57 protein-coding genes, 2 tRNA genes, 2 pseudogenes and 1 riboswitch (1 of these 62 running past the window's edge) are annotated in these 57671 nt (G+C 36.0%); of the genes and pseudogenes, 9 read left to right on the top strand and 52 right to left on the bottom strand.

What is annotated here, in order from left to right; all coding sequences use genetic code 11:
- The 6 genes from hemA to AN959_RS13830 form a co-directional block, all read right to left on the bottom strand.
- Positions 1 to 131 carry the beginning of a glutamyl-tRNA reductase gene (gene hemA / locus AN959_RS13855; protein WP_056831512.1) on the bottom strand. 1234 nt of this gene lie to the left of the window's left edge, so only the first 131 of its 1365 coding nucleotides appear in the window; it begins with the start codon at positions 129 to 131; its stop codon lies beyond the left edge, outside the window.
- A gap of 297 nt (positions 132 to 428) precedes the next feature.
- Positions 429 to 1010: a ribosome biogenesis GTP-binding protein YihA/YsxC gene (gene yihA / locus AN959_RS13850; protein WP_053588735.1), complete on the bottom strand. Its 582-nt coding sequence runs from the start codon at positions 1008 to 1010 to the stop codon at positions 429 to 431.
- Between the two features lie 4 nt (positions 1011 to 1014).
- Positions 1015 to 3330, bottom strand: a complete 2316-nt coding sequence (lon, locus tag AN959_RS13845; protein ID WP_053588734.1) for an endopeptidase La — start codon at positions 3328 to 3330, stop codon at positions 1015 to 1017.
- A gap of 182 nt (positions 3331 to 3512) precedes the next feature.
- On the bottom strand, positions 3513 to 4781 hold the full coding sequence (clpX, locus tag AN959_RS13840) for an ATP-dependent protease ATP-binding subunit ClpX (RefSeq protein ID WP_056831510.1): 1269 nt from the start codon (positions 4779 to 4781) through the stop codon (positions 3513 to 3515).
- Positions 4782 to 4948: 167 nt separating this feature from the next.
- Complete coding sequence (gene tig / locus AN959_RS13835) at positions 4949 to 6229, bottom strand: trigger factor (RefSeq protein WP_056832087.1); 1281 nt, start codon at positions 6227 to 6229, stop codon at positions 4949 to 4951.
- Positions 6230 to 6367: 138 nt separating this feature from the next.
- Entirely contained in the window at positions 6368 to 7366 is a 999-nt protein-coding gene (locus AN959_RS13830) for a hypothetical protein (protein ID WP_056831509.1), read from the bottom strand.
- 193 nt (positions 7367 to 7559) lie between these two features.
- Here AN959_RS13830 and AN959_RS13825 point away from each other — a divergent pair, with 193 nt between their 5' ends.
- Both AN959_RS13825 and AN959_RS13820 read left to right on the top strand, forming a co-directional pair.
- The gene (locus AN959_RS13825) at positions 7560 to 8780 is read left to right on the top strand and encodes a glycosyltransferase (RefSeq protein WP_053588730.1); all 1221 of its coding nucleotides are present in this window, start codon (positions 7560 to 7562) and stop codon (positions 8778 to 8780) included.
- Positions 8749 to 9468 (top strand): HAD-IIB family hydrolase, encoded by a 720-nt coding sequence (locus AN959_RS13820; RefSeq protein ID WP_253278918.1) that lies wholly within the window; start codon positions 8749 to 8751, stop codon positions 9466 to 9468. The genes AN959_RS13825 and AN959_RS13820 overlap by 32 nt, the downstream gene beginning before the upstream one ends.
- A gap of 42 nt (positions 9469 to 9510) precedes the next feature.
- Here the strand turns inward: AN959_RS13820 and AN959_RS13815 are convergent, their stop codons facing one another.
- The 6 genes from AN959_RS13815 to AN959_RS13795 form a co-directional block, all read right to left on the bottom strand.
- On the bottom strand, positions 9511 to 10068 hold the full coding sequence (locus AN959_RS13815; protein WP_056831507.1) for a hypothetical protein: 558 nt from the start codon (positions 10066 to 10068) through the stop codon (positions 9511 to 9513).
- Between the two features lie 564 nt (positions 10069 to 10632).
- Positions 10633 to 10941, bottom strand: a complete 309-nt coding sequence (locus AN959_RS13810) for a KGG domain-containing protein (RefSeq protein WP_056831505.1) — start codon at positions 10939 to 10941, stop codon at positions 10633 to 10635.
- A gap of 146 nt (positions 10942 to 11087) precedes the next feature.
- On the bottom strand, positions 11088 to 11243 hold the full coding sequence (locus tag AN959_RS21075; RefSeq protein ID WP_156350799.1) for a hypothetical protein: 156 nt from the start codon (positions 11241 to 11243) through the stop codon (positions 11088 to 11090).
- Positions 11244 to 11259: 16 nt separating this feature from the next.
- Positions 11260 to 11634: a YolD-like family protein gene (locus tag AN959_RS13805; protein WP_053588727.1), complete on the bottom strand. Its 375-nt coding sequence runs from the start codon at positions 11632 to 11634 to the stop codon at positions 11260 to 11262.
- Positions 11634 to 11855, bottom strand: coding sequence for a hypothetical protein (locus AN959_RS13800; protein ID WP_053588726.1), 222 nt, complete (start codon positions 11853 to 11855; stop codon positions 11634 to 11636). The genes AN959_RS13805 and AN959_RS13800 overlap by 1 nt, the downstream gene beginning before the upstream one ends.
- 78 nt (positions 11856 to 11933) lie before the next feature.
- A complete protein-coding gene (locus tag AN959_RS13795; RefSeq protein ID WP_056832083.1) occupies positions 11934 to 13760 on the bottom strand; it encodes a DNA ligase D in 1827 nt (608 codons plus the stop codon).
- Positions 13761 to 13874: 114 nt separating this feature from the next.
- On the opposite strand from AN959_RS13795, the gene AN959_RS13790 reads away from it, so the two are divergent.
- Together AN959_RS13790 and AN959_RS13785 are read left to right on the top strand one after the other, a co-directional pair.
- Positions 13875 to 14708: a Ku protein gene (locus AN959_RS13790; protein WP_056831503.1), complete on the top strand. Its 834-nt coding sequence runs from the start codon at positions 13875 to 13877 to the stop codon at positions 14706 to 14708.
- Between the two features lie 68 nt (positions 14709 to 14776).
- On the top strand, positions 14777 to 15634 hold the full coding sequence (locus tag AN959_RS13785) for a manganese catalase family protein (RefSeq protein ID WP_056831500.1): 858 nt from the start codon (positions 14777 to 14779) through the stop codon (positions 15632 to 15634).
- 46 nt (positions 15635 to 15680) lie between these two features.
- On the opposite strand, the gene AN959_RS13780 is transcribed toward AN959_RS13785, so the two are convergent.
- The 17 genes from AN959_RS13780 to AN959_RS13710 all read right to left on the bottom strand — a co-directional run bounded on the left by AN959_RS13780 (position 15681) and on the right by AN959_RS13710 (position 28012).
- The gene (locus AN959_RS13780) at positions 15681 to 17144 is read right to left on the bottom strand and encodes a sodium:alanine symporter family protein (protein WP_056831499.1); all 1464 of its coding nucleotides are present in this window, start codon (positions 17142 to 17144) and stop codon (positions 15681 to 15683) included.
- A gap of 34 nt (positions 17145 to 17178) precedes the next feature.
- Positions 17179 to 18789, bottom strand: a complete 1611-nt coding sequence (locus AN959_RS13775) for an amidohydrolase (RefSeq protein ID WP_371256560.1) — start codon at positions 18787 to 18789, stop codon at positions 17179 to 17181.
- Between the two features lie 203 nt (positions 18790 to 18992).
- A complete protein-coding gene (locus AN959_RS13770) occupies positions 18993 to 19349 on the bottom strand; it encodes a hypothetical protein (RefSeq protein WP_056831497.1) in 357 nt (118 codons plus the stop codon).
- Between the two features lie 188 nt (positions 19350 to 19537).
- Positions 19538 to 19611: transfer RNA gene (locus AN959_RS13765), tRNA-Arg, on the bottom strand.
- A 210-nt stretch (positions 19612 to 19821) separates the two neighbouring features.
- A complete protein-coding gene (locus tag AN959_RS22035) occupies positions 19822 to 20049 on the bottom strand; it encodes a Ger(x)C family spore germination C-terminal domain-containing protein (protein WP_371256567.1) in 228 nt (75 codons plus the stop codon).
- Positions 20050 to 20067: 18 nt separating this feature from the next.
- Entirely contained in the window at positions 20068 to 20235 is a 168-nt protein-coding gene (locus AN959_RS20745; protein WP_172794374.1) for a hypothetical protein, read from the bottom strand.
- Between the two features lie 268 nt (positions 20236 to 20503).
- Positions 20504 to 20577: transfer RNA gene (locus AN959_RS13760), tRNA-Arg, on the bottom strand.
- Between the two features lie 78 nt (positions 20578 to 20655).
- Entirely contained in the window at positions 20656 to 21156 is a 501-nt protein-coding gene (locus AN959_RS13755; RefSeq protein WP_056831495.1) for a metallophosphoesterase family protein, read from the bottom strand.
- Between the two features lie 8 nt (positions 21157 to 21164).
- Positions 21165 to 21767, bottom strand: a complete 603-nt coding sequence (locus tag AN959_RS13750; RefSeq protein WP_056831493.1) for an XTP/dITP diphosphatase — start codon at positions 21765 to 21767, stop codon at positions 21165 to 21167.
- On the bottom strand, positions 21764 to 22528 hold the full coding sequence (gene rph / locus AN959_RS13745; protein ID WP_056831492.1) for a ribonuclease PH: 765 nt from the start codon (positions 22526 to 22528) through the stop codon (positions 21764 to 21766). The genes AN959_RS13750 and rph overlap by 4 nt, the downstream gene beginning before the upstream one ends.
- A gap of 72 nt (positions 22529 to 22600) precedes the next feature.
- On the bottom strand, positions 22601 to 23398 hold the full coding sequence (gene racE / locus AN959_RS13740) for a glutamate racemase (protein ID WP_056831489.1): 798 nt from the start codon (positions 23396 to 23398) through the stop codon (positions 22601 to 22603).
- Between the two features lie 10 nt (positions 23399 to 23408).
- The gene (locus AN959_RS13735; protein WP_053588715.1) at positions 23409 to 23867 is read right to left on the bottom strand and encodes a MarR family winged helix-turn-helix transcriptional regulator; all 459 of its coding nucleotides are present in this window, start codon (positions 23865 to 23867) and stop codon (positions 23409 to 23411) included.
- A 77-nt stretch (positions 23868 to 23944) separates the two neighbouring features.
- Entirely contained in the window at positions 23945 to 24175 is a 231-nt protein-coding gene (locus AN959_RS13730) for a LuxR C-terminal-related transcriptional regulator (RefSeq protein ID WP_053588714.1), read from the bottom strand.
- Positions 24176 to 24241: 66 nt separating this feature from the next.
- A complete protein-coding gene (locus tag AN959_RS13725; protein WP_053588713.1) occupies positions 24242 to 24685 on the bottom strand; it encodes a thioesterase family protein in 444 nt (147 codons plus the stop codon).
- 127 nt (positions 24686 to 24812) lie between these two features.
- Positions 24813 to 25589: a succinate dehydrogenase iron-sulfur subunit gene (sdhB, locus tag AN959_RS13720; RefSeq protein ID WP_053588712.1), complete on the bottom strand. Its 777-nt coding sequence runs from the start codon at positions 25587 to 25589 to the stop codon at positions 24813 to 24815.
- A gap of 2 nt (positions 25590 to 25591) precedes the next feature.
- Complete coding sequence (sdhA, locus tag AN959_RS13715; RefSeq protein ID WP_056831487.1) at positions 25592 to 27352, bottom strand: succinate dehydrogenase flavoprotein subunit; 1761 nt, start codon at positions 27350 to 27352, stop codon at positions 25592 to 25594.
- Positions 27353 to 27400: 48 nt separating this feature from the next.
- A complete protein-coding gene (locus AN959_RS13710; protein WP_053588710.1) occupies positions 27401 to 28012 on the bottom strand; it encodes a succinate dehydrogenase cytochrome b558 subunit in 612 nt (203 codons plus the stop codon).
- A gap of 292 nt (positions 28013 to 28304) precedes the next feature.
- Here AN959_RS13710 and AN959_RS13705 point away from each other — a divergent pair, with 292 nt between their 5' ends.
- Complete coding sequence (locus AN959_RS13705) at positions 28305 to 28721, top strand: YslB family protein (protein WP_053588709.1); 417 nt, start codon at positions 28305 to 28307, stop codon at positions 28719 to 28721.
- A gap of 50 nt (positions 28722 to 28771) precedes the next feature.
- On the opposite strand, the gene AN959_RS13700 is transcribed toward AN959_RS13705, so the two are convergent.
- The 13 genes from AN959_RS13700 to zapA form a co-directional block, all read right to left on the bottom strand.
- Positions 28772 to 29989 (bottom strand): aspartate kinase, encoded by a 1218-nt coding sequence (locus AN959_RS13700; protein WP_056831485.1) that lies wholly within the window; start codon positions 29987 to 29989, stop codon positions 28772 to 28774.
- Between the two features lie 151 nt (positions 29990 to 30140).
- A riboswitch (Lysine riboswitch) is annotated at positions 30141 to 30320 on the bottom strand.
- A gap of 38 nt (positions 30321 to 30358) precedes the next feature.
- A complete protein-coding gene (uvrC, locus tag AN959_RS13695; protein WP_056831483.1) occupies positions 30359 to 32149 on the bottom strand; it encodes an excinuclease ABC subunit UvrC in 1791 nt (596 codons plus the stop codon).
- A 52-nt stretch (positions 32150 to 32201) separates the two neighbouring features.
- Positions 32202 to 32516, bottom strand: a complete 315-nt coding sequence (gene trxA, locus AN959_RS13690; protein WP_053588706.1) for a thioredoxin — start codon at positions 32514 to 32516, stop codon at positions 32202 to 32204.
- Positions 32517 to 32872: 356 nt separating this feature from the next.
- Positions 32873 to 33850: an electron transfer flavoprotein subunit alpha/FixB family protein gene (locus AN959_RS13685; protein WP_056831481.1), complete on the bottom strand. Its 978-nt coding sequence runs from the start codon at positions 33848 to 33850 to the stop codon at positions 32873 to 32875.
- An 80-nt stretch (positions 33851 to 33930) separates the two neighbouring features.
- Entirely contained in the window at positions 33931 to 34704 is a 774-nt protein-coding gene (locus AN959_RS13680; RefSeq protein ID WP_053588704.1) for an electron transfer flavoprotein subunit beta/FixA family protein, read from the bottom strand.
- A 34-nt stretch (positions 34705 to 34738) separates the two neighbouring features.
- Positions 34739 to 35512, bottom strand: a complete 774-nt coding sequence (locus tag AN959_RS13675; protein ID WP_053588703.1) for an enoyl-CoA hydratase — start codon at positions 35510 to 35512, stop codon at positions 34739 to 34741.
- Positions 35513 to 35530: 18 nt separating this feature from the next.
- The gene (locus AN959_RS13670) at positions 35531 to 36112 is read right to left on the bottom strand and encodes a TetR/AcrR family transcriptional regulator (protein ID WP_053588702.1); all 582 of its coding nucleotides are present in this window, start codon (positions 36110 to 36112) and stop codon (positions 35531 to 35533) included.
- A gap of 99 nt (positions 36113 to 36211) precedes the next feature.
- On the bottom strand, positions 36212 to 37906 hold the full coding sequence (locus AN959_RS13665; RefSeq protein WP_056831479.1) for a long-chain-fatty-acid--CoA ligase: 1695 nt from the start codon (positions 37904 to 37906) through the stop codon (positions 36212 to 36214).
- 206 nt (positions 37907 to 38112) lie between these two features.
- The gene (locus AN959_RS13660) at positions 38113 to 38526 is read right to left on the bottom strand and encodes a DUF350 domain-containing protein (RefSeq protein ID WP_053588700.1); all 414 of its coding nucleotides are present in this window, start codon (positions 38524 to 38526) and stop codon (positions 38113 to 38115) included.
- A 68-nt stretch (positions 38527 to 38594) separates the two neighbouring features.
- Entirely contained in the window at positions 38595 to 40958 is a 2364-nt protein-coding gene (locus AN959_RS13655) for an endonuclease MutS2 (protein ID WP_056831478.1), read from the bottom strand.
- Between the two features lie 15 nt (positions 40959 to 40973).
- Positions 40974 to 42677 (bottom strand): DNA polymerase/3'-5' exonuclease PolX, encoded by a 1704-nt coding sequence (polX, locus tag AN959_RS13650; protein WP_056831476.1) that lies wholly within the window; start codon positions 42675 to 42677, stop codon positions 40974 to 40976.
- Positions 42678 to 42783: 106 nt separating this feature from the next.
- Positions 42784 to 43326, bottom strand: a complete 543-nt coding sequence (locus AN959_RS13645) for a CvpA family protein (RefSeq protein WP_053588697.1) — start codon at positions 43324 to 43326, stop codon at positions 42784 to 42786.
- 4 nt (positions 43327 to 43330) lie between these two features.
- Positions 43331 to 43591: a cell division protein ZapA gene (gene zapA / locus AN959_RS13640; RefSeq protein ID WP_056831474.1), complete on the bottom strand. Its 261-nt coding sequence runs from the start codon at positions 43589 to 43591 to the stop codon at positions 43331 to 43333.
- A 78-nt stretch (positions 43592 to 43669) separates the two neighbouring features.
- Between zapA and rnhC the strand changes: the two genes are divergently transcribed.
- The 4 genes and pseudogenes from rnhC to AN959_RS21070 all read left to right on the top strand — a co-directional run.
- A complete protein-coding gene (gene rnhC, locus AN959_RS13635; RefSeq protein WP_056831472.1) occupies positions 43670 to 44596 on the top strand; it encodes a ribonuclease HIII in 927 nt (308 codons plus the stop codon).
- Positions 44597 to 44749: 153 nt separating this feature from the next.
- Positions 44750 to 46039, top strand: coding sequence for an RNA polymerase factor sigma-54 (gene rpoN, locus AN959_RS13630; protein WP_056831470.1), 1290 nt, complete (start codon positions 44750 to 44752; stop codon positions 46037 to 46039).
- 318 nt (positions 46040 to 46357) lie between these two features.
- On the top strand, positions 46358 to 46579 hold the full coding sequence (locus tag AN959_RS21375) for a hypothetical protein (RefSeq protein ID WP_056831468.1): 222 nt from the start codon (positions 46358 to 46360) through the stop codon (positions 46577 to 46579).
- Positions 46543 to 46901, top strand: a pseudogene (locus AN959_RS21070) (transposase); the annotation flags it as partial. The gene AN959_RS21375 and the pseudogene AN959_RS21070, both read left to right, overlap by 37 nt.
- Positions 46902 to 47067: 166 nt before the next feature.
- Here AN959_RS21070 and AN959_RS13615 read toward each other — a convergent pair.
- The 10 genes and pseudogenes from AN959_RS13615 to AN959_RS13570 form a co-directional block, all read right to left on the bottom strand.
- Positions 47068 to 48240: a hypothetical protein gene (locus tag AN959_RS13615; protein WP_056831464.1), complete on the bottom strand. Its 1173-nt coding sequence runs from the start codon at positions 48238 to 48240 to the stop codon at positions 47068 to 47070.
- Positions 48241 to 48312: 72 nt separating this feature from the next.
- A complete protein-coding gene (locus AN959_RS13610) occupies positions 48313 to 49500 on the bottom strand; it encodes an amidohydrolase (protein ID WP_056831461.1) in 1188 nt (395 codons plus the stop codon).
- 36 nt (positions 49501 to 49536) lie between these two features.
- Positions 49537 to 51051 carry a histidine ammonia-lyase gene (hutH, locus tag AN959_RS13605; RefSeq protein ID WP_056831459.1) on the bottom strand — a complete coding sequence of 505 codons (1515 nt, stop codon included), beginning with the start codon at positions 51049 to 51051 and terminating at the stop codon, positions 49537 to 49539.
- Between the two features lie 39 nt (positions 51052 to 51090).
- Complete coding sequence (locus AN959_RS13600) at positions 51091 to 52251, bottom strand: M20/M25/M40 family metallo-hydrolase (RefSeq protein ID WP_056831457.1); 1161 nt, start codon at positions 52249 to 52251, stop codon at positions 51091 to 51093.
- Between the two features lie 17 nt (positions 52252 to 52268).
- Complete coding sequence (gene hutI, locus AN959_RS13595) at positions 52269 to 53510, bottom strand: imidazolonepropionase (protein ID WP_056831455.1); 1242 nt, start codon at positions 53508 to 53510, stop codon at positions 52269 to 52271.
- Positions 53511 to 53570: 60 nt separating this feature from the next.
- A complete protein-coding gene (locus tag AN959_RS13590; RefSeq protein WP_056831453.1) occupies positions 53571 to 54920 on the bottom strand; it encodes a YjiH family protein in 1350 nt (449 codons plus the stop codon).
- A gap of 39 nt (positions 54921 to 54959) precedes the next feature.
- Positions 54960 to 55682: an amino acid ABC transporter ATP-binding protein gene (locus AN959_RS13585; RefSeq protein WP_053588687.1), complete on the bottom strand. Its 723-nt coding sequence runs from the start codon at positions 55680 to 55682 to the stop codon at positions 54960 to 54962.
- Positions 55679 to 56335: an amino acid ABC transporter permease gene (locus tag AN959_RS13580; protein ID WP_053588686.1), complete on the bottom strand. Its 657-nt coding sequence runs from the start codon at positions 56333 to 56335 to the stop codon at positions 55679 to 55681. The genes AN959_RS13585 and AN959_RS13580 overlap by 4 nt, the downstream gene beginning before the upstream one ends.
- 71 nt (positions 56336 to 56406) lie before the next feature.
- Complete coding sequence (locus AN959_RS13575) at positions 56407 to 57231, bottom strand: basic amino acid ABC transporter substrate-binding protein (protein ID WP_056831451.1); 825 nt, start codon at positions 57229 to 57231, stop codon at positions 56407 to 56409.
- 107 nt (positions 57232 to 57338) lie between these two features.
- Positions 57339 to 57671 (bottom strand): annotated as a pseudogene (locus tag AN959_RS13570) (urocanate hydratase); the annotation flags it as partial.

Here is a 57671-nt window from a genome sequence, read left to right as displayed (position 1 = left end):
TTCTCTAGTATGCTTTTTTGTTCCTGCAATGCTTGCATGGCATTCGGAAGTTCCGCTTCTACAAAAGATAGCTTTTCACGAATTTCCACGGGAGCAGTACGGTAATTGACACCTACCACGATAGTATGCATGGAATCATGTCACCCTTTCACGTTCATTTCATAATCCAATTATACCATAGCTTTTTTCACAGAATGGTAACCATTTGTGAACAAGCTATGAAATAACCTTTACCTTAATTAGAATTATTATAAACTAATATTAGCAAACATTAAGCACGATTACAAGGAAACTGACCAATGTTATAAAAGACGCATTTTTCTAACTAATTAGGCATCTTCTATCTCAAAATAAAACTGGTCGCTTATAGGAAAAGTTATTCCCTAAACAACCAGTTTTAATCTTCATATTTACACAAAAATTTTGAATTACATTCTACTTTCAATTTCTGCCCACGCTGCATCGAAGCCAAGACCGGTTTCTGAAGAAAATACCACAAGAGGATCACTTTTTTCCATTTGCAATTCATCTTTGACTATTTTCTTATGCTTATCCCATTTGCCTTTAGGAATTTTGTCCGCTTTCGTTGCGACAACTATGCAAGGAATATTATAATGCTTTAAGAAATCGTACATCATACAATCATCTGCAGTTGGAGGATGTCTCAAATCGACGATTAACACTACTGCTTTTAAAACCGATCTAGACGTAAAGTATGTTTCAATCATTTTCCCCCATGCTGCTCTTTCTGTTTTAGATACCTTTGCATACCCATAACCTGGAACATCGACAAATAATAAATCTTCTTCTAATTTATAAAAATTTAACGTTTGTGTCTTACCTGGCTTGGAAGAAATACGAGCCATGCTTTTTCGACCAATCATTTTATTGATAAATGAAGATTTACCTACATTGGATCTTCCTGCTAATGCAAATTCCGGTAAATCTCCTTCTGGATATTGAGCTGGTCTTACAGCACTTATTAGTAATTCTACGTTATTCACTTTCATGCTTTCACTCCTCTAATGCTATTTGAAGTACCTCTTCAGCATCGGAAACAAGCTTAAAAGTTAAGACCTCTCGAACACTCTCTGGTATATCTTCAATATCACGCTCATTGTCTTTAGGACAAATGATTGTCGTTAATCCTGCGCGATGTGCACTTAATGTTTTTTCTTTTAATCCACCGATTGGTAATACGCGACCTCTTAGTGTCACTTCCCCTGTCATCCCGACTTCTCGTCGAATTGGACGCTTAGATAATGCAGAAACTAAAGCCGTCACGATTGTAATACCTGCTGATGGACCATCTTTTGGAACTGCTCCCTCAGGAACATGTATATGAATATCATGTTTCTCATGGAAATTTGGATCTATTCCGATTGATTCAGCTTTTGAACGGACAAAAGATAATGCTGTTTGAGCAGATTCTTTCATCACATCGCCAAGCTTACCTGTTAATTGTAACTTACCGTTACCAGGAGATAAAGACACTTCGATTTGCAAGGTGTCTCCACCAACAGTCGTATAAGCTAATCCCGTCGCTACACCTATTTGGTTTTCGGTTTCTGCTTGTCCATAACGGAATTTTTTCTTTCCGATTGTATCCTCCAAGTTACTCGACGATATCGTTACACGTTTCTTTGTGCCAGATACAATTTGCAAAGCAGCTTTTCTACAAATATTTGCTAGGACACGCTCTAGACTTCTAACTCCCGCCTCACGAGTGTAATGACGAATTACGTCCACAATTGCTTCGTCTTTTACTTGTAGCTGAGATTTCGTTAGACCATGTTCCTTCGCTTGTTTAGGTAATAAATGATTTTTGGCAATAGATAGTTTTTCAATTTCTGTATAACCAGCGATTGAAATAATCTCCATTCTATCACGTAGAGGACCTGGTATTGTGCTTAAGTCGTTTGCAGTAGCAATAAATAGCACATTAGATAAATCATACGTCTCTTCAATATAATGATCGCTAAATGAATTGTTCTGCTCAGGATCAAGCACTTCTAACATTGCTGCGGAAGGATCTCCTCTAAAATCATTCGACATTTTATCAATTTCGTCTAATAAAATAAGTGGATTAATCGTCCCTGCCTTTTTCATTGCTTGAATTATACGACCCGGCATGGAACCTACGTATGTTCTTCGATGTCCTCGAATCTCAGATTCGTCTCGAACTCCTCCTAATGAAATTCGAACAAAATTGCGTCCTAATGATTCAGCAATAGATTTCGCCAAGGAAGTTTTCCCGACACCTGGAGGTCCAGCTAAACACAGGATTGGACCTCGAAGAGATTTAGTTAACTGACGAACAGCTAAATATTCTAACACCCTTTCCTTCACCGACTCAAGGCCATCATGATCTCGATTTAGAATTTTCTCTGAACGTTTAATATCTAGTTGATCTGCCGTTGATTTTGACCAAGGAATGGATACCATCCATTCAATATAGTTTCGTATTACTCCACTCTCAGGAGCTTGTGTAGGTAGTTTCTCATAACGATCTAATTCTTTTAACACATTCTTTTTCGTAGTTTCTGGTAAACCTGCTTTTTCAATTCGTTTTTTCAAGTCCGCAATTTCACCAGTTTTACCTTCTTTATCTCCTAGCTCTGTTTGTATAGCCTTCATTTGCTCACGAAGATAAAATTCTTTTTGTGTTCTTTCCATCGCGTGTTTTACGCGTGTATTTATTTTCTTTTCTAAATTTAATATTTCCTGTTCATTATACAGTCGCTTAATTAATGTTTCTAAACGCTCTTTTGCATCCATAATTTCTAAAATTTCTTGTTTCCCTGAAATTTTTAATGGTAAATGAGATGCAATCATATCAGCAAGTCTACCTGGTTCTTTAATATCTAGTACCGATTTATAAGTTTCTTCTGATATGCTTTTCGAAGCCTTTGAATACTTTTCAAAATTATGTATTAAAGTTCGCATAAGCGCTTCATCTTCTGAATCTGCTTCCGTCGGCTCGACAAAAGCGGTCACTGAAACTTCATCATACATATCTCTTTCTCTGTAATCATCCCAAATAGCCCTTTGTTGTCCTTCGACTAACACACGATATGTTCCATTTGGTAGCTTCACCATTTGCTTGACATATGCTAAAATTCCGACATCATATAAGTCTTCTGTTGTAGGATGTTCTAAATTCATATCTCTCTGCGCTACAAGAAATACTTTTTCTTCTCGTAACATCGCTTCATTTAAAGCAGCAACTGATTTTTCTCGACCAACATCCACATGCAAAACCATTGTTGGAAATACTAAAAGACCTCTAAGTGGTAATACAGGATAATATCCATCATTTATTTTCGCCATTTTGGGAAGTCACCTCCTTCTAATTCTGTCCGTTTTTCCGCTAATTAAACAGCAGAACTTTTCTATATGTACTAGTCAGCATAAATAAATAATCCATTTTTTCCTACATAAGGAGAAAAAGCCGACATCCTTGATTGCACTTAGGAAGCGCATATTGGAAGCCAGCTTATTCAATGGCATAATTAAGCCGATGTTTTTTCGTTGTCTTTTTCTACTTCGGAACCATCTGCCAATAAAAGCTTAGGAGATGCATTTTCTGTAATTGTTTCTTTTGTGATCACACATTCTACAATATCTTCTCTCGATGGTAGCTCGAACATTACATCAAGCATAATGTTTTCTATTATAGAACGAAGTCCACGTGCACCTGTTTTACGTTCAATAGCTTGCTTCGCTATTTCTACTAGCGCGTCATCTTCAAAAGTTAATTTTACATTATCTAGTTCAATCATCTTTTGATATTGTTTCGCAAGTGCATTTTTCGGTTCTGTTAAAATTTGTACTAGAGCGTTCACGTCTAATTGTTCTAAGCTTGCCAATACAGGTAAGCGACCAATAAACTCTGGTATTAAACCAAATTTCAATAAATCTTCAGGTATTAATTGCGATAATGGAGTTCCTTGGTCTAGATCAACTTTATTTGGATCGGCACCAAAACCAATTACCTTTTCACCTAAACGACGTTTAATAATTTGTTCAATGCCATCAAATGCTCCACCAACGATAAACAAAATATTCGTTGTATCGATTTGAATGAATTCTTGATGTGGATGCTTGCGTCCTCCTTGCGGTGGAACACTTGCTACAGTTCCTTCTAATATTTTTAGAAGTGCTTGTTGTACACCCTCACCTGAAACATCCCGTGTAATAGATGGATTTTCAGATTTACGCGCTACTTTATCTATTTCGTCAATATAAATAATACCTTTTTCTGCTCGTTCAATATCATAGTCCGCAGACTGAATAAGCTTTAGAAGAATATTTTCAACATCTTCTCCAACATAACCGGCTTCTGTTAAGGATGTAGCATCTGCAATAGCAAATGGTACATTTAGAATTCGTGCAAGAGTTTGAGCAAGTAATGTTTTACCGCTACCTGTTGGTCCTATTAAGACTATATTTGACTTAGATAATTCTACCTCGTCAATCACGCTATTTGAATTGATTCGTTTGTAATGGTTATAGACAGCTACCGCAAGTGATTTTTTTGCTCGTTCTTGACCTATTACATACTCATCTAGTATTGACAAAATTTCTTTTGGTTTAGGAACTTCTTTAAATTCTACTTCTTCTTCTACACCTAGCTCTTCTTCTACAATTTCAGAACATAAGTCGATACATTCATCACAAATATATACGCCAGGTCCAGCAACTAGTTTACGAACTTGTTCTTGTGGTTTGCCACAAAAAGAACATTTTAAGTTCCCTTTTTCATCATTGAATTTGAACAAAATATTCACCCCTATTCAAGCAATTATCTTACAAGATTCTTTACAAGGAATCAAATAATAAGTTTAAGTATGTTTTTAATTATCCGAAAATCTATGTATGGATAAAACAAGGCACAGACAATTTTCGCTGTACCTTGTTCTATTTATTATAACGCTTTTATGTGAAATTATGAAATTTTAGCGTTTTCTACTAAGAATTCCACTGTTTTTTGGAAACGTACATCATTCTCAAGAACAGAAGTACCACCAAGTGCATTTTTAATATCTTCAGCAGACATATTGAATTGTGCACCCATTTTTTCAAGTTCTGCATTAATATCTTCTTCTGTTACTTGAAGATTTTCTTTTTCAGCAATCGCTTCTAAAGTTAATGAAACTTGAACGCGTTTTTTAGCATCTTCTGCCATTTGACCACGAAGTGCATCTTCATCTTGACCAGAGAATTGATAGTAAAGGTCTAAGTTCATACCTTGTTGTTGTAAACGTTGGCCAAATTCTTGAAGCATGCGGTCTGTTTCTGTTTGAACCATTGCTTCTGGAATGTCGATTGTAGCATTTGCCGCAGCAGCTTCCACTAAATCATCACGAAGACTTTGTTCAGCTAATTGTTTTTTCTCTTCTGCAGTAACTTCTTTTAATTTTGTACGTAAAGCATCGATACTTTCTACTTCAGCATCTACTTCTTTAGCGAAATCATCATTTAGTTCAGGAAGTTCTTTTCCTTTAACTTCTTTCACAGTAACTTTGAATACTGCTGGCTTACCAGCTAATTCAGCTGCATGATATTCTTCAGGGAATGTTACTTCTACATCTTTAGATTCGCCAGTTTTTAGGCCGATCAATTGCTCTTCAAATCCTGGGATGAAAGAGTTTGAACCGATTTCTAAAGGATAATCTGTTCCTGCTCCACCTTCAAAAGCAACACCGTCAGAGAAACCTTCGAAGTCGATAACAGCAGTATCACCTTCAACGATTGCATCTTCTTTTATAACAAGTTCAGCTAAACGAGCTTGTTGGCTTTTCAATTGTTCTTCGATTTCAGCATCTGTTACTTCCGTAACTAATTTAGTAACTTCTAAACCTTTATAGTCTCCTAGAGTTACTTCTGGTTTTACAACAACTTTAGCTGTAAATACTAATGGTTGTCCTTTTTCCATTGTTACGATATCGATTTCTGGTTGATCTACTGGGTCAATTCCAGCATCTTCAACAGCATGTCCATAAGCATGTGGAAGAATGATATCTAATGCATCTTGGAATAATGATTCTACACCATACATTTTTTCGAACATTTGACGTGGCATTTTCCCTTTACGGAAACCTGGTACGTTAATTTGTTTTACTACTTTTTTAAACGCTTGATCTAACCCTTTTGCTACTTCTTCTGCAGTAACTTCTACTGTTAATAAACCATTATTGCCTTCTTGTTTTTCCCATTTTACAGACAAATCCATTGACATATATTCTACCTCCAAAAAAATAATTTACAATAATTTAGCAGCTGTATAATTCATCATACAGAACAGTTTTTCACTAATTATATTGACAACTTGTATATTATAGCATAGATGCATATACTTTCAACATTATTCCTCTTCAACTATTACCGATGAGTCTTCTAATCGTTTTATCAGATTACTTAGTTCATCTTTTTGTCCGTTTCCATTTCCAAACAATGATTCGACAAAGTCCACATATCCTTTTGCTACTTCTTGATCACTATATCCAACCCAATCAAATGGGAATAACGCATAGGCATGACTATGAACTAATCCGATTGTCATTTCGAATTTCGACGGATCTTTTTCTAAAAATTCATGTACCTGTTGATTTATAGATTCTATTCGGTCTACAGCATTTGGTGTAGGTGGATTCACAGGGTTGAACTTTGCTTTATATCCAAATTTTTCAATCTCTACCTCGGTTGTCTCACCAATTGCTCCAAGCACTAAAAGCGCAAGTGACCTAATAGCTGGATAGATGCTACTATTTTCTGCTATATCTCTAATACTTGGAATAACATCTGTAACATCTCGGAAAAAAGATTCTTGCAACAATCTTTCTTGTTCTTCAACACTTAACTTTGTAAATTCATTTATATTAAACTTTTCATTGTCGGGTGTGAAAGATTGATCTGTGTCTAGTAGACTTTCTTGTTCCTTGGCAAGTTTTCCACTTAACTCTTTTAATTGTAGAAAATTTTGTTTTCGATCATTTGGAAATCTTTTATCGACAAGTAATCTGTTTAATACTTTATCTACTTCACCATATTCCTTCAAATCAAGTAAAATTGTCAAATATAATTCAACGATTTGCTCAAACATAGGTGACCTTTTCTTCATCAAATCCTCACATATTTCCTTCGCTTCTTGCTGTCTTCTAGTTTCTAATAAAGCGAGAATATATATACTTAGAATCATGTCATCTAACTCAACGTACTTTTTTGCTTCATCAAAACATTCAGTCGCTTTCATATAATTATTTTCTTCCGCAAATACTAAACCATCTTCAATTAGTTTATCAATCATTCCTGGGAAAAAAATAATATTCTCATTGTTTTTTAGGCTATAATGTTTTTTTTTCAACTCACTCGCCTACCTTTACAATCGCTAATATTTCTATACTATCTCACTTTTGACCATTTTCCTATTTTTAATTAAAACCAATTGGTAAATATCCTCCTAAAAGGTGGGTATTTTTTATCGTTAGGGATGTTTAATTATTCTGATTATAGGGAAATAGATTAATAGCCTAATAACTAGAAAGGGGAAGACAAACTTGCAAAAAAATATATTATTTATTTCAGATCATGGTGATCCCCTTGCTCCTTTAGGTAGTGAGCAAGCTGGCGGTCAAAATAATTATGTAAAGCAACTTGCTTTATCCCTTGAAAAAGAAGGAAATAAAGTGGATGTGATTACACATTGGTGTAACCCGTTAGATCCACAAATTGAAAGCTTTGGTTACTCTTGTCGAGTTATTAGAATAGGAGCGGGTAAGAAAACCTACGTTCCTAAAAGTGAATTATATGATTTGCTCCCGGTCTTTTATAAAGAAATGAAAGAAACAATTGATCTTACATCGTACGATTTAGTTCACTCCCATTACTGGCTTTCTGGACTTTTAGGTTCTTATGTAAAAGCTGATTACATGATTCCTTGGGTTCATACAAATCATTCGCTTGGTGTTGCGAAAGAAGAAGCCACTGGAATTTCAGAACCTGTCAGACTCTGCACAGAGAAAATGATTTTAACCTCTGTAGACGCAATTGTTGCCACTACAAAAAACGAAAAAAATCTCATCCATCGTTTTGTTGATCATCCATCACCTATTAAAGTAATTCCTATCGGAGTAGATCAAGCTTTCCGTCCACTAAAAACTAGTGTAGAAGGCAAAAACCCTTACTTTGCATTTGCAGGAAGATTACAAAAAACAAAGGGAATCTATACCCTTGTAAATGCATTCCGTCTTCTTGTCGAGAAGAATGATCTTGAGCCTACTACGAAACTTCTCATTGCAGGTGGAGATGCAGAATGTGTGGATTCGTACAACAAATTACCAAAGGATAGAAACCTCCGAGCTGCTATAAGAGGACTAGAGCATAGAATCGAGTTCCTAGGAGCGAAATCACAAAAACAACTAGCTACTATTTTTAATCATGCGACTGCTGTCGTAGTACCTTCTTTCTATGAATCTTTTGGGATGGTTGCTGCAGAAGCACAAGCTTGTGGCTGTCCTGTTATCGCTTCCAAAGTTGGGGGATTAAAAGATGTTGTTAAAAATAAAGTTACCGGATTGCATATTGAAAAAGGTAATGAATATAATTTAGCTCAAGCAATGAGTACAGTACTCTTTAATAGAAACTTCACGAACAAGCTTGGTAGAAGCGCTGCCATTTTTGCAAATCAGGAATTCAATTGGACCACTTTGGCACAAAAAATGGATTCACTTTACGAGGTGGTTATTGGTGAGAAAAAAACAATATATGTTAGCAACTGATCTTGATGGAACACTTGTAGGTGATCCATCAGCACTTCAAAGATTATTGCAGCATTATGAAAACTCTAATATAGAGGTAGAACTTGTCTATATTACAGGAAGACATTTTGCATCAGTTTCTTCTTTAATTGAAATTGAGAATTTACCGAAGCCGGACATTCTTATAACAGATGTCGGTGCAGCAATCTATACTTCAGAAAAACTTACGGAAGATACTACTTGGGCAAAAAAAATGCATACTAATTGGAACCCTGAACGTATCATCAAGCTTGCCAGTTTCTTTCCTGCTCTTCAAAGACAAACTCTTCCAAGTACTAAACGAATTTCTTTTACCGTCGATCAAAATGAGGAAGTCGTAAAACAGTTTGAAAAAGCTTTAGTGGTAGAGAATATTCCGCATAAGCTTATTTTTAGTTCCAATCGGGATGTAGATATTCTTCCTGAGAATAGTGGTAAAGGAGAAGCTTTAAATTATATCCTTCAAAATTATGCAAATGAAGATGTTAAAGTTCTTATCGCTGGAGATTCGGGAAATGATATGGACATGCTTGCCTTGGGTCATCCTTCTGTCATCGTAGGAAATGCTCAACTGGAACTTGTTCAAATGAAAAACCACCCTTATCTTTACCGAGCTACCGAGCATTTTGCCGGAGGTATATATGAAGCATGGTTACATTTTTATAAATAGAAAAAATGCCAACTGAATTCTAGGTTCAGTTGGCATTTTATATTAAGCGATTTGTACAGTGTGCTCTTTTACTAGTTTTTCATATAAATTCAAGTCTTCATGATATAAGTCAGTATATGTTTCTAAGCTATACTTTTTAATAGCTTCGAAGCATTTCTCTTCGACAATTTGAAACTTTTCGTTAAGTTTTTGTGCATTTTCCCATGCTGTTTCTTCAAAAATAAGATTCATTTCATGTTCTTCTATTACCATCGAAAGTAAATCTACACGATTATAAAGTTCATATAGAGAATTATTCCTTTTTGCGTCAAAAATCTCTATCGTTCGGTCTAACGTTTCCAATAGAGCCTTCCGATCAATTGCATGACCCAACTCATGCAATGTTATCGTTTTTATATATACCTCCAAGGAGATGGTTGTTTGCATTTCCTCTTTTGCTTCTATTAAACGATTTGCATCAAAACCTACATAATCTCCGATAAAGTTATAACTCATATTAACTCCAGAGTTATCTTGTCTTAATTGAACATCCATTTCCACTGACTGCATCGTTGCACTTATCAATTCACAAAGATTTTTCTCTGTATATTTATCGTTCATTTATTCGTCGTTCTTCTCCTTATAGTTCAAAATTATAAATTTNTAAGAATATGACATTCATTGTGTTTTCATGTTTTTTCCAACAGGAAATAATATATAACAATTTTTATTTTATTTCAATCTTTATGTACTGAGTTTTTCTTTGGGTAATACTTGTTTTCATTCGTTTCTGGAGCACCGTGGACAGGTAATTGCTACATCATTACTGTGTGATTTTTAAAAGACAGGAGGGTCGTGACTACCGTCTCGACCCTCCTGTTTTTTCAGTAATCTTGTGGCTGTGGTCTGTCCGTAGTCCTCCTGCAACTTTTAAAGACTGGTTAATAAAAGCATTATGTATAATTAGAGAATAAATTTTGTCCTACTAATCTTGCAAGCTCCCGAAGATGCAATTTCGGTCGCTATCCCCCCTCTTTATTCGATGGTACTTTCTATCTCCCTGAAATAAATTATTTAATCATAAAAAAAGACAACCATAGTTGAAATTCAACTATGGCTGTCTTTGAGTTACAATATAACTCTATTTAGCTATTCAATTGTGATTTTTAATTGACAATTTTTTAATTAATTATTGTTATTACGTTGTCTGCTACGAGCTTCTCCGCCCTTACGGCCAGCTTCTTCTCTGCTCATTTTGCCATTATTGTTGCCGTTGTTTTGTTCACTCCGCGCTTCTCCGCCTTTTTGGCCGATTTCTTCGTAAAAGTCGCGATCGTGATTTCTGGAGGTAGCTTCTCCACCTTTTTGACCGATTTCTTCATAAAAATCTCTGTCGTGATTTCGGGAGGTAGCTTCTCCACCTTTACGTCCCGCTTCTTCGACACTCATGTTTCCATTGTTGTTTCTGTTGCGATTGTTTTGGTTGTTTGCCATGTTAATTCCTCCTTCATAGTTTTTCAAGCTTGGTAATCAAGCTCACTATTTATATTCCCACCTCTAGTCGAGTTAAACACAAATTTTAATAGTTTTTCATAATGAGAAAAAAGTAATATGAAAAGGTGATCCCTACTTAAATGACCTTATGTAGTGTATTTGTGCTTAGATTCTTTCTTTCCCTCGATTAGAAAAGAGGAGGCTAAATAATCGAGGGCATCCATTATATTTTGATGTGGGTATTGATTCATCAATTCTTCTATTAATTCATTTATTTCTACCTCTTTTTTCTCTTGATCCACGGCAAGAACCTTCTTTCTATTCTAATAAGGTGATATCAACTATTTCATCCAATCTTAAAGAGAATGATTTGAAGGTATCTTCCATTTCAATTAATCGTCGATTTAAGTCCACCCATATCAACTTTCCAACATATATAGTAAATCCACCATCTTTCCATAGTTTAATTTTTACTTCTACGTTCCTTTTCATCGCTAGTTCGATTGATTCTTGTATGGCTTCAAGATCCCATTCATTCAATTCGGGTTTGGGTATTTTTTTTGAGTCATCATTATATTGTCTAATAAGCTTGAGATGTTCAGGTAACATCATCGCCACCCACTTTTTAGAACCTCTATCCTGCACTTTTGATAAGTCCAGTTTTTCATGTATAAAATCATCAAAGGAAGACATTAGATAACATCCTTCTCTCTGTTAATGACAGGGATGCATGCGAGAACGTTGCCAATAAGAAAAGTTCGTTTTGCGTTTCGAGTGAAACAATACACTTGAAATGATTCTCCTTGTAACTTCAAAACCTTTATTCGCCTTTTCGTCACCTCACCACTTCTCGATAGATACATTACATCCAGTAATTGTCCATAACGCATATACTTCGAAATTTCATCCTTCACATTAACCTCTCCTTAAGAACGTTTGTTCTTATTATATGCCGAACATACGTTTTTAATCAATGGTAATTATGAGTAATTTTAATCCCCTTTTAACTGCTGTAGTACATTTTCAAGTTTTTGCTCCTCGACTCCTTGACGAATGTCACGAAATGGATTGCCAATTTTTTTTATACGTTCCAAAACAGAATGAATAGAAAATAAGTCTGGCTTTAAAGAGTCACATACTTCCTCCCAAATTAATGGAGTGGCAACAAAACCATATTCGTTTCCTCTAGTAGAATATGGAGCGATAATCGTTTTTCCTTCGTGATGTTGAACATAATCCAAATATAATTTGTTATAACGATTTTTTTTTAGGCGCTCGGTGGTAAACCATTTTGGTTCCTGCTCACATAAAAAATCGCAAACAAACTTTGTAAACACGCGGGTATCATCATAAGAATACTTATTCAAAGGCAATGGAATATAAATCTGTAACCCCTTACCACCAGAAGTTTTAATAAAAGAAGGAAGTTCAAAGTGATCGAATATAGCCTTCATTCTTAATGCTGCTTCAACTGCTAAGGAAAACTCGTGAACAGAAGGAGGATCAAGGTCAAATACTATTTCAGTCGGTTTAGTTGTGTAGATAGGCTGGAAAGGTATATGAAATTCTAATGCAAGCTGATTTCCAAGCCAAAGTAATGATTCCAAATCATTACACATCACGTAACGGTTATCCTCTATCTGTTCTGTTTTAATGAAATTTGGAACATTATCAGGGAAATTTTTTTGATAAAAACTTTCTCCAGGAACTCCATGCGGATACCGAATGACCGTAAGCTGGCGGTCACTTAAAAAAGGAAGAATAAAAGAGGAAATATTTTGTAAATAAAACAAATAATCATCTTTTTGAAGACCATTAGCTGGCCAAATCGGTTTATCTGGGTGAGTAATTGTAACCTTTTCTGGCAAAGGGAATAGTTGTCTTTGCATTTGTTGCCACTGACATTCATGTGGCTCCTTTTCAAAGCTAAATCGATGGAATCTTGGTTCTCTTAAACTTTTTCCATCAAAATCTATACATGCGATATCCACGCATATCGAAGGTTCTATTTCCCAAATGTTTTTATTTACCTTCTTTCCATTGGATTGAAATAGGGTTGCCAATGTTTTTAACTCTTCTTCTTTTAGTCCATGAAGAAACGTAACTATTTCTACAAGTTCCTCATTCAAGTAAACAGCACCATGAAAAAAATTATTACTTTTATCAAATTTGGTTAGAATCACACTCACAAATTTCCAGTTTTTTATTTTCAACCAGTTACCGGTGCGCTTCTCACTAATCCACGTACTATTTTTTCTCTTTGCTATTAACCCTTCTCCATTATTCACTACTATTTGATTCCATAAGCTTTCATTATCCATGTAAACATCTATTGCTTGCAGTCGCTGTACATTTTCATAATTTATGGAAAGAGGAAGATTTAGCTTCTGAAATAGATTTTTCAATTGCTGTTTTCGCTTTGTAAGAGAAAGACCGAATTGACCTTCTCCTTTTTTAACAAGAAGATCAAAAGCAACATAATGACATGGGAACCGTTGTACATGGTTTTGAATGACATCTTCGTTACGCATTCTTCCTCTCAATTGGACAACAGAAAAGTTACTATTAAAATTATTCGTTAAATGAACCAACTCGCCATCGAGTGTTAAAGGCAAGTAAGACTGAATTTGTTCATAAATTTCATGACAATAATTAATAATCTCCGGAAACATCAGGTTAAGTATTTTCCCATTTCTACTTTTTAGTATTGGTTCACTTTCCCATTCTAAAATGCATCGAAAACCATCATATTTTGGTTCATATAACCAGTCTTTTCCTACTGGAATTTCCGTTGCATCTGTTAAAAGCATAGGTTTCAACATTTTCACCCGCATTTTCTTTTTACCTAGCTTTTGAACAATTAGCCATCCTAATACATAAAAATGGTCAAAAGATTGCATAGTAAGAAGAAAAAGAAAAAGTGGTGAATGCACATGCATACAGTTTGGAAAGGAAGTATTAGCTTTGGCTTAGTTAATATTCCGATTAAGCTTCACACTGCAACGGAAAATAAAGATATTAAATTAAGACAACTTCATAAGGAATGCCATACACCTATCAGTTATCAAAAAGTTTGTGAAGGGTGTAAACAAGAAGTAAAAAGTGAAGATATCGTAAAAGCATATGAGTACTCCAAGAATAAATTTGTTATTTTGGATGAAGAAGAACTGGAGAAATTAAGAAAAGAAAATGAGGATAAAGCAGTAGAAATAATCGACTTCGTAAAATTGGAGGAAATAGATCCTATTTACTTTGAACGTAGTTATTTCATGGCTCCAGATAGCGGAGGAGGAAAAGCCTACTCCCTTTTAAGAAAGGCTTTACTTGAGTCAGGAAAAATTGGCATAGCCAAAATCATTATTAGATCCAAGGAGCAGTTAGCGGTAGTCCGAGTGTATAAAGAGACATTAATGATGGAAACTATTCATTTTCCAGATGAAGTTAGAAGCACTCTAGACGTTCCAAATATCCCTAGCGAACAAGACGTTGTGCAACGAGAACTCGAGACGGCTCTATTATTGGTCGATCAGTTAACAACAGCATTCGATCCTGAAAAGTACACAGATGACTATCGTACCGCACTAATGGAGTTAATTGAAGAAAAGAAAACAGGCAATCAAATAGTAACAGCAACAGATGAAAAACAACCAGTTGCCCCTTCCAATGTGACAGATTTAATGTCCGCGCTACAAGCTTCCCTTGATAAAACGAAAAAGAAAAAGCCTGCAACAAGAAAGAGAACAACAAAAGCAAAAACTTTAGCGTGAATAATTGAACTTATTTAAACACACTTTATGATGAATCGATTAAATTTTGAAACGAGGGTAAATAAAGAATGTATTATTACAAAGAAGAACTAATTAATATAATTACACCAGACAAACCTGATCCACAAGCAGCAAGAGTTTTACAAGAAATACTTGGTGGACATTATGGTGAAATGAGAACGATGATGCAATACTTTTTCCAAAGTTCCAATTTTAGAGGAAAAGAAACACAATTTCGCGACCTGCTTCGAGGTGTTTTCTTGGAAGAAATCGCCCATGTAGAACTTGTACAAAATACAATAAATCAGTTATTAAATGACTCAGGTGAATCTGCAATTCCAGGAAACGCTGGAATGGATAATGCCCCACTAGATGATGCTGTAAGACATGCAAACCCGCATCATTTTATTGTTGGAGCACAAGCTTCTCTACCAGTAGATGCAGCCGGAAATCCATGGAACGGTTCTTGGGTGTATGCACACGGCAATCTAATTGCCGATTTATTAAATAATGTAGTACTGGAATCAACAGGAGTACTACAAAAGACTCGAATTTACGAAATGAGTTCGAACAAAACCTTCCGGGAAACGCTCGCTTTTTTAATCGTACGAGATAATGCACATCAAAATGCTTTTGCAAAAGCTTTAGAAACACTGGGTGTAGATTGGGGAAAAATTTTCCCGATTCCTAATTACGATATTAACAAGTATCCAGAATGTAAAAAGTATGTGGATATGGGATTCCATAATTCCCAATTTAATTTTAGACTGGATCCGACTAGAATAGCTGAAATATTTCAGGGACAATCACCAAGTAGAAATGATGGAACTCTTGCGGTTACAGATCCTCCTCAAGGATACCCAGTGCCACTAATGCCAGATATGCCAAATGAGCATAGCCCTGGATTGTCGGATATGAATAATTAAGGATGAAAAAACCGCAAAGTCTAATCTTTGCGGTTTTAAATATTCTCTACCTATTCCCTTTCTTCATTTTATCTTCATAAAAGACACTAAAATTTGGGTCTACTACTCCTATATTTAAATATCTAGCCTTATAATCTCGAAGTAATTCAAAGAATTTTTTACTAAGTATTAATATAACAACTAAGTTTACAAATGTCGGAATGGCAGTTGTTATGTCTGCAAAATACCAAACTGCTTTTCCTGGGAGATTATACATTACAGCGTAAATAACCATCAATGATCCAGGAATTGGATACAGCCACTTGAAAAGGGTTAGAATTTTATATTTTAGCGTAACCTTTTTCTCGTCTTTAAACACGTGTCTCAATAAGATTTCATAGTACGTATACCATCCGGTAGAAGTTGTTAGCCCGAATAAGAAAATTGATATGGTGATAATATAACGACCGAATTCACCGATTCCAATTTCAAAAGCAGACAATGTTAATGCAGCACCATCTAAGCCAGACGACCAAACTCCCGTAATGATGATTGTAAAAGCTGTAATCGAACAAACAATAATCGTATCAACAAAAACTTCTACTGCTCCCCACATACCTTGTTTAATAGGATGATCCGTTTTCGCTGTAGAGTGAATCATTGGAGAAGTTCCCCAGCCAGCTTCATTACTATACACGGCACGCGCTACACCCATACGGATTACTTGAGCAATAGCCGCACCAGTAAAACCGCCGACAGCTGCCATCCCAGAAAATGCACTGTCAAATATTAAACCAAAGACAGGAATGATTTCGGAGTAATTTTTGAAAATAATAAATAGACCCGCAATAACATAAAACAAACACATGAAAGGCACAAGTAAAGAGGCAATTTCACCAATACGCTTGATGCCACCGTAAATGATGATATAAATAATTGTTAAATAGATAAGAGAAGCGGGAATCATACCAATATTAAACGACGAGCTCAATGCTTCAGAAATCGTATAATTTTGAAGCGTAATAAAAAACGTTGTAAAGATTCCAAAACCAAAGAGAATGGCGGGCACTTTCCAATATTTAAATTTCTTTTCTTCACCAAGCCCTTTTTCCATGTAATAGGTTGGACCGCCATACGGATTTCCTTTTTCATCTGTGTTGCGATAGTAAACAGATAATGTTACTTCTACGGTTTTCGTAATCATACCAAGAAGTGCTGTGATCCACATCCAAAAGACCGCTCCAGGACCACCAATTGCGATGGCTGTAGCAACTCCCCCTATATTTCCAACTCCAACACTTCCGCCAATTGCTGTACTTACGGCTTGAAATGGAGTTAATATTCCTTTCGAATCTTTCGACTTGTCTCGCTTTGAAAATACTTTACCGAAGGTAGATTTAAAGATATGAGGTAAATACCCGAACTGGAATAGCTTGCTCCCAATGGTGAAATATAATCCAACAAATAAAACAGTGAAAATTAGCGGTAATCCCCATAGCCATCCAACAATTGTTTCAAGTACAGCGTCCATATTCAATTTCCTCCCTTATTTTTTAGTTACTTTCTTAGTTAATTAGTTCGTTATTTCGGTATTTAATTTCTCCGCCTATTACTGTCATTTCTACTTTTGTAGTCAACAACTCATCAGCACTTTTCATACGAAATGGGTCTTGTGAGAGTACCGTCATATCACATAGTTTTCCTCTTTCAAGTGTTCCCTTCTCATATTCCTCGTTTGTTGCATAAGCACCTCCTAGAGTAAAAAGTTGAATCGCTTCATACATGGACAATTTCTCTTGTACATTATATCCATCGTGAGTCTCTTCTCTTTTCTTGCGTGTCACAGCTGCATGAATTCCTAACAATGGATTTAACGGTTCGATTGGTGCATCTGAACCACCTGCACACAATACCCCGTTTTGTAAAAGTGTTTTAAATGGATAAGCAAACTTAGCTCTGTATTCACCTAATCTATCTATAATCCATGGGTAATCACTTGTTACAAACTTTGGTTGTACATCCGAAATTCGATTTGAACCTTTTAGTCTTTCCATCAATACTTCATTTAAAATAGATACATGAATGAGTCTATCTCTAAATCTAGTTGGTTCGAATAAATCTAAACTATCTAAAACATTTTTTAAAGCTAAGTCACCAATAGCATGTATGGCAACAGGCATATTATTTTCTCGGATATCTTTAATAATTTGAAAAAGTTCATCATTATCATACATCGCATTTCCAAAGTTATTTCCATCATCTTCATAGGGCTGAGAAAGTAGAGCAGTTCTGCCGCCTAATGCACCATCTGCAAAAAGCTTGATTGCTCCGATCATCACTTTATTATTTCCATAACCTGTAAACATATTGGATGCTTTTAATTCTTCTAAATAATCATAGTCCATTAAAAGATTACTTCTTGGACCGATACCTTCTTTATTTACAAGCTCATTGAATAGTTTGTAGGTTTGAATTGCACCTCCTAAATAATTTGGGTCATTTGTGTGTATGCTTGTTAAACCAAGGCTAACTGCATCTTGTAGTGCATTTTTTAAGGCATCTTTTAACTGTGAAAAACTTTTTTGGGGTATATGTTTTGTAATGAGGGTTGAAGCAGTTTCAAGCAATAAGCTAGTAGGTTTACTGCTTGAAGGATCTGTTACGATAGTGCCACCGTACGGAACGAACATATCGGTATGATATCCACAGAGTGAAAGGGCACGACTGTTTACTAAAAATGCGTGTCCACATATTCGAGGTAAAAAAAGCGGAAAGTAAGGAGCAACATAGTCCAGTTCTTGTATGGAAGGAATTCGTTTATCCGGAAAAATATTTTCATCCCATCCACGTCCTAATATCCATTCCCCTGGCAATAATGTGCTTGCTTTTTTCTTAATTGCAGCTAGTAGCTCATCTTTCGATTTTATGCCAATAAGATTAAGCTCTAGAGAATTAATCCCTACACTTGAAATATGAAGATGACTGTCAATCAAACCTGGGATTATAGTTTTTTCTTCCATGTTAATAATGGGTGTTCCTTTTCTCCCCCATTGAAGAATCATATCTTCGTGTGCTCCCATATCTAAAATTCTTTCATTATCAACAACAATAGACTGGACAGTAGGTTTAGAAGTATTCATTGTGTAGAAAGTACCGTTTGTATAAATTGCCTTCAAAATATTTACCCCTCTCTCTTATTAAAATAGAAGTAATTTATGTTAGTAAACTAATAGGATAGAAAGAAAATATTGCTATTGCTTTAATTNTCTGTACATTGTATTGAAAATATATGAATGATTAGAAGAAAGTAGAACGCCTAATAAATATCATAAAATTATAAGAATATAAAAAAGCACCTCTATGAGATGCTCGTTTGTCCTTAATATTGTATATGCCAATTTAATTCGTCCGCAATTTGTTTGTACGATTTATTCTCTTTGTATTTCATTCGAGAAATTTGATAATTTAACCCCTTCAGCATGCTTGTTTTGTTTTCTTTCTCACTCTTTATTTCTAAATAAAAATCATGCATCTTTTGTAGCCTACTTTTTTTGTTTTGTAAGTTCTGAATGTTTCTTACTTGTGTAGTATGGAAAATTTCCTGGCTGTTCATCACTGTGAATAACAGCTTATTTTCTTCTCTCCAAACCTCTAAATCCTCATCAATTTGTAGCAAATGCTTTTCAATAGTATCGATTTTTCTACATAGATCCACATAATTTGTGATTGTATCCATTCAAGTTCCCCCAATCCCGATTATGTATAAATATTCTATATACATTTTTTTGCATAGGCGAAAATGGAAGGCTAAATCAACGGATTACACAGTTAAAAAACTACAAAAAATAAAAAAGCGTTCGAGACGTTGATATAACAACCATCTTAAACGCTTTTTCATGTTATTAGGTTAAAACACACAGAAAATGTCCCAGGAGAGATTCGAACTCCCGACCGACGCCTTAGAAGGGCGTTGCTCTATCCAGCTGAGCTACTGAGACAATATTACCTGCCTATCCAAATAGTAGGAAGACAATATATATTATCTGAGATTTTCTATATAATGTCAAGAATAAATTTTGATAATTATTGAATTGTTTCTTTAAATGAATTTCTACCTGAATAGACCTTGATTACGCTAACATTAAGATTCCGTATGGAGTCCTCGTTGAGCTTTATCTTTCCATCTATTTGTTGTTTTTTCCAAGTCTTTACTTTTTTCTGTAAACCTGTTCAGACAGTCGGTAAATATCAATATCATTTATTAAGCCCTCTTTATATGTTTCGTTTATCTCTTTTTTCACTTGCTTAATAACACCCTTTCGAATTTCTTCAGATGTTATATTTCCTTGAAAGACACTAACATCTACATTCACACTTACATTGATATCAAATTTCACTATATCATTATTGACTATTGGATCTACTTTTACTTTAATATCATCTAATATTACAGTCTATAGTTTTCCACTTGAGGTTTTAAATTGACCTTTAATCCAGCCATCTCTCCCTACAACTTGCAAAATTGGTGGAAGGATCGTCACATGATTTTTTAACCCGATAACAGTCATCGAAAGAAAAATGATGTGTAATATACTAATTTGTCCGACACTAATTCCCTTCACTTTAAAACCTTCTATCATAAGTTGGTATTGCATAGTTTTGACAATAAAACAAAGTATTATAAGTAAAGTTATTGAAATAGAATAGAGATTGCATAGAATTCATATTCCATTGAATATATTAGACACAAAAAAACCTCCTAATCAAATTTGATTAGAAGGTAGTTTCGTTTCAATATTTAGTAGGGATATTTGGTTAGGTTCGAATCCTGACCGTTTACCCCTATTTGTCTAAACATTGATATATCATGGTTTGGATTATTAATGTTTACGTCCCAGGAGAGATTCGAACTCCCGACCGACGCCTTAGAAGGGCGTTGCTCTATCCAGCTGAGCTACTGAGACAAGAACTCCCCCACCACACAGATAGGAAAGACAAGATTTATTATATAATCTATTTTGAATTAAGTCAACGCTATTTCACTAAAACTTAAAAATTATATTTTCAATAATAATATGCTCGGAGGAATAGAAAAATACATTCCACCCATCTTTATGCTTTTCAACAATAGCATAGCTTTTTTCTTTACGGCCACGTGGCTTATGTAAGCTGCCGGGATTCACAAAAAGAATGCCCTTGTTTATTTCTGCACCAATCAAATGAGAATGACCAAAGCACACAATGGAAGCATTTAATTCTTGTGCACGATAACTCAGTGGCATAAGCGTAGATTTCACTCTATGCTTATGCCCATGAGTAACATACACAATTTCATCTCCCACTTTAAACACATGTTCCTCCGGAAATTGTAAATCAAAATCACAGTTCCCTCGAACAACATAAATTGGTTTATCTGCAAAGTATGAAAAGTCCAGTTCACTATCTCCACAATGGATGATCGTATCAACTTCATGGTGATGTTGGATAACTTCTTCCATTGTTTTTGTATCCTGATGAGTATCACTGATAATTAATAACTTCATTCTACTACCTATTCGCCCTTCAATAACTCAGGTAGCTTGACCGACAATTTTTTAATTGCATTACCTCTATGAGAAATTGCACCTTTTTCTTCTCCAGATAATTCAGCCATCATCCTATTTTCAGATGGAACATAAAAAATTGGATCATATCCAAACCCATTGCTTCCTTTTCTTTCTCTTGCAATAACACCTTCACAAGTCCCTCTTACTGTTATTGGTTCAATTGAAGGGGAAGCAACTGCAATAGCACAAACAAATCTTGCTGTTCGGTTTGAATCAGCCACGTTTTCAAGCTCTTTTAACACTTTAACGATATTTGCTTCATCACTTTTTTCTTCTCCTGCGTATCGTGCAGAATAGATGCCTGGACGTCCGTCTAACGCATCAATTTCTAATCCGCTATCATCAGCTATGACAATCGTTTGTAAACGCTCTGCTAGGGCTGTCGCCTTTAACAATGCATTTTCTTCAAATGTAGTGCCAGTTTCTTCTACATCCATATCTTCCGCAACATCATGCAAAGTTAAGACTTCATAGCCAAGTGGTCCAAATAGTGCTTCAAAATCTTTTGCTTTTCCTTTGTTTTTTGTTGCAATAATAATTTTTTTCATTCTAACACCTGACCTTTATCACCGATTTTATTGGCCAACTCTCCAAGTGCATTTCGTTGAACACTCATTAGTTGTTGAATACCAATCTCTCCAAACTCAAGCAGTTCCAATAACTCTTTTTTCGAAAAAGTTGCTTCTTCCCCAGTGCCTTGTAGTTCCACATACTCTCCACTACTTGTTTGAACAATGTTCATATCCACCGCTGCTGAAGAATCTTCCTCGTAGTTTAAATCTAATACAACACCAACATTATCAATAATTCCAACACTTGTCGCTGCTAAATAATGACGCACAGGAAATACTGGCAAGTTCTTTTCTTCATACAATTTACCAAGTGCAATCGTTAAAGCAACAAATGCTCCTGTTATACTAGCTGTTCTAGTTCCTCCGTCCGCTTGGATAACATCACAATCAATCCAAATAGTTTTTTCACCAATACTTTCTAGGTCGACTACCGAACGCAACGCTCGTCCTATTAGACGTTGTATTTCCATCGTACGACCTGTTACTTTACCTTTTGATGCTTCTCGTTGTGTACGAGATTGCGTAGCTCGTGGAAGCATAGAATATTCTGCAGTAATCCAGCCCTTACCTTGTCCTCTTAAAAAAGGTGGCACTCTATCTTCGATCGTTGCGTTACAAATGACCTTTGTTCGTCCAACTGTTATTAATACGGAGCCTTCTGGATGAATTAAATAATTTGTTTCTATTTGTATATCCCTTAGTTGATCTACATTTCTACCATCAGTTCTTGTTGTCATATACTTCTCCTTTTTTATTACTCATCAAGCAAAATAAGACCCCGCTATTCGAGGATTCTCAAGTTAACAGGGTCATGTAAATGAAATTGTTCTTACATCCGCATTTTGCAGTACTAACCACTTCTCGACAATTGTCTTAAAGATTGGAATAGAGCCAGTTGTATAGAATATTGGCTGCTTGTTACCCGAAAGTGGATTATGCATTTGATGATAATCCAAGTACTCTAATACTTCCTGTGCTGTTTCCTCTGCCGAGGAAAGCACCTTTACCTGAGGGCCAACAGCTTCCTCTATGTATTTTTGTAATAAAGGGTAATGTGTACATCCAAGGATGACCGTATCAAATTGTTCATTTTGCAATGGTAATAACGTGTTAAATACCATGTTACGGGCAAATTCCCCTTCATACTCATTGCTTTCCACAAGAGGCACGAAAGTAGGGCATGCAAGCGGTATAACTTTACTCGATGAATTCAGAGCAGTTATAGCCTCTTCATAAGCCCCACTTTTTATTGTACCGCTTGTACCTAAGACTACAATTTCATTTTTTTTTGTAGCTTTCATCGCCGCACGTGCGCCTGGAAAAATAACACCAATTACTGGAAAGGGCATTTTTTTGCTTAAAGAATCAAGTGCAACGGCCGTTGCTGTATTACAAGCAATGACCAGCATTTTAATGTTCATTTTAGATAAGGCAGTTGCTAATTGCCATGTAAACTTACGTACTTCTCCGCTTGAACGCGGTCCATATGGACATCTTGCAGTATCACCAATATAAATAATTTCTTCATTCGGCAAAAGTCGCATAATTTCTTTTGCGACTGTTAAACCGCCAACTCCAGAGTCTATAACGCCAATCGGGGCTTTCACTTTTAATTCCTCAGTTCTTTTTCATCTCTTGATGTAATTTTTCTAATAATGTAGATAGATTTGCTACTTCGTCTTTGTTAAATTGTTTTAGTATGTCTTCTAAATAATTTTGTCTTTTAGCTATTACTTCTTCAATGATACGTTCGCCTTCTTTTAATAAATGTATTCGCACTACACGACGATCTTGATCATCTCTAATTCTTTGAACCAGTTCGCTTCTTTCCATCCGGTCGATTAAATCGGTCGTTGTACTAAAAGCTAAATACATTTTATTTGATAAATCGCCAATTGTCATATCTCCTTGCTCCAAGAGCCATTGAAGTGCCACAAACTGTGGGGGAGTTATTGTATAGGCATTTAAAATTTGACGCCCTTTTTGCTTGATGATGCCCGATATATGTCTAAGTTCTTTTTCTAAAAAAGCAACCTCTTGATGATCATGGTGTGCATTTTTTGTTTCATCTGCCATTTAATCCTTCACTCCTCAAAACATTACGTTCTATTTATTATTGTGACGTGTTCTGAGGAAAATGGCAAGGATTCTAATTAATTCAACGATAGTTCACCTAATCGTAATAATTCGACAATCGCTTGTGACCTACCCGATACTCCTAATTTTTGTATCGTATTGGAAATATGATTTCTTACTGTTTTTTCACTTATAGATAACTGTACAGATATTTCTTTTGTAGAATAATCCTCTACTAATAACTGAAATATTTGACGTTCCCTGCTCGTCAGTATTGATCGATGCTGATTACTATCATACAATGCCATAGCCCCCCTATCCACTCTTCTACTAACGTATGTAGCATGGGGAAAGTAGGTGACGGCTAGTGATGCCTACTTATTAAAAACTTTTAATTTTTCTTCGGACCATTTTGATCCTTTTCCTGTTTTTTTATCAATTTGTACCATCGTACCTCTTCCAGTGAAGACGATTTCCTGCTTCACATTTTTAGCCATATAATGGATATCTATGGATGAAGAACCTACAGAATTGATTTTCACATAAATCCGAAGCTTTTCATCGAAAAACACTTGTCTCAAGTAATCGCATTGCAAATCAGCAACAACTGGGATGGTTTCATTAGTAGGGTTTAGCCAATCATTCATTAACTTTATATGTTTTAGAAACTCAATACGTGCATACTCAAAATACGCAAAAGTCACCGTATTATTTAAATGTCCGAACATATCTGTTTCTGAAAAACGAACACTTACTTCTGAATAAAAAGTAAATTCCTGCTCCCAACTTTTTATATCTTCTATGTAACTAGCTCTCATATAAACCATCCTCCTAATAACTGAATATTAATTCATTTATTATAGCAAAAAAATAAAAAATCTGCATAGAATACTAAATTCTACACAGATTTTACTTTATAGTGCTCTTAGAAAACGATTTCTACAATTAATCGACCATGTGATCGCTTCCGAAGAAGTTTTTGAACATTTGAACAGTTGTATCACGGTTTAAAGCTGCAATGGATGTTGTTAACGGAATACCTTTTGGACATGCAACTACACAGTTTTGTGCGTTACCACAGTTTGCAAGGCCTCCGTCTCCCATAATTGCGTTTAATCTTTCATCCTTGTTCATAGAACCTGTTGGGTGAGCGTTAAATAAACGTACTTGTGAAAGTGGTGCTGGTCCAATAAAGTTAGAACCGCTATTAACATTAGGACAAGCTTCCAAACAAACACCACAAGTCATACATTTAGATAATTCATACGCCCACTGACGCTTACGTTCCGGCATACGAGGACCTTCTCCAAGTTCGTATGATCCATCAATTGGAACCCATGCTTTTACTTTTTTCAAAGAATCAAACATACGAGTTCTATCAACTTGAAGGTCACGAACTACTGGGAATGTTTTCATTGGTGCCAAACGAATAGGTTGAGTCAATTGATCAACAAGTGCTGAACATGATTGACGTGGCTTATCATTTATAACCATTGAACAAGCTCCGCATACTTCCTCTAGACAGTTCATATCCCATGTTACTGGAGACGTCGCTTTTCCATCAGCATTGACTGGATTTTGACGAATTTCCATTAAGGCAGAGATAACGTTCATATTAGGACGATAGTTCACTTCGAACTTTTCCCAATACGGTGTAGATTCAGGAGTATCTTGGCGGAGAATCTCAAAAGCAACTTTTTTTGTTTCTGTCGCTGTAACCATTTTTATTTTTCTCCTTTCGTAGAAGAATAATCACGTTTACGAGGTGGAACAAGTGATACATCTACTTCTTCATAATAAATAACAGGAGCACCAGTAGCTGGATCAAACTTAGCCATTGTTGTTTTCAAGAATTCCTCATCATTACGTTCTGGGAAATCTGGTTTGTAATGTGCTCCACGACTTTCATTACGTTTTAGTGCACCTATCGTAATAACGCGTGCTAAGTATAGCATATTTTTTAATTGACGAGTAAATGAAGCGCCTTGGTTTGACCATTTTTGCGTATCATCCATATTGATATTCTCGTAGCGCTCTAGTAATTCTTGGATTTTTTTATCGGTAGCTTCAAGTTTGTCATTGTAACGTACAACCGTTACATTATCAGTCATCCACTCACCTAACTCTTTATGAAGTAAGTAAGCATTTTCAGTACCTTTCATCGCTAACGTTTTATCCCATTTCTCTTGCTCAAGTTGAACCTCTGCATCGAAAATAGTAGAATCCATATCTTCTGCATGAGAATCAAGATTTCTCATATATTTAACTGCATTAGGACCAGCTACACTTCCACCAAATACAGCAGAAAGTAATGAGTTAGCTCCTAAACGGTTAGCACCATGTTGTGAATAATCACATTCACCTGCAGCAAATAAACCAGGAATATTAGTCATTTGATCTTCATCAACCCAAAGTCCGCCCATAGAGTAATGAACAGCTGGGAAGATTTTCATTGGAACTTTACGAGGGTCATCACCAGTGAATTTTTCGTAAATTTCAATGATACCACCAAGTTTAACATCTAGTTCATGAGGATCTTTATGTGAAAGATCTAAGTAAACCATGTTTTCGCCATTAATACCTAGTTTTTGGTTAACACATACGTCGAAAATTTCACGTGTTGCAATATCACGTGGAACTAGATTTCCGTAGGCAGGATATTTCTCTTCAAGGAAGTACCAAGGTTTACCGTCTTTGTAAGTCCAAATACGTCCACCTTCACCACGTGCAGATTCTGACATTAATCGTAGTTTATCATCACCAGGTATTGCAGTAGGATGAATTTGTATAAATTCCCCGTTTGAATAATATGCACCTTGTTGATAAACGATAGAAGCTGCAGAACCAGTGTTAATAATAGAGTTAGTTGTTTTACCAAAGATAATACCAGGACCACCAGTAGCCATGATAACAGCATCTCCACGGAAAGCACGAATTTCCATAGTTTTAAGGTTTTGTGCTTTAATACCGCGACAAACACCTTCGCTATCTTTAATTATTCCAAGGAATTCCCATCCTTCGAATTTTGTAACAAGACCGTCTACCTCGAAACGACGTACTTGCTCGTCCAAAGCATATAGAAGTTGTTGACCAGTCGTTGCACCAGCAAACGCTGTACGGTGCATCAATGTACCACCAAAACGACGGAAGTCTAATAATCCTTCAGGTGTACGGTTAAACATTACACCCATACGATCAAATAAATTTATAATTCCAGGTGCAGCATCAGTCATTGCTTTTACTGGACCTTGGTTTGCTAAGAAGTCTCCGCCATAAACAGTGTCATCTAAATGTACTGCTGGTGAATCTCCTTCACCTTTTGTATTTACAGCCCCGTTAATACCGCCTTGTGCACAAACAGAGTGTGAGCGTTTTACAGGAACTAATGAAAATAGATCTACATGCGTACCATCTTCGGCCGCTTTCATTGTTGCCATTAATCCGGCTAATCCACCACCGACAACAATAAGTTTACTTTTTGCCATGTCAATCTCACTCCTCATTTTAATAGTAGTTGAACGTGTAGAAGGATCTTATACGAACGCAAGAAGAGCTTGTACACCAACTACAGATAACGCTAGGAAGATTATTAATGTTACATAAGTAACAATTTGTTGTGATTTTGCAGATTGAGTAATTCCCCAGCTTACAAGGAATGACCAAATACCATTTGCTAAGTGGAAGGTAGCAGAAATTACACCTACTATATAGAAGCCTAACATCCATGGGTTTGATAAAATTTCAACCATCATGTTAAAATTAACTTCTTTCGCTCCAATAGCTGCTTGGAATCTTGTTTCAAATACATGCCAAGCGATGAATACAACAAGAAAGATTCCAGTGAAACGTTGTAAAATGAACAAATAATTACGAAGTGTTCCAAAGTTTTTCGGATTATTTTTTGCAGTAAATGCAATATAAACCCCGTAAAATGCATGGAACATCAACGGTAAGTAAATTACAAAGACTTCCAAGAATAATAAGAATGGAAGACTCTCCATAAAGTGTGTTGCCCCATTAAATGCTTCTGGTCCTTTAGTAGCAAAATGGTTAATGATCAAATGTTGCGTCAAAAACAATCCAACAGGAATAATTCCTAATAGTGAATGTAGTCGGCGCCAGTAAAATTCGCGATCTTTCGACAAAACAGTTACCCCCCTCAGATTTACAATTGACGCAATGATTACTATTGTAATAGAACAATAGGATTCATTCCGTACTCACATCATCATGTTTCGAATTTATGACATATCCATTGTACTCTCAACACTCTAGAGCGTCAAGATTTCTTTCCCACTATTCAAAATGTAAAATGATTCATTTCCCTATAATGATTAGACTATTTTTTCACATACTATATACCCTTACCAAGTGAAATTTTTTTATGATAAAATAAACTAGATTATTAGAATTTAGCTTAGAAAGAAGGGTTGCTACTTGGATGAAAAGGAACATTCACATGTAACTTCCTTTGGATATGAATTAATACGCGATCACGTTCTTGCTTCTATTCTCGGAAAACATGAAAAAGATATTCTATATTGGGCAGGGAAAGACCTAGCCCGCAAATTTCCCCTATATTCGATGGAAGAGGCCTCCTCTTTCTTTCAAGAAGCAGGTTGGGGAATTTTAGTTTTAGAAAAAACGACAAAAGATTCCGCTTTTTATACTTTACAAACCTTAAATTTGCCACAAAGCGGGAAAGGCAGAAGTCATCGATTAGAAGCTGGTTTTTTAGCTGAACAACAGCAGAAAATTGGTGGTTATTTAACAGAATGCTATGACGAACAGCAAAAGAAAAATGGAATCGTCACTTTTCAAGTTAAATGGGACTTAAAAACTACTATTTTATAATGATGCAAAAAAGCAATGTACAAAAAAACCGTACATTGCTTTTTTGTTTGTTATGCAAACTCTAAACCAAATTCATTGTGTAAGGCATTAGCCGCTGAAATCATATCCGTTTGAGGTACGACGACAGATACTTTTATTTCTGATGTGCTTACCATCTTCACAGGAATATTTTCTTTTCGAAGACGATCGAACATTTGGGCAGCAACACCGGGATTAGAAACCATACCCGAGCCAACGATCGAGACTTTTGCCAGACCTACTTCAAAGTCAGCAAATGTAAAGCCAAGATTTTGTTTATTGGATTCCAACACCGTAATCGCTTCCGCTAATGATTCTTTTTTGATAGAAAATGAAACTGCTGGTTTTACACCGTCCACTATCGACTGCACGATTATATCAACATCTATATGATTTGCTGCAAGTGTCGTAAATATAGAAGCTAAAGACCCATTAAACGGTACTTCATATTCGATTGTTAAACGGACTATATCGGATTCAAAAGCAACTCCTCGAACAACTAAATTATTTTCCACATCGACTTCCTCCTTTAAAATTGTACCCTCTTCCTCACTAAAACTTGGGCGTACACGTAATGGTATCTTGTAGTTTTTTGCAAATTCAACTGCTCTTGGATGTAATACACCTGCACCTAAGTTGGCAAGTTCTAACATTTCATCATATTCAAGTTGCTCCAGTTTCCGGGCATTTTTGATATATCGGGGATCTGAAGTATATATTCCATCTACATCTGTGTAGATATCACAAATTTCTGCCCCGATAGAAGCTGCAATTGCCACTGCGGAGGTATCTGAGCCACCTCTACCGAGCGTTGTAATGTCTCCCTGTGTGGAAATACCTTGAAAACCTGCAACAATCACTACCTTATCTTCCGAAAGATTGTCCAAAATTTTGGAAGGATCGAGCGTAAGGATTTTGGCATTTCTATGTACATCATCTGTCTGTAATCCTGCTTGCCATCCAGTTAAAGAAATTGCATCTATTCCTAAAGTACTTAATTTGATGGCCAATAGAGACATGGTGATCTGTTCTCCTGTTGATAGAAGCATATCCATTTCCCTTTTTGATGGTGCATCCGATAACTCGTTCGCCAAATCCACTAGTTCATCTGTAGATTTTCCCATAGCTGAGACAACTACTACAACCTCATTACCTTTTTCTTTCTCCATTTGAATTCTTCTAGCAACGTTAGCAATTTTTTCTGTAGTGGCAACGGAAGTACCACCAAATTTCATTACGATTTTACTCATGAACATCTTCTCCCTTATTTCATTATCTATCAATGCAACCGCCTATGTTTGCATCATAATAAGGCGCTGGAGTTGGGACGATAACTGAATAAAAAAAGCTTCTCACATATTGTGAAAAGCTTTGTCCCATACACGGTCAAAAGAATTGTCCATGTGAGATAGCCCTCCAGAATATTGCATTCTGACAATTCTACATTTATTAAATGCAGAACCAACATAAGAAAAGGAAAAGCTTTTCTATGTTTCGGCGAACGACCCTTTCCTCAACCATCACAGGATCTTTTCATCCTTCTGCTGAGTACTCTTGTCAATTCGCACCTCTATCTTCACTTAAAGTGAATATTAAATTGTTTCAACCATAACATAAGACTATTCAGAAGACAATAACTTTTTCTGAAAATGAGCGATCATTATATCTGCTAACTTTTCAGGAAGCCCTGCCTCCATGAATTCTTCTTTACTAGCCGCTTGCATTTTCTTAATGGAACCAAAATGCTTTAATAATAATGTCTTTCTCTTTGGCCCAATTCCTTCGATACCATCTAATGAAGAAGCAATTGTATGTTTTCCACGCTGTTGTCGATGAAATGTAATTGCAAAACGATGTACTTCATCTTGTATTCGCTGTAATAGGTAAAACGCTTCACTTGTTCGTTTCATCGCTATAATTTCCATGGGATCTCCAAATAGCAACTGGGAAGTTTGATGTTTTCCATCTTTCGCAAGACCTGCAATAGGAATATCTAATCCTAATTCATCTTCGATAACCTCTCGTGCAGCCTCTATTTGACCTTTTCCACCATCAATAATGATTAAATCAGGCAAAGGCAAGTTTTCTTTTAAAACTCTTGTGTATCTTCTTCTTACTACTTCACGCATCGCTCCATAATCATCATGTTTGGCAGCTGTTCTTGTTTTATATTTTCGATAATCTTTTTTATATGCTCTACCATCAACAAAAACAACCATTGCTGATACTGCATCCGTTCCATGTATATGCGAATTATCAAAAGCTTCAATTCGACTTGGAATTGCGATACCCATTAAGTCGCCTAATTCTTCTACAGCACCAATAGTACGTTCTTCTTGTCTCTCAATAAGATGAAATTTCTCATTCAAAGCCAACACTGCATTTTTCTCTGCGAGATCTACTAAATTCTTTTTGGTTCCTTTTTGAGGTATTATAACTTTCATTTCTAGTAATTCAGTTGCTAAATGCAAATCTGTACTATTTGGCACAAAAATTTCTCTTGGCTTGATATGTTCGGGTTTTGCATAAAACTGACCTAAAAATGTTAGAAACTCTTCCTCTGGATCACGATAAATAGGAAATAAAGAAACATCCCTTTCGATTAACTTCCCTTGTCGAACAAAGAATACTTGGACACACATCCACCCTTTGTCAACGAAATACCCAAATACATCTCGACTAGTAAAGTCATTCATTGTCATTTTTTGTTTTTCCATCACTTGTTCAATATGAGATATTTGATCTCGATATTCCTTAGCACGCTCAAATTCTAAGCTTTCGGCAGCAGCATTCATTTTTTCCGTCAGATTATTCTTCACAGTTGTATGTCCGCCATTTAAGAAGCTAGATATCTCTTGAATTATTTCGTTATAAGTGGATTCCTCTATTTTTTTCACGCATGGTGCTAGACATTGTCCCATGTGATAATATAGGCAAACACGATTAGGCATTTTCTGACATTTACGTAATGGATATAATCTGTCCAATAGCTTTTTTGTTTCATGAGCGGCGTGAGAATTAGGATAGGGGCCAAAATATTTCCCTTTATCTTTTTTAACCTGTCTTGTAATAATAAGTTTAGGGTTCTTTTCAGCTGTAATTTTAATGTATGGGTACGTCTTATCGTCCTTTAGCATGATATTATACTTTGGGTCATGTTTTTTAATAAGATGAAGCTCGAGTATTAATGCTTCTAATTCAGACGATGTAACGATATATTCGAAGTCAACTATTTCTTGAACAAGTCTTTGGGTTTTTCCATCGTGAGATCCAGTAAAATAAGAACGCACACGATTTTTTAGTATCTTAGCTTTACCGACATAAATAATAGTACCTTGTCGATCCTTCATTAAATAACAACCAGGTTGATCTGGTAAAATTGCACACTTCTGTTGAATCAAATCATTCATATTATCACCTGTTTAAAAAAACCGGGCACCATTCAGGACACCCGGTTTAATATTATGCGTTTTTTTCTACAAATTGAACTAATGCTTCTTTTGGTTGGAAACCAACTGCTTTGTCTACTGGTTGCCCATCTTTAAATAATACTAAAGTTGGTATAGACATAATGCCAAATTGACTTGCAGTTGCTTGGTTTTCATCTACATCTACTTTTACGATTTTTACTTTATCGCTCATTTCAGCATCCATTTCTTCTAAAACAGGAGCAATCATTTTACAAGGGCCACACCATGTTGCCCAAAAATCTACTAATACTAATCCTTTTTCCACTTCTTGAGAGAAGGTTTGATCTGTTCCGTGAACTATTGCCATAAAAAAATTCCTCCTTTGGTTAACTATAGATAGATTATAGCAGACTCATATTGCTACTTCTACATATTAGCTTACACCTGTTGAAGCATTTGATTTTCGAAGCTTACCAGTCGCTTTTAGCGGGAGATCGAGGAGCCTCCAAACAACATATAGAAAATCGTTGAAAAGGCGATACTCCCTGCGGTAAGAGCGTTAGTCGAAGACCCTGGAACGTAGCGAGGAGGTAGAGGTAACCCCTGCGGAAAGGGAGTCATTTCAACGAATTTCTTATTTATTGGACAACCCCAGGGGTGTCATCTTACTCCCTTACTCTCCTACAAGCAAAAGCTCGGCTCCAAAGAGAGCCGAGCAATTTTTTAAGCGTTTACTTTTAACTTCTTAAATTCCTCTGTAAGCATTGGAATTACTTCAAATAAATCTCCTACAATACCATAGTCAGCTACTTTGAAAATATTCGCTTCTGGATCTTTATTGATCGCAACAATAATTTTCGAGTTAGACATACCTGCTAAATGTTGGATAGCTCCTGAAATACCTGCTGCTATATAAAGGTCTGGGGTAACAACTTTTCCTGTTTGACCAATTTGCAGTGAATAGTCACAATAGTCCGCGTCACAAGCTCCACGAGATGCTCCAACTGCCCCACCTAAAACGTCTGCAAGCTCTTTTAAAGGCGCGAAACCTTCTTCACTCTTCACACCACGTCCACCAGCAACAACCACTTTTGCCTCTGATAAGTCAACACCTTCAGTAGATTTACGAACTACTTCTTTAATAATAGTTCGTAGATTCGTAATATCAACAGATAAGGAAGAAACATCTACTGATTTACTATCATCTTTTGCAAGTGGTGCAATATTATTTGGACGGATCGTAATAAATTCAATTCCTTCTTTTACTTTAACCTTTTCAAATGCTTTACCAGAATAAATTGGGCGAACAAATACTGCTGAATCACCTTCACCCTCAATTGATGTAACATCCGATACTAAGCCAACTTGTAATTTACTAGCAATTTTCGGTGATAAATCTTTACCTAATGCAGTATGTCCAAAAACAATAGCTTCTGGTTGCTCTTGGTCAATTACAGCAAGTAATGCTTGCCCGTAGCCATCAGAAGTATATTGTTTTAAATGAGGATGTTCTACAGTGATAACGCGGTCTGCTCCAAATTTTCCTAATTCACCAGCAAAATCCTTCACTGAATCTCCTAAGAGAACACTAACTACTTCTCCGCCACTTGAAATTTGTTTTGCAGCGGCAATTGCTTCGTATGATACATTACGTAAAGCACCTTCACGTGCTTCTCCTAATACTAATACTTTTTTAGACATGTTTATTTCCTCCTATTTTAAATATAAATTCGTTCATAATCAGTTCTCCACATAAATGTGGAAGCTTCTGAAGAAAATGATTAAATCACTTTTGCTTCTGAATGAAGTAAATGAACTAACTCTTTTACTTGGTCAGCTAAATCGCCTTCCAATATTTTTCCGGCTTCCTTTTTAGGAGGTAAATAAATTTCAATTGTTTCTGTTTTTGCTTCTACATCGTCTTCATCAATATCTAAGTCATCCAACTCTAATTCTTCTAGAGGTTTTTTCTTTGCTTTCATAATTCCAGGCAATGATGGGTAACGTGGTTCGTTTAGTCCCTGTTGAGCTGTTACTAATAGTGGTAAAGAAGTTTCCAGAACTTCTGTATCTCCTTCTACGTCACGTTTGATAGTCACGGTAGTTCCATCAATTTCTAAATTAGTAATAGTTGTAACATAATTGATGCCTAGTAATTCTGCAACACGCGGACCAACTTGACCAGAACCACCGTCAATCGCAACGTTACCTGCTAAGATTAAGTCTGGATTTTTATCTTTTAAGTATTCAGAAATAATATAAGCCGATGTAAATTGATCCAATTCTTCTACATCATCCTCTGTATTGATTAGAACCGCCTTATCTGCTCCCATCGCTAGTGCTGTACGAAGTTGTTTCTCAGCGTCTTCTCCGCCCATCGTTAAGACAGTTACTTCTCCACCATGTGCATCACGAACTTGAATAGCTTCTTCAATTGCATATTCATCGTATGGATTAATGATGAATTCTGCTCCGTCTTCTTGGATTTTGCCACCGTTTACAACAATCTTTTCTTCTGTGTCAAATGTACGTTTTACTAAAACATAAATATTCATATAGAATTCCTCCTATTGCATCTTATTATTATTTTTACTTCCCTTTAAATACAGGATTTCTTTTTTCTAAAAATGCAGTAATACCTTCTTTTGCATCTTCCGAAACAAAAACGGTTCCAAATGCACTTGCTTCCGCTTTCACGCCTTCATGATATGATGCCGGTTTGACAAATTGAAGCATTTCAAGTGCTGCTTTAACAGCAATAGGACTTTTAGTTGCAATTTTACTTGCAAGTTCTTGTGCTCTATTAAATAGCTCTTCTTCCGGATATGCATGATTTGCAAGTCCAAATTGCGCAGCATCTTTGCCACTTATTGGATCACTCGTTAATAACATCTCTGCCGCTTTCGCAAAACCAACATAACGAGGTAGACGTTGCGTTCCTGCAAAACCAGGTATTAATCCTAGTTGTAACTCAGGTAGCCCTAGCTTAGCATTCTCTGCAACTAGTCTTATATGACAGCTCATTGCTAGTTCAAGACCACCACCGAGTGCAGCTCCATGAATTGCAGCAATGACTGGTTTTGAGAATGTTTCTAGTCTTTCAAAGATAGATTGACCACTTGCTGCCAATTCAGAAAATTCTGCTCCTGAAGAAATGGAAGTAAACTCTTTAATATCAGCTCCTGCTGAAAAGAATCTTCCTTCTCCCCTCAACAATATAACTCGGACAGATTCATCGTGTTCTACTGCATCCAGTAATTCATTTATTTCTAATATAACCCCTCTTGCCAACGCATTTGCTGGCGGACGGTTGATTGTAGCTGTTGCTACTCCACCCTCAATAGTCCATGACAAAAATTCCATCTGTTCACTTCCCCTTTGTTATGCTTTTAACCCCTTAAATAATAGACGATGTACTTTTTCTGTTAAGGCAATTAAATCATACTTGTACTCATTCATTACCCAAGTAGTAGTCGTCTCATCAATTGTACCAAAAACCATCTGTCTTGCTAAGCGAATATCGATCGTTGGATCAAATTCGCCATTTTCAATTCCTTCTTTTAATATAGTATCCAATAAAACTAGATAGTTTTTCAGTATCTCATTGATTCTTAGTCTTAGCGCTAAATTAGATTGTCTTAACTCTAATTGAGTCACTGTTGCTAAATGATGATCTTCTGCTAATACATTAAAATGATTTTCGATCATTTTAAATAATTTCTCGGAGGATGTCGTATTTTCTTCTAAAATAACTTTTAAATTATCTGCGAACATCTCCATCTTCTCTTCGAAAACTGAGATTAAAATGTCTTCCTTGTTTTTAAAGTATAAATAGATCGTACCGTCGGCTACACCTGCTTGTTTAGCTATTTTTGAAACTTGTGATTGATGATAGCCATTTTCTGCAATAACAATAATTGCCGCATCGATAATTTGTTTATACTTAGGCTTGTCTTTCTTCAATGAATTCACCACCAAAATAAAAATATGAATGATGATTCATTCATATTTTTNATTCATATTTTTATATTATATTTAATTTTTCTGAATGTCAATCTTGAATTATGCCTCGAGTGCTTGTGTTAATTTTTCTTTTTCTTCTTCAATTAACTTTCTTCGTAATATCTTTCCGACAGCTGTTTTTGGTAGTTCTTTTCTAAATTCATAGATTCTAGGAACTTTAAAAGCTGCTAGATTTTCACGACAGAACTGATTTAAATCTTCCTCTGTAACTCTTGCACCTTCTTTTAAAACGATAAACGCCTTAACCGTTTCCCCACGATAAGGGTCGGGTACACCTGCTACAACACACTCTTGGACTTCAGGGTGTTCATATAATATTTCTTCCACGTCACGAGGATAAATATTATACCCTCCTGCTATTATCATGTCTTTTTTACGATCAACAACGTAAAAGAAACCGTTTTCATCCATATACCCTAAATCACCTGTTAAAAACCATCCATCACGCATCGACATAGCTGTCTCCTCTGGACGTTTCCAATAGCCCTTCATTACTTGAGGTCCTTTAACAGCTATTTCACCTATTTCACCAGGAGGTAGGGGAATCGTCGAGTCAACATTAAAAATAGCAGCATCCGTGTCTGGCCATGGAATACCTACTGATCCTTTTACACGTTCGTCACTATATATTAAATTAGCATGGGTAACAGGGGAAGTCTCTGTTAAACCATAACCCTCCACTAATCGACCACCAGTAACTTTTTCAAACTTCTCTTGAACTTCAGCTGGTAAAGCAGCTGAACCGCTTAAACAAGCAACGATCGAGGATAAGTCATATTTTTGAATATCAGGATGATTTAAAAGACCGATATAAATTGTTGGAGCACCGGGAAATATAGTTGGTTTTTGCTTATCTATCGTTTTAAGTGTAGTCTCCACATCAAACTTAGGTAATAATATCATTCTATTCCCTAACATTACGGAGAAAATCAATACAGTAGTCAGGCCATATACATGAAAGAATGGAAGGACTCCTAAGATACTTTCTTCTCCTTCAACACATTTATAATTCCAAGCGGTACACATAGCAGTATTCGATACTAAATTTTTATGTGTCAACATAACTCCTTTAGGAAATCCGGTTGTACCCCCAGTGTATTGTAAAAGAGCGATATCTTCTTCAAAATCAAACTCTAGTTTAATAGGTTCCGCTTTTGCGACTTTCATAATTTCAGGGAATAGATGATTCATACCACGATGCTCTACTTTTACACTAAATCCATATTGCTTCTTTTGAATAAATGGATACACTACATTTTTAGGGAAAGGCAAGTAATCTTTAATACCTGTAATAATAATATTTTCAAGCTCTGTCTCTTTTAAGATTTTTGAGATTCGAGGGAATAAAATGTCCATTGCTAATATAACTTTTGCACCCGAATCTTTCATTTGGTAGGATATTTCTCTTTCAGTATACAATGGGTTTGTCTGAACAACAATTGCCCCTGCATAAAGTGCGCCATAGTATCCAATAACCCCTTGTGGACAGTTTGGCAACATAATAGCTACTCGATCACCTTTTTGAATTCCTAAAGTTTGCAGATAATTCGCGAACTTTAAAGAAGATTCATAGAGTTCTTTGTACGTAATATCCTTTCCCATGAAATGAATAGCAACATTTGATGGGAACTTTTCATACGATCTAGTTAGATATTCTTGAACTGGAATAGCTTCATAATCAAGCGTATGCGGTATTTCAGGTGGATAATTTGATAACCATCTTCTTTCTGTCATTATAAAAACCCCCTTTGTTTTATAATAGCGTGAATATTCCTATTTTTGATTATAATGAAAAATGAATGACAATTCAATTCCTTGTAAAAAAAAGAATGAGTTGGCTGCTCATTCTTAATTGATTACTACATATACTATTCCGACTATAACAAAACATATGCCTACTGCTATTAACACTTTCGATAATTTTTCCATTTTAATCTCTCCTAAGAAATACTTGCACCAATAACAAATGACAAACCTACGGAAATTATGAGAGAAATAAAACCAACAGAACGGTTGTCCTGTTCAATTTCTTTGTCCACATTAAAAGAGGGTGTTAAAAATTCAAATAACCAATATGCAATGATGAGCAGGAAAAAGCCAAACCCTCCCCATCCAATCATTTCAAAAAGTGAATTATGTTGTTCAATTGAGTAACGGAAAATATTACATACACCAAATATTTTCCCTCCTGTTGCCATTGCAACAGCTATATTCCCGTTTCTGATTTCTGCCCAATTTTTATACTTTGTTACGATTTCAAATATTACCATGGAAACGACTAAGCACAATATGACTACGCTAAAATAGCCAGCAGACTCTACAAGTGGGTTCGACCAAAAACTTAATAGTATCATTTAAATAACCCCTTTAAACTTTTCTTACTCTACGTTCAACAAAATAAAAGGTTTCAAAATTTAATATTTTACTTTAATTCAACTACTGTAACTCCATGTCCGCCTTCTCCCGCTTCTCCATATCGATAACTTTTCACTCGAGTGTGGTTTTTCAAATATTGTTGAATAGCTTGCCTTAATACACCAGTGCCTTTCCCATGAATAATGGAAACACGTGGATAGTTGGCAAGTATTGCGTCATCTAAATATTTTTCTGTACGGATAATTGCATCTTCGTATCTTTCTCCTCGAAGATCTAGCTCGAGTTTCACATGTGAGTCTCTTCCTCTAACCGCATTAACTGATACTGTTTGTTTTTGTTTTTCAGGTTTTATATATTCCAAGTCTGCTTCATCAAGCTTCATTTTCAACATACCTATTTGTACTGACCACTCAGTGTTGGATAGCTTTTCAAGCAATGTACCTTTTTGTCCAAAACTAAGTACCTTTACTTCGTCACCTGCTTTTAATTCTTTCAGTTGTTCGTTTAATTTCTTTTGTTTTTTAAGTACAGGATTGTTCGGTAATGCCTCTTCCAAACGTTTTTTTGCGTCAATTAATTCATGTTCTTTTACGAGCTTATGTGTATTTGCTTGCATCTTTCGTAACTCGCTAATTATTTCATCCGCTTCACGTCTTGCATCTTCCACTATTTTCTTTGCTTTTTCCTTTGCTTTTTGCTCTAATTGCTCTTTCTTCTTATCAAGTTCTGATAGTTTTTGTTCTAACTCTTCTTTTACTTGACGTGCTTCTACTAACTGTTCTTCTGTTTCTTCCGCATCTTTTTCTGCTTGTCTTCTACTTTCTTCAAGAGATGCAATCATGGAATTTACTTCCCCACGGTCCGTACCTGTAAAGGATTGAGCCTGGGAAATAATATGTGTTGGAAGCCCTAAACGTTCCGAAATTTCAAATGCATTACTGCGACCAGGAACACCGATTAACAGTTTATAAGTGGGACTCAGTGTTTCAATATCAAACTCCACGCTTGCATTTGCCACTCCAGGACGATTATAGCCATATGCTTTTAGTTCAGGATAGTGAGTAGTCGCCATAACGCGTGCACCTGTTCCATGGACCGCATCCAAAATAGATATTGCAAGGGCAGCTCCTTCTTGAGGATCGGTACCTGCACCAAGCTCATCAAATAATATTAAAGACTTTTCATCATATTTCTTTAGAATATCTACGATATTAACCATGTGTGAGGAGAACGTACTTAGACTTTGTTCGATCGATTGCTCATCCCCGATGTCTGCAAATACCGATTCAAACAAAGCCACTTCAGAACCGTCTAAAGCAGGGATTGGTATTCCACTTTGTGCCATCAAAGTACATAAACCTACTGTTTTTAGTGTAACGGTCTTCCCCCCTGTATTAGGACCTGTAATAACAATAGCCGTAATATCTCTTCCAAATTCAATTGTATTTGTAACAGCGGAGTCTACAGGAATAAGTGGATGTCGTGCTTTTACTAACCTAATATATCCTTCATTATTAATAAGCGGCATCGTACATTTCTCCGCTTGTCCATATTTTGCTTTGGCTAGAATAGCGTCAATTTCGCCTAGTATATTAACTAATTGAAAAATTTCGTGACCTACAACTTCAACTTCTGCTGTTAGCTTGATTAAGATTCGTTCAATTTCTTCTTGTTCTTTTACTTTCAAACCCCGAATATCATTATTCAATTGAACAACTGCAGATGGTTCAATAAAAAGCGTTTGCCCTGACGAAGATTGATCATGAATAATTCCACCATAATGGCTTCTATATTCTGATTTCACAGGTATAACATAGCGGTCATTACGAATCGTAATGATTGAATCTGACAACATTTTAGATGCATTTGCACCTCTAGTATAGCTCTCTAATTTTTCACGTACTCGTCCTACATAAATACGTAGTTGCTGACGAATAGATCTTAGTGTACTACTAGCGCTATCTAAAACGGTACCATTTTCATCTATGCAATCATTTATTTCGTGTTCTAATGCAGTTAGAATAGGAATGGCTTCCTTTTTTTCTAGAAGGTGAGCTATCTGCACATCTTCAGTTTCCGCCACATTTTCTAAAAATTGACGTAAAATTTTACTTGCACGTATGGTGCTTGCTGTTTCCATAAGCTCCATTGGACTTAACATTCCACCTATTTGCGCTCGTTTAGCATGGGGACGTATATCTGTGATTCCCCCCATTGGAACATTACCTCGTAGTCGTAGTACAGTTAAGCCTTCATCCATTTCTTCCAAAAGCTTAGTTACTTTTGCATAGTCCACAGAAGGAACAAGCGCCTCTATATGACTTTTTCCTATAGAAGACGTACAGTATTTCGAAACTTCTTCTCTAATTTTAAAGTATTCTAATGTTTTCAGTGCTCTTTCAGTTATCACTAAGGCACCTCCTATTTATTTCGTTATAAATTGCTTAAACTTATCCAATGACCATGTATTCACAATTTCATCTGTGGATAACCAAGCTTTTTGTGCATAACGTACTCCAAGATCCATGTATTTAAGTTGGTTTATATGATGAGCATCCGTATTTATGGCAATCGGAACACCTGATTCTTTTGCAATCCTCAAATATTCTGTTTTTAAATCTAACCGATAAGGGCTAGCATTGAGTTCAAGTATCTTTCCATATTCCTTTGCCCACTCGATTAAAGTCGGGACATCGGGATTGTACCCATTCCGAGTTTCAATTATTCTTCCGGTAGGGTGTGCAATCATGTGAACAAAAGGATTTTTAATAGCGTTAAACAAACGCTCCATTATTTTCTCCTCCGGCTGACTAAAGCTTGAATGGATTGAAGCAATAACAAAATCCAATTGTTTTAAAACATCCTCATCAAAGTCTAGCGAGCCATCAGGTAGAATATCCATTTCTGTCCCAGTAAATATTTCGATATCTGTATACTTTTCGTTTATCTCGTGAATTGTTTCTATTTGATGCAACAAACGCTCTTTTGTTAGTCCATTTGCTACTTTTAAATAATCGGAATGATCCGTAATGACTAAATGCGAATATCCTTTAGTTCGACAAGCTTCCACCATTTCCTCTATGGAATAAGCTCCATCAGACCAAGTAGTATGCATATGAAGGTCTGCCTTTATATCCTCTAACTTTACAAGTCGTGATAGCTGATCTAGTTTTGTAAATTCTGAGCCATCCTCTCGAACAGTTGGTGGAATAAATGGCAAATCGAAAAATGCGTAGAATTCCTCCTCAGTTTTAAAATGCTGAACTGTCCCGTCTTCTAACTCCACACCGTATTCACTTATTTTTTTCCCTTGGTCCTTTGCAATTTGCCTCATTTTAATATTATGATCTTTTGAACCTGTAAAATGGTTGAGAGCGGAGGCAAATTGATCAATGTTTACTAAACGAAAGTCAACGTCTACCTCATTCTCTACGTCAAGTGTAATAGAAACTTTTGTGTCGCCAGCAGCAATAACTTTTAAAACCGGGAGAACTTTCAAAATTTCTTCTCTAACTTCGATTGGGTACTCTGTTGCAATGATAAAGTCAATATCCTTACTTGCTTCCTTTACCCGTCTATAAGAACCCGCAACAGAAAATTTTTCAATCGTGGTAATATGTGAAAGCTTCTCATTAATTATTTCAACAATTGGCTCTAATAGCCAAACTGCACTTCTTTCAGGTTTCACTTGAAAGTTTTCTAATTCAGCTAGTATTTTCACTTCTGTCTTCGCGGCAAAGCCAGGAAGTTTTTGAACCTTATGTGATTCACATGCTTCTTTCAATGCTTCAATTGAATCTATTTGTAATTCTTTATAAAGCTTTGCAATTTTCTTACCGCCAAGCCCAGGTATTTTTAACATGGGAAGTAATCCACTTGGCACTGAATTTTGTAGTTCAATTAGGAAAGAGGATTCTCCTTTATTCATCAAATCTTCAATAACAGCTCCTGTCGCAGCACCGATCCCTTTAAGTGATAAAATATTATCCATTTCTGAAAGACTTCTTGAATCTAATTCTATTACTTGGGCAGCTTTCCGAAATGCAGAAACTTTAAAAGGATTCTCACCCTGCAACTCCATATATAATGCAATCTTTTCTAAAGTTTTAATGATTGTCTTTTTATCCAAAACAAAAACCCCTTTCTGTCCATAGAAGCAAGCACTTGGTCAGTGCCTTAAGTTGCTATGTGCTAAGTTTAGATATTCAAAAAAAACTTCCCTCTACTGAGAGAAGTTATTTTTCGATATAAATATACCACCATTTTTTTACTGTTTCCGATAGTAAAGGAGTATGATCCAACATCCAAGATGTCAAAATAGACTTGGAAATTAAATTTTGAATAAAATCTATCGGTAGTAACGCAAAAACATAAAGTAAAACAAATAATATAAAATAAAACTCTATAAATCCTAAAACTGCACCCACAATATTGCTTATAAAACCAAGTATAGGCAAATACTTTAAAAAATCAAACATCGAAGCTAATAACTGTAATGCAAACTTTACAACAACAAAAATAAGTGCAAATGCAATAATACGATAAAATGTTTGATCCAAATCTAAACTTTCTACAGCAATTGTAAGCTTAGATCCCGCAGTTACTGCTGGAAACGGAATCCATAAAACAAATTTATCCGCAAGTGGTTTATAATAAGTATAGGCAACGATTAAAGCGATGATAAATCCAGTCATATGAATAAGCTGAACAATTAACCCTCGTTTTGCGCCAGTAATTAAACCAGCTACTAGTAATATTAAAATCAGAATATCTAACATTTTTTCAGTCCTTTAACTTTTTCACTTCTTCTTCCAGAAGCTCTAATTGTTCTTTTACTTTTATGTAATCGTTTACTGCATTAACGGCTGTTAACACCCCAAGTTTAGCAATATCTAGTTGACTATTATGAGAATGAATTTCTCTCATTTTATCATCTACCATGGAGGCTACAAGACGCATATGTCCAGAAGTTTCTGGACCTACCATTGTATAATTCTGTCCATATATATCAACAGAAATTCTTGTTTTTTGTTGTTCTGACAAAGACATACCCTCCCCCAGAAAATCCTATTAATTATAATAACACGAAATAGATTCTGATGTGAAGAAAGGAACAATCGAATGTCCAATGTAGTGCTAGTGTTATCACCCGATGAGATTAAAAAAGTGAAACTTCATTATATGAATTATAAAATTGAAAGATCTGCTCCAGGTGTCGTTTTTGCGGCAAAGCTAACCGATACAGCTATAACAGTCTATAAATCTGGCAAAGTCATGTTTCAAGGAAACGGAGCATCTCGGGAAGCTTCTTTATGGGAGATGTCTCCTGAAAAAGTTACCGTTTCTACTAAAGGCGATACATTACCACCTAATTTCTCTTCTCTATCTGTCATTGGATCAGATGAAACTGGAACGGGTGATTATTTTGGTCCTATAACAGTTGCTGCATGTTTTGTACGCGAAGACCAAATAGAGTTAGTTAACGAGCTAGGAGTCAAAGATTCAAAAATGCTTACCGATGATGTGATGCGTAAAATGGCACCTGATTTAATGGCTTCATTATCACACAGTGTTCTAGTATTAAAAAATGAAAAATATAATGATATACAGAGCCGAGGTTGGTCCCAAGGGAAAATAAAAGCACTCATGCATAACCAAGCACTCAAGCATGTAATAAACAAAATAAATCCTGAAAAGCCATCTTTTATATTAATCGATCAATTTGCTGAACGTGGAATCTACTATAATCATATTAAGATGGAAAAAGAAATTATACGTGAAAATGTACTCTTCGCTACAAAAGCTGAACAACTTCATGTTTCTGTTGCAGCAGCTTCCATTATAGCAAGATATGCTTTTTTGAAGGAGATGGATCGTCTTACCGAAATAGCCGGAACAACTATCCCTAAAGGTGCTAGCGCAAAAGTGGATGAAATAGCAGCAAAAATTTATATAAAAAATGGAGAAGCATTTCTAAAATCTATTACAAAATGGCATTTTGCAAACACGCAAAAAGCAATGATGCTTGTTAACAAAAGAGAATTTTAAGCATACTAGAGCAAACGCATTCCATTGTTTTTGCTCTTTTCTTTCTACACCCGTGTTAGAACATTCTTAATATTCATTATTTTTGTCGAAAATTCTGAGAATATATTGTATAATAATGAAAACGCTTTCGTAATTACTGAAGGAGGTTAGTTAATGGATTTGATTCTTAACCAAAGACAGGAACTCGGCTTAGTTATGACATTTCAGTTAAGACAAGCCATCGAACTATTACAATTCTCCACTTACGATTTATATCAATACATAAAAGAACAAGAGATTGAAAATCCATTGATAGAATTAAAGGAACAGACAAAGGATATAGTATATACCGAGCAAACGAATAGAAAATCGCTTTCTTCCTCTCCTACATCAGATATGCTTGATTTTATAAAAAACGATGAAATCAGTATGAGGCAGAAGCTATGTGAACAAGTTAGGCTTCATTTCAAAGAAAAAGATCAACAATTACTTTTATATCTAGTTCAAAATTTAGATGATAGCGGGTACTTACGTTTAGATGATAGTGCAATATATGATGAAAATACAGTTAAAAGAGGCATCCATCTTCTCCAAGAGATTGGACCAATCGGTATTGGCGCAAGAAGTTTAGTAGAGTGCTTACAATTACAATTAACATACAACTATCCAGATCAATTGCTGGCTAAAGCGATAATTGACAATCACCTTGACCTAATAGCGAATAGAAAGTGGAACGATATTGTACGTGTGATGAAAATATCATTAGAAAAAGTAAAAGAAATTTATGAGTTTATACAAACCCTTAACCCAAAGCCTTGTATACACTTGGCTGATTTTAAAGTGGAATATGTAGTACCAGACATTGTAGTTGAATTGAAAGAAGGAAAATTAATTCATTATTTAAATGAAAGCTATTTACCAAAAATTAGTCTAAATAAAGACTATTCCAGTTTATTAAACGTTAAAGATGAAACATCACACTATATTTCCAATCAATTTTCCAAATACAAGTGGCTGATAAACAGTATAGAGCAACGCCGCGTAACCATTTTGAAAATAATGAAAGTGTTATTGGAAAAACAAGCTAGTTTTTTTAAAGAAGGCTTTTCATCATTAAAGCCATTAACATTAAAAGATGTCGCAACGGAAATTGACATGCATGAGTCTACTGTTAGTAGAGCTACTATGAATAAAATTATTCAAACTCCTCATGGTACGTTCGATATACGCATGTTATTTACCTCCAAGCTTGAGACAGTGGATGGGAATTCTATCTCTCAAACGGAAGTTAAACAACTCTTAGAAAACATTATTAAGAAAGAAAATAAATGTAAGCCATTATCCGATCAAAAAATAGCCGATTATTTTATAACCGAAAAAGGAATTACAATCTCTAGACGTACAATAACTAAATATCGGGAAGAGTTGAATATTCCTTCTTCTAGTTTAAGAAAAGAAATTTAATAGTTTCTGAACAATAGAAAAAGAGATTATGATATTACATAATCTCCCAGACTGTAGACAAACTCAAAGAAATTTGAAATTGTCTATAGTCTTTTTTTATTTACAATACATAGTAAGAAATCGTCGATTTCCTTTTCAGGCGCTACGCTTTCCACTGGCACGGCCTCAGCCTTCTCCCTCGCTACGCTCAGTCCGGGTGCTTCGGCTCGTGCTGTTCCCGTAGGAGTCTTCGCGCCTTCCACTCCCATCGACTAGTGTTGGCTAATTTAAAAAGTGTTGAGTTTCTAAATTTTCTAAGACGTTGAGGTGTTGAATATCATGATGACTAAAAACCAGATCAATGAATATGAACAACTTGAAATGCTAACGATTGAGCAGCTTGTACCAAAGGACCATTTTGTCCGTAAATTAGATGCCGCGATTGATTTCCATTTCATTTATCCATTAGTAGAACATCTTTACTCTGCTACAATATACCTTTGGCATCCGTTCGATGCGCCAAACACAATGCCTATATCTGTCCAAATTATTAGCCACTAGCCTACACAACGACAACAAAAGAAGGGTATCGCCAATACAAATCCAAACCAACAGTTTGTGTAAATTGTCCTTTCTTAACACAGTGTACAGAAAGTAAAAATCATACGAAGCTGATTCAACGACACATTTGGTAAGAGTATGTGGAGGAAGCTATGCTAAACGCAAAGAAACAATTGAACGTGTCTTTGCTGATGCGAAAGAAAAGCATGGTATGCGTTGGACAACCTCACGGGGCCTTAAAAAATTGTCTATGCAAGCGATGCTTACTTTTGCTGCGATGAACTTGAAAAAGCTAGCCACTTGGACATGGCAAGCTGCCTAATGCGAGTTGAAAACGTCTCGTAGAGACGACCCATAAAAAACTCAGGGGAAATTTGAAATCAAATACCTTCAAAATTGACAAAGTACCCCGAGAGACGAACTCTCGAGATACTTTGTCTACAGTCTGAGAGATTATGATATTACATAATCTCTTTTTCTATTTCTCTTTATAGTGTTTTTATTAATATACTTGCAATAATAACCGACCCCACAGTTACAGTTGTAAAACCACCTACGAGCATGGGGGTTAATATCTCATTAAAAATCTTTTCTTCTTCTTCTTTATCTCTTCCTACACTTCTGCTAACTTCTTCACACACAATATAATCTCCAGGGAAGCCGAACGTAGCAGTAAGGGCCACTGGAATCCCTTTAAGTGGGTCCCACTTAAATATTTTTGATCCGATGTACCCACCGACAATAATTCCTATAATCCCAACAACCATAATGGATAGTACTTCTGGGAGGTAGCCAATAAATTGGCCAAATGTAATATCATTCATCATGATAATAATTAAAAATATAATTCCTGCCATACCGACAGTAAATGCATTCGCACGCTCCATTACTCTCTCTGGATAGAATCCAATTAACCTACCTAAGACACCGATAACTAGAGCCCATAAACTATATGGAATAGGTGTGTATTTCCCTAGAACAACTGCAAGAGCTCCACCGACAAATAATAAGAAGAGTAAAATTAAATTACTTCTAAATTTATCCGGAAGAAAAAACTTGTCATTTTCCTTTTCATTATTATCGCTTGCCTTGTACTCTGAGACGTAGGTTCCATTGTCCATTTCAGAACGAATTTTCAGTGCATATTTACGGAGAATATTTGTCGCGATAGGTATTCCAAATAAGGATTGTATCGCCATAATTAATACAGGAATTGTCACCAATGAAACTAAGCCTAACTCCGCTAGTCCTTCTGACGTAACAAGAAGGGCGATAATACCTCCAGTTAGAGGACCAACACCAGCAACTGCTACAGAATAATCAAAAATGAAAGTAACAATCGTTAAGATTAGCACAGAAGCAAAGATTATACCTAACACTGCTATTGCAACCGCTCTCCATTGGGACTTAATGCTTTTTAATGGAATTAATGTCCCCATATGAACAATAATCGGAGCAGTACCTAAAACAGTACCTACAGTTACGAAACCAGAATCAACAATCATACTCTTTGGTAATATTCCTGTCCAAATTAGTACAAGATAACCCATCAACGCTATGAACAGCATTGGAATTCTTGCTTTTGTTAAAATAGATATTACCTCTCCAACAGCGATTAATCCTAAAATCACCATTGCTGCTACAACAGGGTCTTGAAACATACATCTTTTCCTCTTCTCTATCATTATTTTATGGAAAATTATTTATAGAGTTTTTCTAAGATGATGTACTCGTTAATTCAATAATTTAAACGGTGCCTTAATCAATAGCTTAAGGCCCATCTCCAATGATTTTTCATCAATATCGAATCGAGGATGATGATGGGGAAAATTACGCCCATCATCAGCAAATGCTGCTCCAACACCTATAAAACAACCAGGAACTTTGTCTGAAAAAGCTGAGAAGTCTTCCCCACCCATCATTGGTGGAACAATCATAATTGTTTCATCACTAAATTCTTCCTTAATAAGTTCTTCCATTTCCTCCGTTAACTTGTGATTGTTCATTACAGAACCATAACCATATATATAATCAAACTCGTAGGATGCTTTGTGAGCCTCTGTAACTCCTTTCACTATTTCTTCCATACGATGTACAATTTTTTCTCGAACTTCTTGATCAAAACTTCTTACTCCACCACCGATTTTAATGGAATCAGGTATGATATTTTTTGCGGTTCCACCATTAAACTCCGTAACGGAAACTACCGCTTGCTCTAATGGAGCTACATTGCGTGCAATTATATGCTGCATGTTATTTACTACTTGCGCTCCTATTGATATGGGATCAATTGTTTCTTCAGGCTGAGAGGAATGTCCCCCCTTACCAATAATTTTAATGTCAAACACATCTGAATTTGCTGAGAAAGTTCCATATGGCATAATAACTTTTCCAGTTGGAATATTGGAAAAAACATGTAATCCAATTATTTTGTCGACACCATCCAGCACTCCAGCTTTCACCATTTCTTGCGCACCACCAGGAAAGAGTTCTTCAGCGTGTTGGAAAATAAATCTTATCTCACCTTTTATTTCATCCTTTAGTTGCACAAGAATTTTAGCAGCACCAAGGAGCATAGCAGTATGTCCGTCATGCCCACAAGCGTGCATGATGCCCGAATTACTTGAAGCAAATGGCAACCCAGTTTCTTCCGTTATGGGCAAAGCATCCATATCAGCTCGCATCGCTAGAACTTCACCGGGCTCGCTACCTTTCAGACGTCCCACTACACTTGTTTTTGTTGGACGTGTAACTTCTATATTTCCAAATGATGTGAGTGTTTCAAAAACATATTGAGATGTTTTAATCTCTTCATACGATAATTCAGGGTTTTGATGAAAATATCTTCTCCATTTAATTACGTCCTCAAATACATTTGTAATGAGGCTATCCATGTTACTTTTTAATCGAAATTCCGTCATTTCCTTCCCCCCATTTTAGAAATAGCTTTATTAATATTACTTGCCGAATTTTAATACGTCTTCTCGCAAAATATACTGGGCTAATGCTTCCATTTGGTCAGAGATTGCTCGATCACTATCTAATGGCGGGCATATCGCTCGCACTTTTTCTAAGTAATCCCTTGTCGCTGGTGCAAGTTGGTTTTCCGCTTTCTCTAAGTAAATCGCTTGAGATGCACATATTAACTCAATAGCAATGACTCTCGCGCTGTTATGAACTATTTCACGTGCTTGGCGTGACCCAATAGTCCCCATACTCACATGATCTTCCTGGTTTGCTGACGTCGGAATGGAATCAACACTCGCTGGATGAGCAAGGACTTTGTTTTCCGAAACTAGAGCAGCCGCAGCATATTGCGGAACCATTAATCCACATTCTAAACCTGGATCCATAGCTAAAAATGGAGATAACCCACTTAATTGGGGATTAACTAGACGTTCTGTTCTTCTTTCTGAAATATTCGCCCACTCTGCAGCCCCAACTTTCAAAAAATCCATAGCCAATGCAATTGGTTGACCATGAAAATGTCCACCAGAAATTATTTCACCATTTTCTAATATAATAGGGTTATCCGTTGCAGAATTAATTTCAATTTTCAGTCTTTCTTCTACATAATTAAATGCTTGCCAGGATGCACCATGAACTTGAGGAATGCATCGAATGGAGTATGCATCTTGCATTCTTATTTCCCCTTGATGCGTAATTCGTTTACTTCCTTCCAACCAATTTCTCATTCGAGAAGCGACAAATTCCAATTCCGGATGTGGGCGTACAGCTAATAATTCACTATCAAAAGCAGAAATAATTCCTTGTAGTGCTTCCATCGTTAAGCATGCAGCCATATCCGCGGCTAAGCCTACACGTTCTGCTTCATTAAGTGTAACAACTCCAACTCCAGTCATCGCCTGTGTCCCATTGATTAATGCAAGTCCTTCTTTTGCTTCTAAGGAAACAGGTGTTAAACCAGCTCGCTTGAGAGCTTCAGCACCCGAAAGAATCTCACCTTCATATTCGGCTTTCCCCTCACCTATTAACACTATTGCTACATGAGCTAACGGTGCCAAATCGCCACTTGCTCCAACTGACCCTTTACTAGGGACAATAGGATGAACACCTTTATTAATCATATTTACTAATAATAGAAGTGTGTCTTCTTTAATCCCTGAAAAACCTTTTGCTAGTGCATTTGCACGAAGAACCATCATCGCCCGTACAACGGGTGTTGGTAGTGGGTCTCCTACCCCAACTGCGTCTGCACGTAGTAAATTTAATTGTAATTTCGCGATATCTTCTTTTTCTATTTCGATATCACTTAATTTACCAAATCCAGTATTGACTCCATAGATCACTTTTCCATCTCTAAGCTGTTTTTCGATTCTTTCCCGACTAGCACGTACCCTTATTAAATCAGCCTCTGGTACAATCGCCTTTACATCCCCATAAACCACACGCTCAATTTTATGTCTATCTAACGTACGTCCATCTAATTCAACTACTTCTTCATTTCTCATTGTCCGTTCACTCCCTATGTCTACTACTAAATAGAATAATTATTTATGATTCTCATACCATTGTTCTATTAATTCAGCTGTTAGTCTACCTGTATTTATTAAGTTTTCTATACTAATACATTCTCTAAAGGAGTGGATGTTTTGAAACCCATTACCTAAAGTAATACAAGTCAAACCATTCTCGTTAAGTACATTAGTATCTGCACCTCCTAATGTTTCGGTTAAATATGGTTTTACATGTATGTTTCTCGCTGATTTTTCAACCGTGGAGGTTAGAATATGATCCTTAGGAATATCAAATCCGCTATATTTCTTTTCAATACGAACATTTACTTTACCATCACTTTTTCTAGCTGCCTCTTGCATCGCATCCTCCATATGCTTTAACTGGCGTTCTAATTTATCTTTAGAAAAGCTTCGTACTTCTCCTGCCACCGTCACAGAACCAGGAATAATGGATGTTAATTCTCCTCCATTTATAATACCTATATTAGCTAGTGTTTCTTCATCAATGGTGCCTAACTTCATATTCAATAGACCATTTGCAGCTATTAGAAATGCACTATTTCCTTCCTCAGCGTTTAGTGCAATATGTGCCGCACTACCTTCCACTTCCATCCAGATGCGACTACTGTATGGTCCTTTTAAAATTATTTGACCGACATCGCCACTACTATCAAAAATGTAACCTGCTTTACTCTTAATCTTTGAATAGTCCATATATTTTGCTCCCACAAGTCCTGGTTGCTCATTAACAGTTAAAACAAATTCAATTGGTCCATGTTGTATCCCACTTTCAATAACCGCTCGTATTCCTTCTAAATATGCAGCTACTGCAGCTCGATCATCTGCACCCAATATAGTTGTGCCATCAGAATAGATAATTCCATCTTTTATAACTGGTTTAAGTCCCTCAGTTGGAAGCACTGTATCCATATGAGTAGAGAAAAATAGTGGAGGAATAGTTGCATCAGTTCCCTCATGCCAAGCAATTAAATTACCAACTTCACCATTAAAATTTTTATGTGCTTCATCAAATTCAATTGTAAATCCAAGCTCCGGTAATACTTTCATCAAATATTCCGCTACAAGTTGTTCTTTAGTACTTGGACCATTAATTTTTGCAAGTTCCAAAAACAACTGGAGCAAGCGCTCTTCTTTTACTTCTTCTGCAGCTGAAGTGAATTGTTTTTTTGTCATCCATAACTCCTCCTATTTTATCGACTGACTACTACTTTGCCGTCTTTAATAACTGTTTCAACTATGTTCGTTCCAAGCTCGTATGCTATATGTTTATACGTAGGAATATCCCAAATCTGCAAGTCTGCTAGTTTACCTACTTCAATAACACCACGATCATTTAAATTTAGTGCTCGTGCACCTCCATATGTAGCCGCTTTTATTGCTTCTTCAACTGTGAATTTATACAGTCTACATGCAAGGTTAATAACAAATTGCATGGACTCTGTATAACATGCAGGGCATAAATCAGTTGCAAGAGCTATTTCCATCCCTAAGTCGAGCATTTTTCTCGCATCAAATGGTTGTTTGTGTCCAACAGCAAAATCCAATGCAGGCATTAATACTCCAGTGACTTTGGAATGTGCAAGCCTTTCCATTACTTCAACAGGTGTATAATTAAGATGATCTACGGAAACCATGTTCATCTCCACCGCTAAATCTGATCCTCCAATATAGGAATATGCATCTGCGTGTAACTTCGGTTTCATTCCATATTGCAAAGCAGCTTCCAATATTTGCTTTGATTCCTCCGCCGTATAGTAACCTTCATCACACCAGGCATCACAGAATTCTGCAAGATTGCGCTTACCTACTTCAGGAATCATTTCATCTATAATAATAGAAAGATAATCACTCTTTTCCATACCTTTCGGAAAACCATGAGCTCCCAGAAAAGTATTTAATACGTCTACAGGAGTTTCCCTATCAAGCCTTCTTCCCACCTCAAGTATTTTAATTTCACTTTCGGTAGTCAAACCATATCCACTTTTACTCTCTATTGTTGTAATTCCGTAATTTAACATGCTTAGCATTCTTTTCTTGGACTGTTCAAATAAATCTTCTATGGAAGCATCCCGCGTCAATTCTATTGTCCGATTAGGGCCTGTAGTAATGCCAAGTTCTTTTAATTTTTCAGGATTGTTGCCAGTCAGTTTTGCTGCATATTCCTCTACGCGTGTACCGTTAAATACTAAATGTGTATGACAATCTACAAATCCAGGTGCAACTACTTTTCCAGTCGCATCGATTATTTGTGTATTTTCAATATCAAACTTCTTACATAGTTCATCTTTTAACCCGACTCCAATAATTCTTCCATCATTAATTACAATCGAAGTATTCTTTAGAACTCCAATGCCAGACATACCTTCGCCAGAACAAGTTACGATTTCCGCTGCATTACTAATTAAAAGGTCGACTTCTATTTTTTCACTCATTGTTTTCATACCTCCATTATAAGTAGTAAGAGACACATTTCAGCTACACACCTCGCTATTTTAGAGGAATAAAAATACAAGTGGTGTAACAATAATTAGCGTTAATATTGTTCTCCAAAACCAAATTGCTAATATATGAGTCATCTTAATTGGTATTTCCGTTGATAGAATACAAGGTATCAAAGCAGAGAAGAAAAGAATCGTTGAGATGGAAAGAGATCCAATGATAAATCGAGTTTCTAAACTTGCCTCCAATACAACCAATGACGGTAAAAACATATCGATCAGGTTAATGGCTGCAGCCTTTGCAGCTAGAAGTGGTTCTGGAATTTGAAGAATCCAAGTTAATGGATAAAAAATATAACCAAGAAAGTCGAACACCGGTGTATGATTGGCCAATATTAGCCCAAATAATCCAATGGACATAATTGACGGTAAAATACCCATTGCCATTACTAATCCATCTTTGACATTCTCATAAATATTTGTCTTTAATTTAGGAGCATTATGAGCAGTAAGCATTGCTTGCTCCCATGCATACTTTACTCGATTCTCTTTTATAATTTCTTCTGGATAACCTTCTTCTGTGTAATACTCATCGCTCATTTTATTTATTGGCCAAATTCTTACCGTAATTGCTGTTACCACAAAAGTAACTAAAAATGTGAGCCAAAAATATAAATTCCAAATATGCATTAAGTCTAAAGTGTTTGCCACAACAATCATAAATGTAGCGGACACAGTTGAAAAACCAGTTGCAATAATAACAGCTTCTTTTTTTGTATATTTACCTTCCTTGTAAATTCTGTTCGTTATTAACAAACCAATTGAGTAACTACCAACAAACGAGGCAACAGCATCAATAGCAGATCTACCAGGAGTTCTCCATATTGGACGCATGATCGGCTGCATGAAAATACCAATAAACTCAAGTAATCCATATCCGACTAACATTGCTAAAAAGATGGCACCAATTGGTACAAGAACTCCAATAGGAATGAGCAAACTATAGTACCAGTAAGGGCCCATATCTTCTGCCATAAGCCAGGCAGGACCAATTTCAAACAATACAAGAAAAGCAGCAATAGCTCCTAATACTTTAAAGCTAGATAACACCATTTCCACTTTACTTTTGCGCCATGTCTTTTTGTAAAATGGGTAAGCTGTACCCAAAACTACTAATATCATGGCATAATAGGCATTTGCCGTATTAGAAAATGACCGAATCCATGTAACCAAATGATCTAAAGGAATGGAATTTTTATCATTTATATTGATAGGTATAAAAAACATAAAGATTCCTATCGTACTAAAAAAGAAGAACTTTAAGAAATTCCGAAACGAATATATTTTTTGTTGCTCATTAAACGAAACTTGATGATTTTCTAATGATTCTGGAAGGCTATTCATTTTTTCACCCCATTTTTGATTTCTTAATCTCGGAAACTATTAGAGAACCTTGCTCAAGAAGGATTTTGTACGATCGTGTTGTGGATTTTCAAAAATTTCTTTTGGAATATTTTCTTCCACTATGAAACCACCATCCATAAATATAACGCGGTCACCTACTTCTCGAGCAAATCCCATTTCATGAGTTACTACTACCATCGTCATCCCCTCTTTTGCTAATTGCTTCATTACTTCCAGAACTTCCCCAACCATTTCAGGATCTAATGCAGATGTCGGTTCATCAAAAAGCATAATTTTCGGCTCCATCGCAAGTGCCCTTGCAATAGCTACTCGTTGTTTTTGACCGCCTGATAGGGAATCGGGATAAGCATTTGCCTTCTCTTCAAGTCCCACTTTGCGAAGTAAATCTAAGCCTTTTTTCTTTGCTTGTTCTTCCGAAAGTTTTCTCACCCTCATAGGGGCAAGTATTATATTTTCCATTACCGTTTTATGGGGGAATAAATTAAATTGTTGAAACACCATACCTACATCAGTTCTAACTTTATTAATATCTGTCTTCTTATCCGTTATATCAACACCTTCTATCGCAACACGACCATCCGTGATGGATTCCAGTAAATTCAAGCATCGTAAAAAGGTAGATTTTCCGGACCCTGATGGACCAATAACTACCACAACTTCTTTTGGCTTTATGACAACATTAATATCTTTTAATACTTCGTTACTACCAAATGATTTTTTTAAGTTCTTCACTTGTATCATTCTGTTGCCAACCTTCTTTCAAGATGATTTAACAAGAAGCTTAAAGTAGTTGTTAGTACGAGATAAATAAGGGCAGCAGTCAGATAAGGCTCCCATACTCTGTAATATTGACTTGCTAATGCACGCCCATAATACATCAGCTCTGGAGTTGCAACAATCGCTGCAAGTGAAGATTCCTTAATTAGGACGATAAACTCATTACCCAGTGGTGGAATCATTCGTTTGAATGCTTGTGGCAAAATTACATCTTTCATTGATTGCACATGATTCATACCTAGTGAACGTGATGCTTCCATTTGGCCTTTATCAATCGATTGAATCCCAGCTCTGAATATTTCTGATATATAAGCACCCGCTATTAATGAAAGTGCGATAATACTAGCTATTATTCCATTTGTATGACCAATAATCATAGGAACTACCCCAAAGTGGATCAATAAGATTTGGACAAATAAAGGTGTTCCTCGGAAAAATACTATATAGCAACTACATATAAAAGAAATAACTTTATTTCGCATCATTTTTCCTAAACCTATTAGTAATCCTAATATTGTTCCTAGTAGTATTCCAATAAGTGATAATCCTATTGTTAATAACGTTCCCTTTAAAAAGAAAGGGATATATTCCACTAAAATGTCTAGTCTAAAATCCAATAGGTTCCCCCCCTAGTAAAAACTAAATAGCGTAACTAATAAATTCAAAGTTACGCTATTTCATTTTCATATCATTCCTGTTGAGCAAGTATTGTATCTACATCCGGTTCTGTTCCAAACCATTCTTTATAGATTTTTGTATAGGTTCCATTTTCAAGAATTGTAGTCACCGCTTTATCAAAATCTCCTGTCAGTTCACTTCCCTTAGGAAACATAATTCCATAAAACTCACTCTCAAATCCTTGTTCATCTGTAATTACTACAAGCTTTTGGTCGGGATTATTTTTTGCATATTCTTCCACTACTGCATTATCTGCAACAACAGCATCAGCCCCACCGCTAATCATTTCCATGATAGCTAAGTTATTATTATCGAATTTTTTTATATTACTATTATTTTTACCAAGAATACCTTCCACTGCTTCCTGACCAGTCGTTCCACCTAATACCGCTACTACCTTATCATTCTTTAAGTCCGCAGCAGTTTTAATATCACTACCTTCTGGAACTAGAATTTTATTAGTTGATAGATAATATGGAACTGAGAAATCGTACGTTTGCTTTCTTTCATCATTGATTGTAATTGCACATATCCCTAAATCAGAAAGCTTACTTTTTACTTCAACAAACAGTGGATCCCATCCAACATTAACTAGCTCAATCTCATAACCAGCTTCTGCTGCAACAGCATTCATAAAGTCTACATCGAAACCAGTCATATCTCCTTTATCCAAATAAACAAAAGGCGCATAATTAGCCTCTGTTGCAACTTTAAGTGTTTTCTTATCTCCACCGCTACCATTCTTATCTGCATCTGCATCAGCCTCTCCTGACCCACATGCCGCTAAGATTAAAGAGAAAATCATGACTATCGTAAGAAATAAATTCTTTTTCATTCCATTGCCCCCTATTTATGTTTTTTTAGAGCCATTTATCCATGAAACTAAAAGAAAAGAAGGGTAGATATCCTATGTCTAGATATCTACTACCTTTTTTCATTTCCTTATGCCTTAACTTCCTTTTTTACATCTTTAGGTCCAAATGTAGCTTCACGCTTCCACCATAATGGGATCTTGATGCTCTCCTCTGTTAATTTTCCTTTTCCGTTCGCTACGTCCTGTGCAATTTCATAGCCCGCCTGTGCGTGACGAACAACCCCTATGCCTGAGTCTACGGTCATCGCCACCTCGAGTCTCATGTCCGATTCTGCCGTTCCGTCCGCAACCATCGTCACGCCTGTATGAACTGCTTCCCCCATCGAATAGTTCGCTTGGATCGCGATGAGGTCACACATGCCTACTGCGTTTAAAAGTCCGTTCAACATCGGCCAGTCAGA

Source organism: Psychrobacillus sp. FJAT-21963 (genome assembly GCF_001420585.1).
Classification (GTDB): domain Bacteria; phylum Bacillota; class Bacilli; order Bacillales_A; family Planococcaceae; genus Psychrobacillus.
Note: the sequence above shows the minus strand (reverse complement) of the source record. Positions and strands in the feature narration are given on the sequence as shown.

What these genes read in the sequence shown, in the direction of transcription:
- AN959_RS13590 (WP_056831453.1), bottom strand. Translation starts at nt 54,920, where the DNA reads ATGAATAGCCTTCCAGAATCATTAGAAAATCATCAAGTTTCGTTTAAT.
- rpoN (WP_056831470.1), top strand. Translation starts at nt 44,750, where the DNA reads ATGGATTTGATTCTTAACCAAAGACAGGAACTCGGCTTAGTTATGACA.
- sdhB (WP_053588712.1), bottom strand. Translation starts at nt 25,589, where the DNA reads ATGGTTACAGCGACAGAAACAAAAAAAGTTGCTTTTGAGATTCTCCGC.
- AN959_RS13600 (WP_056831457.1), bottom strand. Translation starts at nt 52,251, where the DNA reads ATGACAAAAAAACAATTCACTTCAGCTGCAGAAGAAGTAAAAGAAGAG.
- yihA (WP_053588735.1), bottom strand. Translation starts at nt 1,010, where the DNA reads ATGAAAGTGAATAACGTAGAATTACTAATAAGTGCTGTAAGACCAGCT.
- AN959_RS13810 (WP_056831505.1), bottom strand. Translation starts at nt 10,941, where the DNA reads ATGGCAAACAACCAAAACAATCGCAACAGAAACAACAATGGAAACATG.
- trxA (WP_053588706.1), bottom strand. Translation starts at nt 32,516, where the DNA reads ATGGCAATAGTTCACGGAACAGATCAAACCTTCTCTCAAGAAGTGGAA.
- AN959_RS13790 (WP_056831503.1), top strand. Translation starts at nt 13,875, where the DNA reads ATGCATACAGTTTGGAAAGGAAGTATTAGCTTTGGCTTAGTTAATATT.
- AN959_RS13700 (WP_056831485.1), bottom strand. Translation starts at nt 29,989, where the DNA reads ATGAGTAAAATCGTAATGAAATTTGGTGGTACTTCCGTTGCCACTACA.
- AN959_RS13585 (WP_053588687.1), bottom strand. Translation starts at nt 55,682, where the DNA reads ATGATACAAGTGAAGAACTTAAAAAAATCATTTGGTAGTAACGAAGTA.
- AN959_RS13645 (WP_053588697.1), bottom strand. Translation starts at nt 43,326, where the DNA reads ATGTTAGATATTCTGATTTTAATATTACTAGTAGCTGGTTTAATTACT.
- AN959_RS13610 (WP_056831461.1), bottom strand. Translation starts at nt 49,500, where the DNA reads ATGACGGAATTTCGATTAAAAAGTAACATGGATAGCCTCATTACAAAT.
- AN959_RS13675 (WP_053588703.1), bottom strand. Translation starts at nt 35,512, where the DNA reads ATGGAATTTTTGTCATGGACTATTGAGGGTGGAGTAGCAACAGCTACA.
- AN959_RS13680 (WP_053588704.1), bottom strand. Translation starts at nt 34,704, where the DNA reads ATGAATATTTATGTTTTAGTAAAACGTACATTTGACACAGAAGAAAAG.
- sdhA (WP_056831487.1), bottom strand. Translation starts at nt 27,352, where the DNA reads ATGGCAAAAAGTAAACTTATTGTTGTCGGTGGTGGATTAGCCGGATTA.
- AN959_RS13735 (WP_053588715.1), bottom strand. Translation starts at nt 23,867, where the DNA reads ATGGCAGATGAAACAAAAAATGCACACCATGATCATCAAGAGGTTGCT.
- AN959_RS13665 (WP_056831479.1), bottom strand. Translation starts at nt 37,906, where the DNA reads ATGACAGAAAGAAGATGGTTATCAAATTATCCACCTGAAATACCGCAT.
- hutH (WP_056831459.1), bottom strand. Translation starts at nt 51,051, where the DNA reads ATGAGAAATGAAGAAGTAGTTGAATTAGATGGACGTACGTTAGATAGA.
- lon (WP_053588734.1), bottom strand. Translation starts at nt 3,330, where the DNA reads ATGGCGAAAATAAATGATGGATATTATCCTGTATTACCACTTAGAGGT.
- AN959_RS13755 (WP_056831495.1), bottom strand. Translation starts at nt 21,156, where the DNA reads ATGAAGTTATTAATTATCAGTGATACTCATCAGGATACAAAAACAATG.
- AN959_RS13750 (WP_056831493.1), bottom strand. Translation starts at nt 21,767, where the DNA reads ATGAAAAAAATTATTATTGCAACAAAAAACAAAGGAAAAGCAAAAGAT.
- hutI (WP_056831455.1), bottom strand. Translation starts at nt 53,510, where the DNA reads ATGAGTGAAAAAATAGAAGTCGACCTTTTAATTAGTAATGCAGCGGAA.
- AN959_RS13770 (WP_056831497.1), bottom strand. Translation starts at nt 19,349, where the DNA reads ATGGATACAATCACAAATTATGTGGATCTATGTAGAAAAATCGATACT.
- rph (WP_056831492.1), bottom strand. Translation starts at nt 22,528, where the DNA reads ATGACAACAAGAACTGATGGTAGAAATGTAGATCAACTAAGGGATATA.
- AN959_RS13815 (WP_056831507.1), bottom strand. Translation starts at nt 10,068, where the DNA reads ATGAACGATAAATATACAGAGAAAAATCTTTGTGAATTGATAAGTGCA.
- AN959_RS13780 (WP_056831499.1), bottom strand. Translation starts at nt 17,144, where the DNA reads ATGGACGCTGTACTTGAAACAATTGTTGGATGGCTATGGGGATTACCG.
- AN959_RS13660 (WP_053588700.1), bottom strand. Translation starts at nt 38,526, where the DNA reads ATGATACTATTAAGTTTTTGGTCGAACCCACTTGTAGAGTCTGCTGGC.
- AN959_RS21375 (WP_056831468.1), top strand. Translation starts at nt 46,358, where the DNA reads ATGATGACTAAAAACCAGATCAATGAATATGAACAACTTGAAATGCTA.
- rnhC (WP_056831472.1), top strand. Translation starts at nt 43,670, where the DNA reads ATGTCCAATGTAGTGCTAGTGTTATCACCCGATGAGATTAAAAAAGTG.
- AN959_RS13685 (WP_056831481.1), bottom strand. Translation starts at nt 33,850, where the DNA reads ATGTCTAAAAAAGTATTAGTATTAGGAGAAGCACGTGAAGGTGCTTTA.
- AN959_RS13805 (WP_053588727.1), bottom strand. Translation starts at nt 11,634, where the DNA reads ATGTCTTCCTTTGATGATTTTATACATGAAAAACTGGACTTATCAAAA.
- AN959_RS13615 (WP_056831464.1), bottom strand. Translation starts at nt 48,240, where the DNA reads ATGTTTCAAGACCCTGTTGTAGCAGCAATGGTGATTTTAGGATTAATC.
- AN959_RS13725 (WP_053588713.1), bottom strand. Translation starts at nt 24,685, where the DNA reads ATGAGAGCTAGTTACATAGAAGATATAAAAAGTTGGGAGCAGGAATTT.
- AN959_RS13730 (WP_053588714.1), bottom strand. Translation starts at nt 24,175, where the DNA reads ATGGCATTGTATGATAGTAATCAGCATCGATCAATACTGACGAGCAGG.
- AN959_RS13785 (WP_056831500.1), top strand. Translation starts at nt 14,777, where the DNA reads ATGTATTATTACAAAGAAGAACTAATTAATATAATTACACCAGACAAA.
- AN959_RS13575 (WP_056831451.1), bottom strand. Translation starts at nt 57,231, where the DNA reads ATGAAAAAGAATTTATTTCTTACGATAGTCATGATTTTCTCTTTAATC.
- uvrC (WP_056831483.1), bottom strand. Translation starts at nt 32,149, where the DNA reads ATGAATGATTTGATTCAACAGAAGTGTGCAATTTTACCAGATCAACCT.